Raw genomic sequence first — 57,671 nt, forward strand, 5'->3', positions numbered from 1 at the left:
GTACGCGAAGCCGGTAGCCGCCGCGTTAGGGAAGCGTTCGCGCGCGCACTCGGCCAGAGGTCTAGCGTGGAAGCAGCGTGGCCAGGTGCGCGGCCAGCGGCGAGGCGGCGTCGAGCAGCGCGAAGCCTTCCCACACGAATCCAGGCGATACCGTGCAGCCCACCAGGGTGAACTGGCCAAGCGAACGCGCCGCCTGCCAGCAGCCGGCCGGCACCACCTGCATCGGTTCGCCGCGCTCGGCGGCATCCACAATCACACGCTGCAACTGCGCGCTGGAGGGGTCGTAGATCAGCAGCTCCAGCGCATCGCCCTGCTGCCAGTGCCAGGTCTCTTCGGCATCCACACGGTGCCACGCACTGCATTCGCCTGCACTTAATAGAAAGCGGATGGCGGTCAACGCCGGGCGTGACTGACCGTTGTCGGTGACCTGGCGTGCGGAGGCATACACACGGCGATAGTGCCCGCCTTCCGGATGCGGGGCGAGGTCGAGCGAGCGGATCAGGGCGGCGGCGGTGGGATGCATGCGTGCATGCTAGGCCAGACGCGCCGCCGCTGCATCAGGGCAGCTGCTTGCCCGCGCGCAGGCAGGTGCGGAAGAACACCAGCAGATCCCAGCTATAGCGCTTGAGCAAACGGCGCGGCTCGTTGAGCAGCCGATACATCCATTCCATGTGCAGGCGCCGCACCCAATCGGGCGCACGCTTGGCGGTGCCCGACAGGAAATCGAGCAACGCGCCCACCCCGAAGACCAGCGGTATACGCAGCGCATTGCTGTGGTCCAGGATCCAGCGTTCCTGCAACGGGTTGCCGAACGCCACCAGCAGCACATCGGCACCGGAGCGACTGATGCGCTCGGCCAGGCCCTCGCCCGCTGCCGCAAATTCGCCGTAGCCGTCGCACATGCCGACCACCTGTTGCCCCAAGGTGCCGGTCAGCGTGGCTGCCGCCGTCTTGCCGACACCCGGACGACCACCCAGCAGAAAGAACTTGAGCGGCTGCGCACTCTCGCGGCACAGATACGGAATCAGATCGGTGCCATTGAGATTGCCGGCGAAGCGGCGGCCATGGATCAGCCGTGCGGCCAGATCCATGCCGATCCCATCGTTGACGATCCGCACGCTGGGCTCGCGCATGCGCATCCGCAGCGCCTGGCACTGCACGATGAAATTGGTATTGGCAAAGAACACCCGCCGCGGCTGATGCGCGGCCAGCGCATGGAACAGATCCAGCGCGAAGGCTTCCTGCGTGGTGGACAACACCGGAAAGCCACCCAACGGAATCACCACACCGGGCAGTGTCGTACCGCTGGCAACTGCCGTCGTTTCCGCATCCACGCGCTGGCCCTGCATCATCGAATCACCAAAGGTCGTAAGGGAATGCAGCCAACAGCCCGGCCTGCAGTTTTTCAAGATCGAAATCGCCGTTACCGCCCAGCTCCAGACACTCTTCCACGCTGTTGCCGGAATGCCACTGCATGCGCCCGGTACCGTTGTAGTAGTCGTCGTACTTGAAGCGGTCTTCGCCGTTGCCCCAGTCCAGGTACACCGCCGGGATCCCGTAGGCTTCGGCAAGAATCAGGCCGTGCAGCGAGCTGCTGATCACCAGTTCGGCGCCGAGCAAGGCGCTCATGAAGGTCGCAGGCTTGACGTTGGGGAACACCAAGTGATCCTTGTAAGCGCTGTACTTTTCGACCGGCTCGTTGAAGTGCGGCACGATGGCGAAGGGCCGCTTGTTGATCGGGCCGAGCGCCTCGGCCGGGAAGAACATCGGCGTCAGCAGGCCCGGATCGCCATACACTTCCGGCACCGCGATGCCGCGATCGACCAGAAATTTGCGCGTCTTCGGCCCGCGCACCGCACGGACGTCGAGCGTACTGAAGGTGTTGCGTTCGGCCGGGATCTTGCCATTGATGCCGCTGCCCCAGACGGTATCGCCGTCTTTGGCGAAATGCAGCACCGAGCCGATCGCGATCAGCTTCTTGCTGAGATCCTGCTTGTCGATCAGCGTCTTGTCCTGCAGCGACAGCACACATGAGACAATCACCTTGGACAGGTGATCTCCCATATTCACGCCAGCGTTCTTGGGCTGCCACCAGAACAATGCACGACGTTCTGCATGTTCTATCCACTTCTGCAGCAAGGCGTTGGCCATAGGCATGAGTCTCCTGGGGGTAGATGCCCCGCATCAATGCGAGAGCGCGGCCTCCGACGAGGCATGCACCGCTGCGCTGTGTTGCGGGTACAAACGGGTTTCCGGATACGCACTGGGATCCAGCACGCGATCAGTGGTGTCGGACCAATTCAGGCACTGGCGATAACGCACGCGCGGTGCTTCCAACGCACGGCCAATTGCCGCAATGACAGAATCAGCGTTGCCTGGAGTGTAGCCGAAACGCGACTGATACGGCCCCACCACGGCATTCGGGCACACCGCAGGCAAGCCGAAAAAGTCGTACTGCAGCAGCTTCATCGAGCTGTCGGCCAGATACACCGGCACCTGCTCGGACGCGTAAGGCGCGATGCCGAAACGCGCATGCTTGATGTAGCCGATGGTCTCGGCATGCTTCATCTCGCCATAGACCACCACGTTGTCGCCGTAGCCGGGATGCCGGCCCATGCCCGAGCCGATCACGTGGAAGGTGACCTGCGGGAAGGCCTTGCTCGCAACCACGAAGAACTCAGGATCGAACAGCATCGAGCCCACCGCCACTGCGTGGATGCCCTCGCCATACGGCGACGGGTCGCCCAGTTGATCCAGGTTGTGATCCACGCCATGGCCCACGTGGTACACGTTGTCGCGGCTTGCGATTTCCTCCGCCATTGCCGGCGACACCAGCGCAATCACATCGAGCTTGGGCGCGACGCGGTCGAACTCACGTTCGATATAGGACGCCACGTTGATCGTGCTCAAGCCGTCGGATGCGCGATAGACCAGCTTCGCGGCCGGATTGACACGCTTGGCAAGTTCGATGAAAGCAACCGCGATGCCGCTCTCGAACACGATGACGTCGGATTCGCGCATCCAGTCGAGCAACTGGCGTGGCGGGTGCGCGGCGTACCAGCGGAACATTGCATCCTCGACAGAACGCAGCCATGCGCGGCGCGTGTTGAACGGATGCACCGTCGTGCGCCACAGGTAGCAGTCGACACCTTTGTGCGAAACGACCGTGTTTGCGGTCTCGTCCAGCGGCAGTCGCATATCGCCTTTCATCCGCGACAACCGGCTGTAACGCAGCGAGAAAAATCGCGTGGTACCACGCAGCGCAAGCTGATCGGTAATGAAATGGATATTGGCGCGCCGCGGCGTGCGGTAGTCGTGGGCGGACAAGACCAGATAGCAAGGCCGGCGAATGCCGGAAGCGGCGGCGGGTGTGTCGCTCATGGGCCGTGTCCTATGAATGAGTGAGGGAAAGCATGACCAACTGCGGGCGAAGACGATGTCGACTCATCGACGTGCCCTGGCCTGCGTCAGCAACTTGCGGATATTGATGATGGAAATCACATCGCGACGGAATGCAGGCCAGATTGCCAGCGCAAGCAGACACACTGCGGCCATCGCTGCAGCGCCGACCGCAAGCTGCTGCCAGAGCGCGCCACCTACCGCGATGGATGCGTAATACGCGCACCCACCCGCCACGCCATACGCTGTCATTGCGCGGACGGCATTGGTGAACAGAGCTCCGACAGGCGCGTCGGAAATCTTGCCGACCCACACCAGCGACAACGGCCAGATCAGCAACAGACCGAACGAATAGCCGATTGCCACGCCCATCGCACCCCATCGCGAACCGACAAAGATGCAGGCGATCAGCACGATGCGGCTGACCAGCGAATACACCAGCTGCGCGCGCATCAAGCCCCGCGCAAGGAACACCCAGTACGTCGCATAGGACGCCGTCTGAAAGATGCCGCCCAGCGTCAGCACCTGGAACAGCGGCACCGCCTCGCGCCACTGTTCGCCCAGCACCAACACGATCAACGGCATCGCAAGCGCGCAGGCGAACGCGAACAGCGCAACGATCAGATGCACCATCACTGTCTGCCCGCGCAGCAGAAACGCACTGAAACGTTCGCGGTCGTCCTGCAGTTGCGACAACACCGGCAATGCCACGCTGGTGGCCGGCGCATTGATCTGGTTCAACGGCATCATCAGCAACTGGAATGCGCGGTTGTACAGGCCCAGCGCATCCGGCCCGGTCCGCCAACCGATGATCACCTGCCCCACGTTGCGACTGGCGTAGCCCAGCAACTGCGCGGCCATCAGGTTCCAGCCGAAGCTCATGAAATCGCGCATCGGCGCCGAGCGCCGATAGCCACCCGGCAACCAGCGCGCGCAGCTTGCGGCGATGATGAAATTGACGATGGCCTGCACCACCTGCTGGACCACCAGCGCCCAATAGCCCCAGCCCAGCAACGCAGCAGCAACGGCTGCGCCCAGCCCCAGCACCTGCGAGCCCACGTCGCTGAGCGCTACTTGCCCGAAGCGCAGCCCACGGCTCAGATGCGCACGGTACTGCGTGGTCATGCCGTTGATCAGGAAGGTCACCGCCAGTGCCTGGGAAATCGTCACCAGGGCGGGTTCTTTGTAGAAGTTGGCGATCAGATGCGCCGAGGCGAACACCACTACCGACAGCGACAACCCGATGCCGCTGTTGATCCAGAACAGGTTATCGCGTTGCTCGCGGCTGACATGCTTGGCTTGCACCGCCGCTGCCGACAGACCGAAATCGCGCAGGATCTCGGCAGCGCCGACGATGGCGGTGACCATCGCCATCAGACCGTAGTCGTACGGCGTCAGCAATCGCGCCAGCAAAATGATGCCGCCGAACTGCACGACCATCTTGGCCGACTGGCCGAGCATGGTCACCGCTGCGCCACCGGCGGCGCGCGCGCCCAGGCTGCGCTGCGGTGGCGGTGGTGGCGGTGTGGGAGATGTCATCGTCGGTGTCTCTGCGTTCACAGCGCGGCGTCTCCATCCTTGCCCAACGCTTCCAGATAGGTGCGGTAATGCAACTGCCCGATCCGCGGCCAGTCGCGCTGCGAGAGATCCGGCACCGGGCCGCGTGGCGCCGCGCGCACCTTGTCCAGCATGCCCGTCAGCAACGCCGCGTCGAAGTCGCCTTCATACAGGAACACCCAACCCGGCCCGACTTCCTCGGCGATGGCCGCGTTCGATTCGCTCCACGGCGCCAGCACCGGACGTGCCAGCGACAACGCCAGCAGCAAGGTGCCGGAGTTGTGCATTTGCCGATACGGCAACACCACCAGTTCGGCCGCGCTGACTTCGCGCGCAAGCACCGGCTCTTCGACATAGGCCAGCAGCGCGCTGATGCGCGGATCCTGCGCACAGGCCTCATCCACCAGGGTGCGCATCTGCGGCGTCGCCGGGTTGCCGACGATACGCAGATTCACGCGCGCGTCGTCGACCTCGCGCATGACCTCCAGCAGTGTTTCGACGCCTTTGTACGGGCGAATCAGGCCGAAATGCAGCAGCCGCCCCGGCACCGTGCCGCCCTGCTCCATGGTCGCGAACCAATCGCGATAGTGGCCATGCAGAATCGTATCGGTGAATGGCGGGCGCGGCGGTGTGGTCGCATTGATGCGGATCCAGCGACGTGTCAGCCGGTCGATCCAGCGCAGCAGGCTGCGCTCGCGCCAGCCGCGGTCTTCGTGCGGCGCAAGATTGTGCAAGGTGCGCACTACCGGCGTGCCGGTCAGCTGCAGCTTGAGCAGCAACACCGCAGCGCACACCTGCTTGGCCAGGGTGCCGGCAGCGGTTGGATGGCGCAGCAGGTATTCGGGCCAGTGCAGATGCAATACGTCATAGCGCGACAGCAACGCATCACGCATCGAAAAGAAGCGCGGCTGCACGGCGGCGGGCAACGCATCATAGAGCTGGGTCAGGTACGGATTGGTGCTGGCATTGGGTTTTTCGGTGGAAAACAGCACCGTGACCTGCGGCTGTGTCGCCGCGTGCGTCATCGACGAAGAGGCCAGCGCGCTCATCGCACCACCTCCTGCACGCGCGGGATGCCCAATGCGTCGTGGTATTCGTCGATGTAGCGCCCGACCACATGCTTCCAGTCGTACCTGCTCACGTAGGCCATGGAGGTCGCACGACGGGTGTCGAAGTCGCTGTCGGCCTGCAACGCGAGCGCCTGCACCTGGTCTGCCGCTGCCTCGATCCTGTCGCGATTGACGATCACGCCCTGGCCCGATTCGCTGGCAAGCCGCACGAACGGCGGGATATCGCTGAGGATCGGAATCAGGCCGGCGCTCATCGCCTCGACCGCGGCGATCCCGAAGCCTTCATGCCGCGACAGGCACACGAAGAACTGCGCCTGACGCATCAGGCTGCGCAACTGCTCCTGCGAGGGCGACATGCTCAGCTGCACCTTGTCCTGCAGCCCTCGCTCGGCAATCGCCTTGCGCAGATCGGCCTCGTTCAAATCGTATTCGCGCCCGGCAATGATCAGCCGCCATTGCGGGTCGCGCTTGAGCGCGGCCTGCAGCAGTTCCAGCGTTTCGATCAGCCCCTTGTTGACCGACCAGCGCCCGAAATACAGCATCGTCCGCCCGGGCGTGGTTGCGCCCTGCCCTGCGTACTTGCCGACATCCACGCCGTTTTCGATCACCCGCAGCCGTGCCGGCGCCACCACCTTGGCGAACAGGTCGCCATCGTTTTCGCTGGTGGCGATCACGCGCGCGTAGGCCAGCGCCGAGGTGCGCGTGAGCGTCTGAAACCACAGCTGCTTCATCCGTGATGCGTAGGCAGTGTGGAAAAACCCACCATGCGTGGATACCACCATCGGCTTGCCGTGCAACGGCTTGGTCAGGGCCAGATAGTCGTAGAAAAAGTCGATGCCGTGCAGATGCACCAGATCGGCCGAACGGATTGCACCGAGCACCGACGGCGCCAGCGGGTAGCGCGATGATCCGCGATAGCCAATCCGCCGGATCGGCAGCCCCTGATGCGTGTCCTGCGCCGAGAGCTGCGCACCCGGGTCGGTAAACACACGATCCAGCGTCACGACCTCGACCGTATCAGTGCTATTGGCTTGATGTTGGCGGGCAACATTGAGAACGACCTCTTCCATGCCTCCGATGGAAGGATGGAATTGGCGGACGACATGCACCACTTTCATTACGCCAATCTCCTGTGCCAGCGACGCGCACGCAGTTGCTGCGACGGCTGATGATTCTGAAAACTCGTCATTTGCGTTTCAACCCCAACATCCACGGCGCCATCCGCACCAGCACCGCGCGCATCGGTACGCTTGCAGCGATCACAAACGTGCTCAGCCCCAACGCCCAGGCAGGCGTACCGATCGCGCTGCGTGCGATCACGCCGGTACGCGCCACCAGGCTGGTGATCACCAGGAACACCAACGTATGCGTACACAGGATCAACAAGGTGTTGGTGCCGATCCATTGCACCCAGCGCAAGCGCCGGATGAAATACGCCACGCACAACGTCATCGCCGTTCCTAGCAGGCTGACGAGCAGGAACACGGCAGCCGACTGCCCGAACTGCAGGTTGTTCACGTCCACCTGCCCATTCCACGCGGCCAGCCACCACCACACCGCAGCCAATGGCACCAACGCCAGCGCCCACAGTTGCGCACCCAGCGTTCGCAATGCATCGGCAAAGCGCGACAGCCAGCCGCCCACCGCGATGAAGAACAGCGCCACAGGCAGCACATCCAGTGCGAGCGGCAGACGCACCTGCAGCGACGGGAACCAGCCAGCCCATGCCAGCGCGAGCGGCAGACTGAGCGCAGCCACCGCGGCCGCACTCAAACGCGCACGCAGCGCAATGTAAGCCAGCGTTGTGACAAACAGCGCGGGCAGAAACCACAGCGCCGGAAGCACATACAGGCGCGCCCCGTTGGCCCAGAGCACTCCCGTCAACGGGTCCCACAACGGGCGCGCCTGTGCGTGCCCTGCGTGGCCATCGAGCGCAGCGGTCAACAGCCACAACGCATAGGCAACCAGAAAGAACGACAGATATGGAATCAGCAACGTGCGCGCCAGCTTCGCGACCGTTGCCCCGGTCAATGCTCGCCGCCCAAAACGTTCGCCGACCCAGCCGGACAGCACGAAAAACAGCGGCACATGGAAGCTGTAGGCGAACAGCTTGTACGCCGGCGGCATCCCGCTGGCATGCCCCAGCACCACCAACACAATGGCCAGCGCCTTTGCGGCATCGATCTGCCAATCGCGCGTCGCCGCGAGCGCGGGCCGAGCATCTGGCAGGCGATGCGCACACACGGTCTGCGCGGAGGAAGACGCACGTGTCATGCCGCAGTGCCGCTCATGCCGCCACCCGGCGCGCACCCAACGTCCACGGAGCAAAACGCATCAACACCCAGCGCATGGGCACGCACGCGGCCAATGCGAACAGCGTGACAAACACCGCCCAGGCAAGCCCCGGACGCGCGCTACCGAAGCCACCCGCCAATGCAGCAACCCCGGACAGCACAAAGAACACCAGCATGTGCGTGCACAGGATCAGCAAGGTATTGCGGCCGATCCACTGCAGCCACGCCCAGCCTTGCACCAGCCGCGCCGCGCAGATCACCATCAATGAGCCCAGCAGCGCAGTGAGCAGGAACAGCGCGTGGTTGTGTCCGAATTCAAGCATGTTGACGTCGATCCGCCCGTTGGCATTGGCCAGCCAGGCCACCGCCAACGCCAGCACGACCGTTGCGACTGCACTGCCAGCCAAGGAGGTCGGCAGATGCGGCGAGAGGTAAATCAGCAAGGCACCCAATGCGTAAAAGCACAGCGACAGCGGTAGCACATCCAACCCGAAAAAAATCCGCAGGTGCTGGGCCGGGAACCACGCCATCCAGAACCATGCCAAAAGCAACGCCAGCACCGCGATCAATACCGGCGAGATCCAACGGCGCAGCACGAAATAACTCACCACCGTAACCAGCATCACCGGCAGAAACCACAGCGGTGGCTGCACATATAGGTCCGGGCCGATACCGGTAAACATCGCCACGATGGGCTCCCACCAGGGATGACTTCCCCAGCGCGCAGCCTTTTCACCGATATTGCGTGTCAGCAACCAATACGCGTAGCCCAACAGATAGAACGTGACATACGGCAACAGCAAGCTGCGTGCATGCCTGCCGACTGAGCGCCTGTCCCGCCCGGCGGTGTGTGACGCATAACCAGATGCCAACCAACCAGATACCAAAAAAAACAGCGGGACGTGGAAGCTGTAGGCAAACAAGGTCATGCCATGCGGCACGCCCTTGGCATGGCAGAACACCACGAGCAACATCGCGATCGCCTTGGTGGCATCGATGCGCGGGTCGCGGGCGCGACCGGTGGTGGCAGCAGGTGCGCCGGCGGCCGGCAAAGCCGACAGCGATGCCGACGTTGCCGACACGCTCATCGTGCAGCTCCCGCAGGCAATGGCAGCTGCGCGCCATCTACCGTTGGATCATCCTTGATCGAGTTAGCCGACGTGGGCGACGCAGACCAGGTTGGCAGCATGTGCCACAAGCAACCACAGACGAACCACCATAACGCCGAGGTCTTGATCGAGAAGTAGCCGTTGGACACCAGCAGACTCAATGCGAACGCAAAGATCGCCAGATTCTTGAACAGCTGCCCTTCCTTACTCGGCATCAACAGCAGGAACGAATACGCCAACAGGAAGGCCAGCACGCCCACGATCGATTGCGATGCAATGAAGTAGGCGATGCCGCTGTCGAAGTAGCGATACGCCTGCGCAAAGTCCAGGCCCATCCAGGATTCGAACGAGAGGTTGTTCATCGAATAGACGGTGAAAAATACACGTCCCATCGTGGTGTCCTGGTACGCGGTGATGCCCGTGACCCAGACCAGCAACCAGGCTGTGACAATCACCAGCAGAAACACCAGAAATGCCAGCCGTTGATCCAGCCGTTTCAACAGCGGCGACAGCAGCACCATCAGCACGCAGGTGCCCGCCGCCAATCGTCCGTCCGATGCCACAATCATGAAGCCGATCAGTCCCACCGACAGGATCAGTGCCGCAGGCCGCATCCAACGCCAGAACACCAGCACGATGGCGGTAAAAAAACAGATGTAGTTGCCCATCGTCACCGGCTCGATAAACATCGAGGAGGCGCGCGGCAAGTTGGAACCCGGCAGGAAGTTACGCTCGCCCGGCCGCGTCGCGCTGACGAACAGATTGCTGTCTTCGTTCCAGAAGCCTTCGGCGCTCATACCGCGCGCGTTGACGAAGAAGCTCTTCGGGTTGACCAGATCGCCGTACGCACTCGGCATCGCCAGCTCGAAGGCGGCAACCAGCGAAACGATGACGGTCATGCGGATGAACAGCTTGGGCACCGAGCCGGTGTAGGCCGAGCCAAGCACCACGAAGGCAAAGACCACCAGCGCGTCGCGGAAAAACTTGGGGTCGATCTGCCAGTTCACCAAGAACCGGACGAACATCAGCGTGACGATCAATCCAAGTCCGCTGATGATCAAGGCAATGCGCTTGCGGCTCATCGAGCCCAGGCCCAGCAGGAAGCAGGCCACATAGATCATGAATTCGACCGCATAGGTGATCACCGGCCGGACGGTGAACACGTTTGCGTTGATCAAGGCCAGCACCAGGTTGTAACCCACGCCGACCAGCAACGTGAGCTCGATCAGCAGGTTGTGCCAGCGGACGCGCGTTTCCTCGCTCATTCGGATCAGCATGCAGACGCCTGCTTGGAAGGGGCGGCTGCGCTGCAGCCGCCCGCGGCGCCGGACGCGCCAGGTCGCACGCTTCCTACCATCATCAGTACGCGGTCTTCTGTCCGAGCACGCGCACTGCAGTCAGCACGATGATGCGGATATCCAGCCACAACGACCAACGACGGATGTAATCGAGGTCGTACTGGATACGCTTCTTCATCGTCCGCAGCTCCGGGGTCTCGCCACGGAAGCCGTTCACCTGCGCCCAACCGGTAATGCCCGGCTTGACGTAGTGACGCTGCATGTAATGGTTGATCAGCTTTTCGTAGTGGGTGTTGTGCTGCGCGGCGTGCGGGCGCGGGCCCACGATCGACATGCTGCCACCCAGCACATTGAAGATCTGCGGCAACTCATCCAGGCTGCTGCGACGCAGGAACGCACCGAAACGCGTGATACGGGTGTCGTTCTTGGTGGCTTGCTGGATGGTCGTGCCATGGTCGTCATGCACGCGCATCGAGCGGAACTTGAACATGTAGAACTCGCGACCGCCCAGGCCATGACGGCGCTGGCGGAAGAATACCGGACCCGGCGAGCTCATCTTGACGCCCACCGCAATGGCGGCCATCAGCGGCCACAGGCCCATCAGCGCAATCACGGCCAGGATCTTGTCCTGCAGTGCCTTGGCCACCACGAAGTAATTGTCGCGGTCCACACCACCCTGGCGCAGGTTGATCACCGGCACGTTGCCGATCTGCTCACCCGACTGATTCAACAGGCCGAAGTCGAACAGGTCCGGCACCAGCTTGACGTTGATCGGGTAACGATCCAGGCGCTGCAGCAACTGCTTGATGTGGTCGCGCTCACCCAGCGGCAGCGAGATCCACACCTGCTCGACCTGGTTGTCCTTCAGATAGTCGATCAATGCATCCGGCTCGCCCAGGCACGGCAGCGACTGGCGCTGTTCGGTCACGGCGATGTCGTACGGGGTGCGGAAGTAACCGACCAGATTCATGCCGACCCACGGGTTGCGGCTCAAATAATGATTGATCTTCATCACCGGGTGACGCAGACCGACCACCACAACACGCTGCACGTCCACGCCTTGCGTACGCAGATGGTTCAAGAAGCCGCGCAGTACCGTACGTGCGGCTACCAGCGAGGCCAGCCCCCCGACGAACCACAGGCCGATCCAGCCGCGCGACACCTGCTCGCCCACCTGCACGATCAGCGCGTGCACCGCGAACAATGCGAACACACCACCGAACGCACCGCCCAGCACCAGCAGTTCGCTCAACAGGCCACGACCGCGCCAGCTGCGATACAACGGGAACAGCGCAAAGCAGATCACCGAGTACAGCAGCGTGGTGGCGATGGCAACCCGGTACGGTGCCGCAGGCACCCAGGAGCCGAACACGATGCGGTACGCGACCAGGCCGGAAACCACGACCATGGTCAGGTCGAAAACGCGCAGAACCAGATCGGCCGCAGCCGAATACTTGGACAACAATCGCGGCGAGGATGTGGTGTAAGTGGCGCTACTCAAGTCTGCCAAAAGCATGGGGATGTCCTCCAAACTCGATACGGCGCATGCGGGGGAACATGCGAATCGCACGCGAGCTTTCAATCATCTCCGTCAAGCGATCACCGCGGTAATACCTACCGACCCCAGATCACTCGACAGCCCTTTGTTTCAACAGAGACAAACCTTCAAACGAGGGAGCCCGAAACATACGGGATCCCACCTTTTCCACGCTGAATCAGTTGTCACCTAAATTAACCATCGTTTTGCAACATCACGATGTCAGTTCAGCTGCGTTTCCGGCCCGTTGCCGCGCAAGAAGTAGCGTACGAGAGCCACAGCCACACCAAGGAATACGCCAAAGATGAGGCCTAAGGCGAGGTTCAATTTGAGTTTCGGCGAAGTCTTCGACGTAGGCACATCTGCGGTATCGACGATGGTCACGTTGTTGGCGCCGACATTGCTCGCCACGCCGATTTCCTTGTAGCGCTGCAGGAGCGCATCGTAGAGCTGACGGTTGGTGTCGACGTCGCGCTTGAGCATGTTGTAACGGATGCTGCGGCTCTGCAGATCGAGCTCGTTACTACGCAGACCGGCGATGCGTTCGTTGAGCAACTGCTCCTGATGCACCGATGCGTCGTAGGTCGCCTTCAACGACTGGCGGACGTTGATGACTTCGCCATTGATCTGCCGACGCGACTCTTCGATCTGCGCCTTCAGGCGCTGCATTTCCGGGTAATCCGGCTTGAAGGTAGACAGCTTCTGCTGGTATTCGCTGGTCAGGCGCACCTGCTCGCTGCGCAGGCTCTGGATCAGCGGGCTGCTGAGCACCTGCGGCAACGACATGCCATCGCCACTGGCGGCCTGGCGCCAGGCAGACTCGGCCTTGATGCGGGCATCCTGTGCGGACGCCAGCAAGGCGTTCAGATCGGTCAGGTTCTGCGCCGGCAACGACGGCTTGTCGTCGCCGACCGAGACGATCTGCTCGTCGGTCGAATAGGCAACCAGCGTCTTTTCCGAGTCTTCGACCTTGTCGCGCAACTGCTCCAACCGCTCGGCAAGGAACTTGGTCGCGAACGAGGACGCCTTCATGCGGCGCTCCTGCGTGCTGACGATGAACACCTTCGGATACGTGTTGGCGATCTTGGCCGCCAGCACCGGGTCCGGCGAGTCGTAATTGACGTAGACCAGGCGCGAATTGAGGATCGGCTCGACCACCAGACCGGCCAGCAGCGTATTGGTCAGGCTGCGCTCGATGATCGCCTGACGCGAATCCACCGACTTGCCGGCTTCCGGATTTTTCGCCGCGGCCTTTTCCAGCGCCTCATCGACCTGCTGCTTGAACGCCGGCTCCTTGTCGAGCTTGGCCTCGCGGATCACCGCACGCGCCAGCGAACGGCTCTGCAGCAGCTGATACTGGGTCTGGTAGAAATCGCGATCCTGCGGCGATTCCACCGGCATCAGGTTGTCGACATTCACCACGTTGAGCGAGTCGCGCTCGATCTGCAGCGTGCTGGTCGCGCGGTATTTCTCGGGCATCAGCATGGTGACGCCGAACGCCAGCAACAACGCGGTCAGCGCGATGCCAATGATCAACCAGCGCTGCGACACCAGGGCGCGCCAGTAATCGAGCAAGCCCACGTCGGCCAGCTCAAGATGTCCGTGGCGATGAGACGAAGAGGAACGATTGTCGGAATTCATGCTCATCGGTAAGCGCGCCACACCATCACAAGAGGAGTCAGTTCCAGCATGGTGCGCAACCAGACGCGCGCATCCGAGCGGTACACCACGACGATGTCGCCGCCGTAAATCTCAGGATCCGGGTTGCCCCCCTTCTCGATCTCGGTCAGGTCGAATCGCGCGATCATCTTCTGGCCGTTGACCGTACGGAACACAATGACGTTGCCGCGGCTTGCCACGGTGCTGACGCCCTTGGCCTGCGCGACGGCCTGTTGCAGGGTCAGATTGGCGCCGATGACCGGATAGATGCCGGGTTCGGTGACCGCGCCGGTCACAGTGACGCGGCGGCCATTGGATTCCTGCACGAACACCGAAACCTGCGGATTCTGCAGGTAGCCGGAGCGGTAGCGGTCGGCCACCATCTTTTCGAGTTCGCCAACGCCCATGCCGGCCGCATTGACGTCACCGATCAGCGGCAACGAGATATGGCCGTTCTGATCGATACGGACCTGACGCTCCAGATCGTCGACCTGGAATACCTTGACCAGCAACAGATCGCCTGGAGAGAGTCGATACTCGGGCTGCACGGCCGACATTGCGAGCGGATCGGGGAGCGGCAACGACGTCGCCATGCCCTTCCCGGTGCTGCAAGCGCCCAGTGTCATCGAGCAGATCAACGCCAGGCTGAGTGCTTGGCAAAATCGTCCGATCAGTTTCTTCATGCGTAGGGCTGTCTGCCTCGGTTAGGTGGAACACGCGCTCGCGCAGCGTTCCACCGGCCAACGCGCCAGCACGAACGTACGACAGAGAATTCATCCCGATACGTCGGGAGCACGACAGGTAAGGCGTGTTGCACTGCACTATGGCACAGAAAAATTGCATCGCAAGACGCTGCACGCCATTTTTTTGACGGCGTTGGCCTATTGATTCAAGTTCGTCGTTGGCACGTTAAAAAAACGTGATCCAGTAACGCATTCTGGGCCAAGGATTCGGAGGATTTTCGGACACTTAGCGTCATTGCGTGACCCAGGTCCATAGCGAACGGGACCGTAAGAACCGAGCGCTAGCGCGCCTTTCATGCTGCACTGCGATATGCCGATCTACCTATCGAGCAAGAGGCGCGAAGACAAAGAATGCAATGCTGCACCGCAACAAAAAAGCCCATGACGCGATGTCATGGGCTTACTGTTTGGTCGGGGTAGCCGGATTCGAACCGACGACCACTAGTCCCCCAGACTAGTGCGCTACCAGGCTGCGCTATACCCCGAAGATGCTGCATCCGCCGCGAGGGCGGCCTGCGATTATAGCGGCTTTGCGAAACGTTTTCCTAGCGGCGCAGCAGTTGCAGAACTTCTTCCAGCTCCATGCGCACCTGCTTGATGATCTGATTGCTCAGCGCGGACTCGCTTTTGGCGCCATCGCCTTCCAGACGCAGACGCGCGCCACCGATGGTGTAGCCCTGCTCGTACAGCAGGCCGCGGATCTGGCGCACCATCAACACGTCGTGGCGCTGGTAATAGCGCCGGTTGCCGCGCCGCTTGACCGGCTCCAGGCTGGGGAATTCGGTTTCCCAATAGCGCAGCACATGCGGTTTGACGTCGCACAGCTCGCTCACCTCACCGATGGTGAAGTAGCGCTTGGCCGGGATTGGCGGTAGCTCGCGATTACTGCCCGGATCCAGCATATGCCTCCACCCGTTCCTTGAGTTTCTGGCCGGGACGGAAGGTCACCACCGTCCGGGCCGAGATCGGAATCTCCTCGCCGGTCTTGGGATTGCGACCGGGCCGTTGGTTCTTGCGCCGCAGATCGAAGTTGCCAAACCCGGACAGCTTCACCTGACGCCCCTGCTCCAGCGCATCGCGCAGCACATCGAAAAACGCGTCGACAAATTCCTTTGCCTCGCGCTTGTTCAGACCGACCTCGTCGAACAGACGCTCGGCCATCTCCGCTTTCGTCAATGCCATGCCAATCCCCTGGGTTACCGCCTCAACTCCGGATCCGGGCGCGGTGTTCACGCTCGATCACGGCCACCACATCGGTGACGACCGCATCCACGTCCCGGTCGGTGAGAGTGCGCGAGTTATCCTGCAAAATCAAGCCCATAGCCAGACTCTTGAAACCTGGCTCGACCCCCTGCCCGACATAGCGGTCGAACAGCTGCACCTCGCGCAACAACGGCCCGACCGTGGTGCGCACGCTGGCCGACAGTGCCGCCCAGCTCACCTCTTCGGGCACCAGGAAGGCCAGATCGCGGCGCACCGAGGGGAACCGCGACAGCTCGCCGGCACGCGGCAAAGCACGCTGCACCAGCGGCGTCAGCTGTAACTCGAACGCGATCACGTCCACATCGATGTCCAGCGCCTTGGCCAGGCGCGGGTGCACCTGCCCGATCCAGCCGATGTGGGCACCATCGCGGTAGACATCGGCCGACCGGCCCGGATGCCCGAATGCTTGCGTCGACGGCTGGAACTCCAGCTGCGCGCCACTGGCGGCAGCCAGTGCCATCAGATCGCCCTTCAAATCATGGAAATCCACCTTACGCGCGGCCTCGCCCCACTGCAGCGCCAAGGCATCGCCGCACACGGCCGCGGCAACATGCTGCGATTCCTGCGGCGCTGCGCCGGCATCGGCAGCGGCCGCAAACACCTTACCCAATTCGAACACGCGCACCCGCCCGGCCTGGCGGGCAGCATTGCGGCCCAAGGTCGCCACCAGGCCCGGCAGCAGGCGCGGACGCATGATCGCCAGCTCGGCACTGAGCGGATTGGCCAAAGGCACCAGGCCATCGGTGAGCTGCCAGCGCTCCAGCAGGCCTGCATCGACGAAGGCGTAATTGATGGTTTCCTGCAACCCGCGCGCCACCAGTTGGCGCCGCACGCTGAGTTCGTCCAGCTGGGTTTCGCTGGGCATCGCGATGCGACTGGCACCGCCGGGCAGCGTGGTCGGCACCCGGTCGTAACCGTGGATGCGCGCCAGCTCCTCGATGAGATCTTCTTCGATGGCGATATCGAAGCGACGGCTCGGTGCCATCACTTCCCAGCCTTCGGCAACTGCGTCGAGTTGCATCCCGAGCGCACGCAACATGCGCACGACATCGGCATCGTCGATCTGGATGCCGAGCACGCGCGCGATGCGCGCGCGACGCAACAGGATGCGCGCAGGCTGCGGCAGATGCTGCGGCAGTTGCGCATGCGCCACCGGACCGGGCGTACCGCCGGCCAGTTCCAGCACCAGACGCGTCGCCACTTCGATCGCCTGCGGCGGCAATGCCGGATCCACACCACGCTCGAAGCGATGCCCGGCGTCGGTATGCAGGCCGAGTTTACGGCCACGGCCCATGATGGCCGCCGGGTCGAAGTACGCCGATTCCAGGAACACATTGCGCGTGGTCTCGGTGACGCGCGTGTCCAGCCCGCCCATCAACCCCGCCAGCGCAACCGCGCGCCCGGCATCGGTGATGGTCAGGAAGCTGTCGTCCAGCGTGACCTGGCGCCCATCCAGCAGCGCCAACTGCTCGCCGGCACGCGAGCGGCGCACACCGATCGGCCCCTGCAAGGTGTCCAGATCGAAGGCATGCATCGGCTGCCCCAGTTCCAGCATCACGTACTGGGTGATGTCCACCAGCAACGACACCGGGCGCACGCCGCTGCGGCGCAACCGCTCGGCCAGCCACACCGGCGTTTTCGCGGCCGGGTCGATGCCTTCGATCACCCGGCCGCAATAGCGCGGCGCCTCCTTGCCGGCATCCAGTTCCACCGCCAGCGTGCGCGTGGAGACCGGCGCCACCGCACCGGCATCGAACGCCACCACTTCGCTGGCGCACGCGGCGGCCACGTCGAAGGCGATGCCGCGCACGCTGAAGCAATCGGCGCGATTGGGAGTGAGCTTGATCTCGATGCTGGCATCGGGCAGCCCCAGATACTCGGCAAGCGCCTGCCCCACCGGCGCATCGTCCGGCAATTCGAACAAGCCGGAGGCGTCGCTGTCCAGACCGAGCTCCTTGGCCGAACACAACATGCCGTTGGACGCCACACCGCGCAACTTGGCGGCGGTGATGGTCAGCGCGCCGATCTGCGCACCGACCAGCGCCAACGGCGCCACCAGACCGGGGCGCGCATTCGGCGCGCCACACACGATCTGCAGCAACTCCCCCTGCCCTGCATCGACGCTGCAGACCTGCAGCCGATCGGCTTCGGGATGACGCACCGCCTCGACGATGCGCGCCACCACCACCTGACCCAGCGCCTCGCCCAACGGCGTGACGTCTTCGACTTCCAGACCGATCGCCGTCAGCGTGGCAGCCAGTTCGTCGCGCGTGGCCTGGATCGGAACATGGCTACGCAGCCAATTTTCAGAGAATTTCATGAGGAGCCGGGAATCGAGAATGGGGAATAGGGAATCGCAAAGGCGGGGACGCCGGGCCTTCGGAACGGGACCTGCGGAGCGTGTGGCTCTTGCGATTCCCGATTCCCGATTCCCGAATCCCCGCCGTCAAGCAAACTGCCGAAGAAAACGCACGTCGTTCTCGAAGAAGGCGCGCAGGTCGTTGACTCCATAGCGCAGCATCGCGAAGCGCTCCACGCCCAGACCGAAGGCGAAGCCGGTGTAACGCTCGGGGTCGATGCCGACGCTGCGCAGCACATTCGGGTGCACCATGCCGCAGCCCAGCACTTCCAGCCAGCGCGTGCTGCCATCGGGCTGCTGCCAGGCGATGTCCACTTCCGCACCCGGCTCCACGAACGGGAAATAGCTGGGGCGGAAACGCATTTCGAAATCGCGCTCGAAGAACGCGCGCACGAACTCGGACAAGGTGCCCTTGAGGTCGGCGAAGTTGGAATGCTCGTCCACCAGCAGGCCTTCGACCTGATGGAACATCGGCGAGTGGGTCTGGTCCGAATCGGAGCGGTACACCTTGCCGGCCGCGATCATGCGCAGCGGCGGTTTGTGCGCATCCATGTAACGCACCTGCACGCCCGAGGTATGCGTGCGCAGCAGACGCCCGTCGCCGAAATAAAACGTGTCGTGCATCGCACGCGCCGGATGGTGCGGCGGGAAATTCAGCGCTTCGAAGTTGTGCCAGTCGTCCTCGATTTCCGGGCCGTCCGACAGCTCGTACCCGAGCCGCGCGAAGATTTCGACGATGCGCTCCAGTGTGCGCGTCACCGGGTGCAAGCCGCCGCGCTCGCTGCGGCGACCCGGCAAGGTGACATCGATGCGCTCGCCGGCCAGACGTGCGTCCAGTGCGGCGCTTTCCAGCGTGTTCTTGCGCTCGGCCAGTGCGGCGGTCAGCGCGTCGCGCGACAGATTGATCGCCTCGCCAGCGGCCTTGCGTTGCTCGGCGGGCAAGCTGCCGAGTTGCTTGAGCTGGGCGGTGATGCTGCCGCTCTTGCCCAGCAATGCGACCCGCAATGCTTCCAGTTGGTCCGGCGTCTGCGCCGCGGCAACATCGGCCAGCGCGCGCTCGGTCAGGGATTGAATCTCACTCATTGCACTTGCGCCTCAACTGCTCAACCGAACGGTGTTTCCGGATACACCGGAATGCATTGCCACATATCTTGCCAGCCATCGCATCGACCGATGCTGGTTGTCTAAAACGCAAAAAGGGGAAGGACTTGCGCCCTTCCCCCGAACAACTGCTTCGCTCCAATCAGAGACTGCACACGAGTGCACAATCTCTGACGAGGACTACCCCTTCAACAGTCCGCACATGGATGTGCGGGCTCTTGCGAAGGACTCGCACATACGCTGTGCGGGCTCTTGCGAGGGACTCGCACTTATGCCGCCAGCGCGCCCTTTGCCTTCTCGGCCAGCGCGGCAAAGCCGGCGGCGTCGTGCACGGCGATATCGGCCAGCACCTTACGGTCCAGGGTGATACCAGCCTTGAGCAGGCCATTCATGAAGCGGCTGTAGCTCAAGCCGTTGATGCGAGCAGCCGCATTGATGCGGGTGATCCACAGCGAACGGAAATTACGCTTCTTCTGCTTACGGCCAATGTAGGCGTACTGCTGTGCCTTGATGACCGCCTGCTTGGCAACGCGGAACACCTTCCGGCGAGCGTTGTAGTAACCCTTTGCCAGGGTCAGAATTTTCTTGTGGCGGCGACGCGCCTGTACGCCACGCTTTACTCGTGCCATGGGTCAGTCCTCAGAGGTAGGGAAGCATACGATCGAGACGGCCTGCGTCCTCGGCACGGACGTGATTCGTCTGCCGCAGGTTGCGCTTCCGCTTGGTCGCTTTCTTCGTGAGGATGTGGCTACGGTTTGCGTGGCCGCACTTGTACTTGCCGGAGGCGGTCTTGCGAAAACGCTTGGCCGCCGCCCGGTTGGTCTTGATCTTGGGCATTGCAATGTCCTTGATGGTGTTTTGTCACTGACACGGGCGGCAGTCTTGCGACCACACTTTCCATCCTTGCCCTTGCCTGCTTGTAAGCCCTTGATCGAACACGATCCGGACAGGTCCTGGTGCCGCTTGCACGGCGCCCCAATAAAGCGGGCCGCGCAGTCTACCCGTTGCCGGGAATTGTTGCAAGTCGTTGATCCTGCAGCTGCGACAGACCCGCCGGGGGCCGTCGCAGCACACAAGAAGATCCTCAGATCTTCTTCTTGGGCGCGATCATCATGACCATCTGACGCCCTTCCAGGCGCGGACGGGATTCGATGACGATGTCTTCGCCCAGATCGGCCTCGATCCGGGCCGCCATCTCGCGACCGAGCTCCTGGTGGCTCATTTCGCGACCACGGAAGCGGATGTTGACCTTGACCTTGTCGCCCTCTTCCAGGAAGCGACGCATGTTGCGCAGCTTGATCTGGTAGTCGCCCTCGTCCGTGACCGGACGGAACTTGAGTTCCTTGATCTCGACCTGCTTGGTCTTCTTCTTGGCCTCGTTGGCCTTTTTCTGCTGCTCGAACTTGAACTTGCCGAAATCCATGATCTTGCAGACCGGCGGATCGGCCTGCGGCTGGATTTCGACCAGATCCAGGCCTTCTTCCTCGGCCTTGGCGAGCGCTTCGTCGCGCGACAACACGCCGACCATCTCACCGTCGCTGCCGATCACGCGGACGCGCGGCACACGGATTTCTTGGTTCTTGCGGTTCTGTTTGTTGTCAGGGGTACTGATATTGCAATCTCCCAAGGGAATCGAACCGGCGCATCGGGATCATCGTCCAGACCGGCCGGGGTTGGCTCACGCTGCCTGCTCGGCCTGCAGCCGTTCGATGAAGGCAGAGACCGTCATGGTCCCGAGGTCCTCCCCCGAACGCGTCCGCACGGCGACTGCGCCATTTTCCTTCTCGCGGTCACCGACGACGAGCAGGTACGGCACGCGTTGCAGCGTATGTTCGCGGATCTTATATCCGATCTTCTCATTACGCAAATCGGCGTTGACACGGAAGCCTTGATTTGCAAGGGTTTTCCGAACCGAGTCCACATAGTCTGCCTGTGCGTCGGTGATATTTGCGACAACGACCTGGACCGGAGCGAGCCAGGACGGGAAGGCGCCGGCGTGGTGTTCGATCAAGATGCCGATGAAACGCTCCATCGAGCCGACGATGGCCCGGTGCAGCATGACCGGATGCTTCTTCTGGCTGTTTTCGTCCACGTACTCGGCGCCCAGGCGGCCCGGCATCATGAAATCGACCTGCATGGTGCCCAGCTGCCAGGTGCGGCCGATGGCGTCCTTGAGGTGGTATTCGATCTTGGGGCCGTAGAAGGCGCCCTCGCCCGGCAGCTCCTGCCATTCCACCCCGCATACGCCCAGCGCGCTGCGCAGCGCGGCTTCGGCCTTGTCCCAGGTGGCGTCGTCGCCCAGGCGCTTTTCCGGGCGCAGCGCGATCTTGATCTGGATATCGTCGAAGCCGAAGGCGGTGTACACGGCCAGCGCCTGCTGATGGAAGGCGGTCACTTCGGATTCGATCTGCGATTCCAGGCAGAACACATGCCCGTCGTCCTGGGTGAAGCCGCGCACGCGCAGGATGCCGTGCAGCGCGCCGGAGGGCTCGTTGCGGTGGCAGGCGCCGAACTCGCCGTAGCGGATCGGCAGGTCGCGGTAGCTGTGCAGGCCCTGGTTGAACACCTGCACGTGGCCGGGGCAGTTCATCGGCTTGACTGCGTAGGTGCGCTTTTCTGATTCGGTGAAGAACATCGCGTCCTGGTAGTTGTCCCAGTGGCCGGATTTCTGCCATAGCGAGACGTCCAGGATCTGCGGGCAACGCACCTCACCGTAGCCGCTGTCGCGGTAGACCTTGCGTATGTACTGCTCGACCACTTGCCACAGCGACCAGCCCTTGGGGTGCCAGAACACCAGGCCGGGCGCTTCTTCCTGCAGATGGAACAGGTCCTGCGCCTTGCCGATGCGGCGATGGTCGCGCTTGTCGGCTTCTTCCATGCGCAGGATGTAGGCGTCCAGCTGCTTCTTGTCGGCCCAGGCGGTGCCGTAGATGCGCTGCAGCTGCTCGTTCTTGGCATCGCCGCGCCAGTAGGCACCGGAAATACGGGTCAGCTTGAAGGCCTTGAGGAAGCGCGTGTTGGGCACGTGCGGGCCGCGGCACATGTCCACGTATTCCTGGTGGTAGTACAGGCCCATCGCGGTGATGTCCTCGGACATGTCCTCGATCAGGCGCAGCTTGTACTCTTCGCCGCGCTTGGCGAACACCTCGATCACCTCCGCGCGCGGGGTGACCTTCTTGATCACCTCGTAGTCCTGCGCGATCAGCTCCTGCATGCGCTGCTCGATCGCGGCCATGTCGTCGGGCGTGAACGGGCGCTCGCTGTAGATGTCGTAGTAGAAGCCTTCGGCGATGACCGGACCGATCACCATCTTGACCTCGGGGTAGAGCTGCTTGACCGCGTGCCCGACCAAATGTGCGCAGGAGTGGCGAATGATCTCCACGCCTTCGGCGTCCTTGGCGGTGATGATGCGCAGGCTGGCGTCATGGTCGATGACGTCGCTGGCGTCGACCAGCTGGCCGTCGACCTGGCCGGCGATGGTGGCCTTGGCCAGGCCGGCGCCGATCGACTGGGCGACCTGCATCACCGAGACGGGGGATTCGAATTCGCGGCGGCTGCCGTCGGGGAGCGTGATGTTGATCATGGGCAAGAATGAGGTCTGGTCTGGCTGCAGCGCTCGGCTGCCATGGGAGATCTGGCCATTGCTGGACAGGCTCGGAGAAGAATGCGGAGGAGGCAAGACAACGCCATAGAGGCGCTCTGCGCGCTGGCGCAGGCAAGGATCAGCGGTGGGCGGTGGTAGTGCTCATGTCGCACGCTGGGCCGGCGCTGGGCGCGGGCCACCTTCTCGCAAGGGGTCTTGGGCATGAATGGTAAACCAATCAGCCGGCCGTTGCGTGCGGCGGCACGGCATTGGCGGGCGCATGGCATGATGCCGGCCACTTGTCCTGTCGTTGCCGACCATGACCATCAAGGGTAAAGCCACCTCGCTGGATATCGCCTACCTGGCCGGCGTGTCGCAGCCAACCGTGTCGCGCGCGTTACGCGGCAGCCCGATGGTCAACGAGGAAACGCGCAAACGCATCCTGCGCATCGCCAAGGAATTGAACTACAAGGTCGACAAGAACGCCTCTTCGCTGCGGTTGCGCAATGCCGGCACGCTGGCGCTGCTGTTCTTCGAAGACCCCACCGCCGACGATTCGCTGATCAACCCGTTCTTTCATTCGATGCTGGGCTCGATCACGCGCGCCTGCGCGTTGCAGGGCTACGACCTGCTGGTGTCGTTTCAGCAGCTGTCCAAGGACTGGCAGGCCGACTACGAAGACAGCAACAAGGCCGATGGCATCATCCTGCTGGGCTACGGCGACTATCAGCAATCGCGCCAGCGGCTGCAGTTGCTGGTCGAACAGGGCACGCACTTCGTCCGCTGGGGTGCGGCCCTGCCCGGCCAGCCCGGCATCTCCATCGGCAGCGACAATTACCAGGGCGGGCTGGACATCACCGAGCATCTGCTGGCGCAAGGCTGCCGGCGCATCGCGTTCCTGGGCCACGCGTCCAATCACTACCCCGAATTCGAAGAGCGCTACCGCGGCTACGTTGCCGCACTGGCGCAGCAGGAGTTGGTTGCCGAGGCCTCGCTGCAGTTCGATGCGATCACCACCGAGTTGTCCGGTTACACCGCGTGCCTGGAACTGCTGGCCAGCGGCAAGGCGTTCGATGCGGTGTGCGCAGCCAGCGACCTGATTGCGATCGGTGCGATGCGCGCATTGCGTGAGCGCGGCCTGCGCGTGCCGCAGGACGTGGCGATCAGCGGCTTCGACGATATTGCGTTGGCAGCGTCGGTTGCGCCGGCGCTGTCCACCGTGCAGCAGGACACCAAGCAGGCCGGCACGTTGCTGGTGGAAAGCCTGGTCGCCCTGATTCGCGGCGAAGCGGCGCAAAGCCGCACGATTCCGGTGCGATTGGCGCTACGCGATTCTTCGCGCAGTAGCGGGTTGCAGCCGCCGCTGGGATGGGCGCCGGCGGCGGCCGTTGAAGCTGGCGATGCGGTGCGCGGCCAGGCGGCGAGCAAGGCTGCCGGGCGCTGAGGGATCGGGAATCGGGAATCGTTAGAGCGTGTATGGCCGGCTGCAGGATCGATCACGATCCGCCGAACCCGTTTTAGGAGCGCGCTGGCGCGCGATGAAGCACTACCGGTGACACCCCGTCGCGCGCCAGCGCGCTCCTACCGGTTGCGAGAGTCGCGCGCGGCTTGATCGGCCATCTGCGCGTCGAGTTGCTTGCGCAATGCGGGGTCGGTGATCGGCGCATCCGACAGCAGCACGCGCACGCCATGCGCGGGCACCGGCAGTGTGAGCCGCCCCTGCACCTGCACCTGCTCGCCACTGACCGCATCGCGCCACACGCCCGAATGCAGCAAGCGCTTCACTTCGATGGTTGCGGCGGTATCGGCCTTGTTGAGCAGCACCAACGCGGTCTGAGTCGTGCCGGCATGCTGATAAACGCGCAAAAACGCGGCCTGATTGCCGTGTAGCTGCACATCCACCTGCATGCCGCGCTGCAATGCCGGCGTGTCGCGACGCACCTGGGCGATTTGTTTTAGCGGCCCGAAGATCGGGCTCTGCGGCGCATTGCGAATACGCTCGACGCCGAAGTAATTGCGGTTGCCCGCATGTTCGGCGCGGCCACGCATGAAGCCGATTTCCGAGCCGTAATAAATCACCGGGATACCGCGCGCGGTGAACAACCAATTGTGCGCATCGATGAAGCCGTTATCGCTGGCATCCAGGCGCGCCATGTCATGGTTGTCGTAGAAGCTCATCAGCTCGTAGGGGTTCGCATACGGCCCCTGACGCAGGAACAAGGGCGTTGCGAGTTTTTCGAAACCCGCCTGCTCATGCCCGAACACCGCAGAAAGCTGCTGTTTCAACGGGAAATCCAGAACGCTGACGCCGGCGTTGCGCGCCCAGGTGTGCCCGGCAATCTTGTTGGCGTCGTAATCGAAGGCCTCGCCGAACATGAAAAACCCGGGGCGTTTTTCGCGGATGCGCGCCACAAAGGCGTGCCAGAAGCGATCCGGCATCCAGCCGATGGTATCGATGCGAAACGCATCGGCACCCTGCTCCATCCACTGCAGATACGCGCCGGCCAGATAATCCAGCACCGCGGGATTGTTCTCGTTGAGGTCGGACAACTCCGCCAGGCCGCCGCCGGTGTTGTAGAAGGCATGCAACGGGTTGTGCTGTGGATCCAGTTGCGCCGGCGGAAGATTCTGGTGGTCGGCGGCCAGGCGCCCTTGCGCATCGTAGAGTTTGCCGAAACCCGGCTGTGCCTGCGGCATGCTGTAGGCCGGCGAACCATGGTTGCCCACGATGTCCAGCACCACCTTCAGCTTGCTGGCGTGCATGGCGCGGGTGAAGCCGGCAAAGTCCAGGCCAGGGCTGGGAAGATGTTCGTCGAGCTTGTAGAAGTTGACGCCCCAGTAGCCGTGATAGCCGGTCTTGCCGTGGTCGCTGAGCGTGCTGCCGCAGGTGATCGGCTTGCCGCCGGTAAACGCTTGATCGGGGTTGTCGACGATCGGGGTGATCCACACCGCACCGAACCCGAGGTCGCGAATGTAATCGGCATGCTCGACGATGCCTTTGAAGTCGCCACCGAGGTAACCGATGTTGTCGTCGCTGCCGTCGGCGCACGGCGTGGGCACATCGAACGTGCGATACGCCCCGCCCTGGTCGCGTTGGTCGTTGCCGGTGTCGCCGTTGACGAAGCGGTCGGTCACCACGAAATACACCGCATCCGCAGCGAAGGGTTCCAAGGTGCCGTAATAGTTCTTGCTGGCGGGTGCCGCGATTGCCACGCCTGCATACATCGTCAACGCCACATACATCGCACTGCGCATCACTGCCCTCCCGAGGCCACTGGAACCCGCACCACGCACATGCCTGCAATCAACAGGCTGAGCCCGCCGATGGCCAGCGCATAGATCGGTTGGCCGCCAAGCCATGCGCGAAGCACGAAGCCCAACGTGCTGGCGGCGACCAGCTGCGGAATCACGATAAAGAAATTGAAGATGCCCATGTACACGCCCATCTTGGCGGCGGGCACGCTGTCGGACAGCAAGGCATACGGCAGCGACAGGATCGAAGCCCAGGCAAAACCGACGCCCAGCATCGACAGCAGCAACCAGTGCGGGTCGCGGATGACCAGCATCGACAGCAGGCCGGCAGCGCCCAGCCACAGATTGCATAGATGGCTCCAGCGCAATCCAATCGCACGCACCAGCAGCGGAATCACCACTGCGGCCAAGGCGGCAAACCCGTTGTAGGCGCCGAACAACACGCCGACCCAGTTTGCCCCATCGTTGTAGGCTGCCGATGCGGTGTCGCTTGCCCCGAAGTGCACCTGCGTCACTGCAGCGGTGGTGTAGATCCACATCGCAAACAACGCAAACCAAGAGAAGAACTGCACCCAGGCCAGGCGACGCATCGTGATCGGCATGCTGCGCACGTCCTGCACGATCGCCACCAGCATGCTGGTGGCAGGCAGCATGCGCGCCAATGCGAGCAAGACGCCGTAGGCGATACACAACCCGGCCAACACATACAGCATGCGGTCGCCATGTTGCCAGGCGATGGCCGCGGCCAGCAGCACGCCCAGACCGCACCACAGCACACTCGCCGCAGACGACGGCGCCGCACCGGTGCTTGCCGCAACGGCGACAGGCGGATGCGCATCGTCGAAAGCGGCAAGTTGCTCGGGGCTGTATTCGCGCGTGCGCAGCACGGTCCAGGTGATCGACAGGAACAACACCGCCGCGCCGAGGTAGAACGCATAGCGCACGCTGCCGGGCAATTGGCCGGGCGGCGCAGTGTTGGCAACGCCCCAGTGGGTCAGCAGCCAGGGCAGGAAGCTCGCGACAATGGCGCCGACGCCGATGAAAAAGCTCTGCATCGCATAGCCGGCAGGTCGCTGCGATGGCGGCAACTGGTCGCCCACCAACGCGCGGAACGGCTCCATCGAGATATTGATCGATGCATCCAGCACCCACAGCGTCCCGGCAGCGACCCAGAGCAGCGGCGCGTTGGGCATCACCAGCAAGGCGAGCGTGGTGAAGACGGCGCCCACCATGAAATACGGGCGCCGGCGGCCCCACGGGGTCCAGGTGCGATCGGACAGGTAACCGATGACCGGTTGCACGATCAGACCGGTAAGCGGTGCGGCGATCCACAACCCGGGCACGTCGTCGACCTGCGCGCCCAGGGTCTGGAAGATGCGGCTGGCATTGGCGTTCTGCAATGCGAAACCGAACTGGATGCCCAGAAAGCCGAAGCACATGTTCCAGATCTGCCAGAAGTTCAACCGTGGCTTGGCGGTCATGGCGCGGCCTCCACGTGTGCCGCGGGCCCAACCAGCAACGCGCTGATCTGGGCCGCGTTGACGACCCCATCGCGGCCGCCGCGGCCGCCGTTGTACTGCGCGAAATGCGCCAACGCGCTCATGTTGAAGCCGTCCTCCAGCCGGAAGGTACATGCCTGCCCCGCCACCGCATCGAAGGTAACCTGGGTGGAGAGTTGCTCGCCTAAGCTATGCGGCATCACGATGATTTGCGATTGCACAGGTTTCCCGGGGCATTCCAGCAGCAGCCGTTTCACCGCCGCGGTCACACCGGTATTGATCGGACCAGTGTCGTTGCGATACCGCAGCGAGACGCGGTGCATGCCTGCGCGCGCAGGACGCCAGCTCCAGCGCTGGCTGCCCGGCAACTGCTGCAGCGGGCCGAGCGTCAATGCCGGGCCATGCAGCGATTCCAACCCATCAATGCGCCGGGTCAGGCTGAGCACATGCAGCAAGCCATCGTCAGGCAGATCCCAGTGCGCGCTGGCGTCGAGTGCCCGGCCATCCAGATACAGCGTGGTGCCCGCCGGAATGGCGATGCGAGACGTCTTGCCGATCTGTTGCGCGACCGGCGCAGGCGGTGTCTCCGGTGCGAAGACGTGCGCCGGTTGCGCTGGCGCCGCAAGATCGGCGACCTGCCCAACCAGCTGCACCAGCGTGGTCTGCCCCTGCTGTTCGACGCGCCCGGCCACCAGCAAATCGCCAGCGTCGTTCGTCGGGCGCTGCAGCACGTAGCGCCGTGCGCCTTTTTCCAGCACGATTTGCTCGGCGTCGCCAAACAGCAGTGGCACCAAAGACCGCGGCAATTTCGGCTGCACGCTGCCATCGGCCGACAGCCCGAACACTCCTTCCAGCACCGCCGACAGATAGCCGGCCACCGACCATAGCTGACGTGGCGAATTCACCACCGGCCCGCTGCGTGCGCCCTCTTCCACATGCACCGCAAGGCTCTGCATTTCGTAGTTTTCCATATTGGAGCCCGCCAGCGCGCTGCCGCGCATCAGCGACTGCAGCTCCAGTGCGATGCGCGGCGCATCGTCCAGCCTGCGTGCGGCGCGCAGCGCATAGGCGCTGACGAACGGCCACACGGCGCGGTTGTGGTAGATGGGCTGCGCGGCCTCCTGCGGCCACACCACCGGGCTGCCGCCAGCCACCGTTGGGTAATTGCGCAGCGCAAGGCGCGCCCGCTGTGCCGGAAAGATATCGGCCAGCACGCCCAGCGACAGACCGAGCAGATCCGCCTTGGCATAGCGCACCGGATGCGCCGCGTTGCCGAGATAGCTTGCGTACTGACTGCTGCGCGCGTCCCAGAACCGCGCATCGATGGCGTGGCGCAGCGCATCGGCCCACTGCGCATACTGCGCGGCGCGCGGATCGCCATGCTGCCGCGCCACCTGTTCGGCCAATCGCAGCGCCTGGTAATGCAGCACATTGGTGGAGAGTGCGAAGGACTCGGCAATGAAGCGCACGTCCTCGCGCGTCCATGCCGGGTAGGTCTGTTCGCGCCAATCCAGGAACGAGGTTTCGCCGCGGTAGAGGCCGATCTGCGCATCGAAAACCGCATCGCGGTCTTGCGCGATCGTCGCCTGCAATGCCTGCCACACCTGTTCGGCAAACGGCTTGTCGTCCAGCAGGCCACGCGCTGCCAGGAACCACACCACACGGTCACTGCTGATCGGCCAGCTGCCACCGGAGCCGGTGTCCTGTGCCACGAACAACCCCGGCGTGCGCCCATCGCGTGCAGCCGAGAGCTTGAAGCGCAATGCGTTGCGCGTGCGCTCCGGCTCCAGCTGCGCCAATGCAAGATCCGCGGCAAAACTGACATCGCGGGTCCACACGTAGGGCCAACGCTCGCCGGTTTCGAAGCAGGTGCAGGGCACCGGCTTGCCGTCGTTGAACGCAGGGTCGCGGATCGCCTCGACGCGGTCGTCGGCCATGTCCTGCTGCGCCAGCGCGAACAAGGCATCGAACAGTGGGCTGGCGGTGTGCGTGCGCATCGGTTGCGCGGCGATGCGGCGTTCGCCGTACGGCCCACGCAACATGAAACCGCCGTCGTCCAGCGCCTGCGCTTTCGCCCTGCGCCCCTGAAATTCCAGCGCGTCGGCAAACACCGGCGAGCTCGCCGCAACGCCGAGCGTTGCAGCCATGCAGATCATCTTCAGCATCGAAGCGGCAAGACAGCTTGCGCTGTCGGCCTTCCTCCCTCGTTGCACGCGTTGTGGTGCGCGGCACAGACGTGCCACGGGCGCGGACCCTCCCAGGTGCCGTGGCGCCATGGTAGACGCGCACTCCGCTGTTCCGCACCACTGCATACGTATTCATGGGTTCCAGGCAACGCACAGCACGGCGCATCCACTGCCGCCCACTGCATAGTCGCTGCCTGCACAACGGTCACCTTGGGAGGGGATATGCCGCTGTCTTCACGTCGAGCACGCTCGACACTGGGCGCCGCATGGATCGCCCAACTGCTGGTCCTCACGCTGTTTGGCGGCACTGCGCCACCACTCCATGCCGAAGTCACCACCCTCAGCGTGGAATCGCCGAACAAGGTGCTGCAGGTCAGCCTGGAGGTGGATGGCGGCACGCCGTACTACCGCGTGCAGCGCCTGGGCGAGGCGGTGGTGCAACGCTCGCGGCTGGGGTTCACGCTGCGCGACGGCCGGCTGGACCGCGGCATGGTGGTGCTTGCACAAGCGCGCCACAGTCACGACGACACCTGGGAACAGCCCTGGGGCGAAACGCGGTGGGTGCGCAATCACTACAACCAATTGCGCGTGAGCCTGGTCGAGCGCGACGGTGCGCAGCGCAAGTTCGACGTGATCTTTCGCGTCTACAACGACGGGCTGGGCCTGCGTTATCACTTCCCCACGCAAGCAGGCTTGCGTGAGGCGATCATCGACGAGGAAGTGACCGAATTCGCCATCGCCCAGCCTGCCGATGCCTGGTGGATTCCTGCAGGCGAACCGATCCACTACGAGTATCTGTATCAGCACACGCCCTTGAATCAGGTCGCGCTGGCGCATACCCCGCTTACCCTGCGCACCGACAGCGGGCTGCACATCGCGCTGCACGAAGCGGCCCTGGTGGACTACGCCGGCATGTGGCTCCGACGCACCGACAACCAGCGCCTGCGCGCGCAGCTGTCGCCGGCTGCCGAAGGCTGGAAGGTGCGCCGCAGCCTGCCGTTCGACACACCATGGCGCACGCTGCAGATTGCCGACCAGGCTACCGGCTTGGTGGAATCCAACCTGATCCTCAACCTCAACGCGCCCAACGTGCTGGGCGATGTGAGCTGGATCAAGCCGTCCAAGTACGTGGGTGTGTGGTGGTCCATGCACCTCAACCAACACACCTGGGCCACCGGCCCGAAACACGCGGCCACCACCGCAACGACAAAGCGCTACATCGACTTCGCCGCCGACCACGGCTTTCGTGGCGTGCTGGTCGAAGGCTGGAATCCCGGCTGGGACGGCGAATGGTTCGGCAACGGCGGCAGCTTCGATTTCACCCGGCCCACGCCGGATTTCGACCTACCCGCACTGAGCAAATACGCCGCCGCCAAGGGCGTGCATCTGATCGGCCATCACGAAACGGGGTGCGCAGTGGACCATTACGAAGATCAGATCGCCGAGGCGATGGACCTGTATGCACGCTTTGGCGTGGATTCGGTCAAGACCGGTTACGTCTGCGACGACGGCCAGGTGGAGCGTCGTAACCCCGCAGGCGGCGCGCCGTTGCGCGAATGGCACGACGGGCAGTGGATGGCGCGTCACCACCTGCACGTGGTGCAGGAAGCGGCGCAGCGGCATATCGCGGTCAACGCGCACGAGCCGATCAAGGACACCGGGCTACGCCGCACCTATCCCAACTGGATTTCGCGCGAAGGCGCGCGCGGCATGGAATACAACGCCTGGGGCCAGCCGCCCAACCCACCCGAGCACGAGGTCAACCTGGTATTTACGCGGCTGCTCGCCGGGCCAATGGATTACACCCCAGGCATCGTCAGCCTGAAGGGCCGTAACGGCCAGGCGATTCCCAGCACCCTGGCGCGGCAGCTGGCGCTGTACGTCACGCTCTACAGCCCGATCCAGATGGCCGCCGATCTGCCCGAGCATTATCTGCAGCACCGCGACGCGTTCCGCTTCATCGAAGACGTGGCGGTGGACTGGGACCAGACCCGCGCCGTGAATGGCGAAGTGGGCGACTACGTCACCATCGCACGCAAGGACCGGCATAGCCGCGACTGGTTCCTCGGCAGCATCACCGACGAGCATGGCCGCCTGCTGCAGGTACCGCTGGGCTTTCTCGAACCCGGCGTGCGCTACACCGCGCAGATCTATCGCGACGGCGACGGCGCGGACTATGTCAGCAAGCCGTTCGCCTTCGTGCGCGAAGAACGCCAGGTCAGCAGTGCCGATACCCTGGAGCTGCGTCTGGCACCGGGCGGTGGGCAGGCCATTCGCTTCGTGCCGGTGGATGGAAAACGCTGAATCACGCGTTTGCTGCGGCGCAATCACACGTGCTGCACGATCGATGACATCGCGCAGCGGCATAACGGCCGTTGCGCATTGCGCGTCGCGTTGGGTGGCTGATGCCCAGCTGCCATGCAGTCGACAGGCAAGGCCTGCGTGGAATCGATTTCATCGCCCAACGCCGCAGTGAATACGTATGCAGTGCCCGTTTGCACCCAGGTGCCGTGTCTACCATACGTCGCAGTCGTGACGCCCATCGTGGCACGCGGCGCATGACATCCAGGCGTCTGCCGGATCAAAAATCAAAACAACATGTACCTGGGAGGGGAAAATGTTGAAGCACAAGCGCTCCGCGCTGAGTATTGCCCTGGCTGTGGCCATGGCACCGACATGGGCCGCCGCGCAATCGGCGACGCCTGCACACGCAAGCGACACCCAACAAAGCGCATCCGACCAGAGCGCTGGCGCGGTCACCGACTTGGACAAGGTCCAGGTCACCGGCCTGCGCCGCGCGATCGAAGGCGCCATCTCGGTCAAACGCGATTCCACCTCGATCGTGGAAGCCATTTCTGCCGAAGACATCGGCCGCCTGCCGGACGTGAGCATCGCCGAATCGCTGGCGCGCCTGCCCGGCCTGGCTGCGCAGCGTGTGGCCGGCCGCGCGCAGGTGATCAGCGTGCGAGGCCTGTCGCCGGACTTTTCCACCACCCTGCTCAATGGCCGCGAAGTGGTCAGCACCGGCGACAACCGCAGCGTGGAATTCGACCAATACCCGTCCGAGCTGGTCAGCGGCGTCACCGTCTACAAGACGCCCGATGCCGGCCTGGTTGGTCAGGGTCTGTCAGGCACCGTGGACATGCAGACCGCCCGCCCGCTCAGCTACAACGAGCGCGTGATCGCCATCGGTGGCCGCTATCAGCGCAATTCGCTGGGCAAGGCCGCCAACGTCGACCCGTACGGCAACCGCTTCAACATCAGCTACATCGACCAGTTCGCCGACCGTACCATCGGCCTGACCATCGGCTACGCCCACACCGACATGCCCCTCCAGGAAAACCAGGTGGGTCTGTACGAACCCTGGCAGCAGGTCAACGCGCAGCGTCGACGCCCCGGCGTGGCCGATGGCGTGTATTTCTCCGATGGCATCAAAGCGTTGCGGCGTACAGGCAATCAGAAGCGCGACGGCCTCATGGCGACGCTGCAGTACCGCCCGTCCAACGCCTGGACCAGCACCTTCGATGCGTTCCATACCGAAGCCGAGCAAATCGACACCGCCAACCAGTTCGAGCTCAATCTGAGCAACTACAACGGTGGCTACACGCCGGGCCTGAACATCACCGACGTGCGCGTCAACGATAACGGCAGCTTCGTCGGCGGCACCGCCAGCGGCGTCTATCCGCTGGTCCGCGGTATGTACAACAAGCGCGAAGACAAGATCGAGGCCTTCGGCTGGAATAACGAAACCACCGCCGGCGCGGTCAAGATCGTCGCCGACCTGAACTACTCCAAGGCCACCCGCGACGAATTGAATCTGGAGAACAATCTCCAGCGCGCACCGATGCCGCAATTGGACACCGTGGGCGTGTCGGTTGTCGGCAACGGCTTCTCGCAGCTGGCGCCGGGCATGAATTATTCCAATCCCGATGAGTTGTTCCTCAGCAACACCATCTAGGGCTCCGGCTACGGCAAGGTGCCGCGCGTGGAAGACGTGCTCAAGGGCGCGCGCCTGCAGGCCAGCTTCCCGATGCCTGAGGCGCTGAGCTGGTTCTCGGATCTGGATGTCGGCGTCAACTACGCCAACCGCGAAAAGCAGAAGACCCAGCCGGAAGGCAACATCACGCTGGGCGCGCAGGGCGAGGCCACGGTGGCAGCGGATCTCCAATACGCGCCGGTCAATCTCGGCTTTGCCGGTCTCGGCTCCCTGCCAGCGTGGAATGTACCGGCGGCGGTCTCGCGCTACATGCTGTTCAACCCGAACGACGAGGCATCGTTCCTGGTGTCCAAGGCCTGGACGGTGGAAGAGAAGATCACCACCGCATGGCTGCGTGCCAACCTCGACACCGAATGGGGCAGCGTCGGTGTGCGCGGCAATATCGGCGTGCAGCTGCAGAGTGCCGACCAGTCCTCGCAAGCCAATTACTGGGACGCCTCGCAGCCGGCCGGCAGTGAAGTACGGCCCATCGACGATGGCAAGACCTACCGCGACTGGCTGCCCAGCCTGAACCTGGCCTTCCAGTTCCCATACGAGCAGACGCTGCGTTTTGCCATGGCCAAGCAGGTCGCACGCCCACGCGTGGACCAGCTTCGGGCATCGCTGGAATTCGGTGTCGACACCTCGACCGGCCGCCCGGGCGCCAGCGGCGGCAACCCCACGCTCGATCCATGGCGCGCCAACGCCATCGACATCTCCTACGAGAAGTACTTCGCCGAGCGCGCCTACCTTGCCGCCGCATTCTTCTACAAGGACCTGAAGAGCTACATCTACACCCAGAGCCGCGACAACTACGACTTCTCCGCACTGGTTGCCGGCTACGTCCCGCCACCGGGCTCGGCGCCGGTACTCACCACCGGCACCTTCAGCGCCCCGTTCAACGGCAAAGGCGGCACCTTGCGCGGCGTCGAACTCACCGCCTCGCTACCGCTGGATCTAGTGTTCGCCCCGTTGGAAGGCTTCGGCATCCAGGCCAGCGCCACCTTCAACGACAGCGACGTCAAGATCCGCGACCCGGAAAGCGCCTCCAGCGTGGGCGACGGGGAAATCAGCCTGCCCGGCTTGTCCAAGCGCGTCTACAACCTGACTGCGTATTACGAGCACAAGGGCTTCGAAGCGCGCGTCAGCCAACGTCGCCGCTCGGACTTCATCGGCGAGATCGGCAACTTCAACGGCAACCGCACGCTGCGCTACGTGGTCGGCGAAAACATCACCGACGCGCAGATCAGCTACAACTTCAGCGACACCAGCAGCCTGTCCGGCCTCACCCTGCTGTTGCAGGCCAGCAACCTAAGCAACTCGCCGTACCGCACCTACGCAGAAACCAAGGACCGTCCACTGGAATACATCGAATGGGGCCGTACGTTCGTGCTGGGTGTTAACTACAAGTTCTGATGTGACGTGAACTTCTAGTTCTGATGTAACGTGAACTAGAAGTTCTGATGTGACATGAACTGGAATTTTTGATGTGACGTGAACTGGCAGTTCTGATGTAACGCGGACTGAAAGTTCTGATGTAACGCGAACTGGAAGTTCTGCACCGATTGACCACTCAACCACTGACCAGCGATGCACTACTTCCCTGACGTCCCCCTAGCCACTCGAGGCGCCAAAGCCCCTCTCCCACCGGGAGAGGGGTTGGGGTGAGGGTACGGCGTCCAAGGAAACAGAATTATCGCCCAAGATGCACTGCGTCACCCGCCTGTATATGTCTCGGCAGGAGCATTGAACTACTACCGCAATGCAATCACGGGCACATCGGTCTAGACGTTGAAAATTTCGTCCTAAGAACCTGTTCACGATCTTCGCAGATCAGTGCAGACTATGCGGATGCGCCAAAAGAGCTATCCGAGTGACATGAGCCGGGAGCAGTTCGCACACGTGCTGCCGATCCTGGAACAAGCGCGCAAGCGCACCAAGCCACGCCGTGTGGATTTATATGAGGTGTGGTGCGCAGTGTTGTACGTGCTGCGAACCGGTTGCCAATGGCGAGCGCTACCCAGTGACTTTCCGAAGTGGCGGACCGTGCACTCGTACTTTGCCAAGTGGAGCGAGTGCGACGATGAGGGGGTGAGCCTGCTGGAGCGGGCGCTCAAAAAATCAGGTTGGCGTGGCCCGCGTGAGACAGGGGCGCAACGCTTGCACCAGGTTCTTGATCGTGGACGCGCAGAGCGTCAAGAACACGGACACAGCTGGGCAAAAGGGGTATGACGCAGGCAAGAAGGTGTCGGGCATCAAACGGCATATCGCTGTTGATAGTCAGGGGTTGCCCCACGCAATCGCGGTGACGACGGCGGAGGTGACCGACCGCAAAGGTGCGCTGCAGGCGTTGGAGCGCTGTCAGTCAAACCTGACGCTTGTACAAAGCTTACTGTGCGACGGCGGTTACACCGGAGTACCGTTTGCCAGCGGCGCGCGAGAGATTTTAGGCGAGCAGCTCACGGTGCAGATTGCCAAGCGCAGCGAACTGCACACCTTCAAGGTCATGCCCAAGCGATGGATTGTCGAGCGTAGTTTTGCTTGGCTGGAGAAGAACCGAAGGCTATGGAAGAACTGCGAGCGCAAACTCAACACCAGCCTGCAGTTCATCCATTTGGCCTTCTTGGCACTGTTACTCAGAAGATTGTGAACAGGTTCTAAGAAAAGCTGCCGTTTAGACAATGGCGGCTTTCTCTTTGCAAGAGCAACATCGCAATTCGGACAAACGGGATCGCCATAGTCCAGACGGGCACAGCACCAAGCAGACATGTCTGCGTCCCACTGCCTGCCCCCCCCAAACGCAAGACAGGCTGCAAGACAGCGACGTCCCCCCATCCTGAGTAGCGGCCGGGTCTAGAGTCCGGGGTTGATGATATGGGTGTTGGCCAGCTGTTGGGCATACGCGGAGGGCGTCATGCCGCCGATTGCTTTCTTGGGTCGCTCCTCGTTGTATTCGCGTCGCCAGCGCTCGATCTCGGTGCGTGCGTGCAGCAGTGTCGGGAACCAGTGCTCGTTGAGGCATTCATCGCGCAACCGGCCGTTGAACGATTCGACATAGGCGTTCTGGTTTGGCTTGCCGGGTTGGATGAGTCGCAACTGCACGCCACGCGCATGCGCCCAGGTGACCATCGCCTTGCCGCAGAACTCCTTGCCGTTGTCGGTGCGGATCACCTGCGGCAAGCCGCGGCTGATGGCCAGCCGCTCCAGCACACGCGTCACGCCATGGCCCGAGATTGCACGCTCCACCTCGATGGCGACCGCTTCGTGTGTGGCGTCGTCCACGATCACCAGGCACTTGATCGCCCGGCCGTCGGCGGTGCGGTCGAACACAAAGTCCATCGACCACACCTGGTTTGCCTGCAATGGCCGCAGCAGCGGCTGACGCTCGCCCACTGACACTTTCTTGCGCTTGCGGCGGCGGACCTGCAGCTGCTGCTCGCGGTACAAGCGCTCCACACGCTTGTAGTTCGTCGCCCCTGAAAAACCCCCAAACCACATCCATTGCAGGGCTTTCCCCGCATTTTCGACGTGCTGGAACTGCCAGTTTTCGTTAATGTACGCACTGGTTTCTGGCAGTTTTCGCCCATGCGCACACGCCGTCCCGCTGCCGATCACTTACCTGCCGATGAGTTGTTTCGTTCGCGTCTGGAAAACCAGATCGACCTGCGCCATCCACTGGTTCAACTAAGCCATCGGCTGCCGTGGAGTGTGTTGGAGCAGGCGCTATCGCCACGATTGCCGGCCACAACTGCCAGCGGCGGACGGCCCGGCCTGCCGATGCGTCTGATCGCCGGGCTGCTCTACCTCAAGCACGCCTACGACCTGTCCGACGAGGCCGTATGCGCGCGCTGGCTGGAAAATCCGTACTGGCAGTTCTTCACCGGCGAGGTGGTATTCCAGACCTGCTTGCCGTGCGATCCCAGTTCCCTGACACGTTGGCGACAGCGTCTGGGCGAAGCGGGCATGGAAGAGCTATTGGCGCACACGATCAACACCGCGCATGCGATGAAGGCGGTGGATGCACGCGAGTTGTCGCGGGTGATCGTGGACACCACCGTGCAGGAAAAGGCGATCGCCCATCCCACCGACAGCCGGCTGCTGGAGGTGGCGCGCAAGAAGCTGGTGCTGCTGGCCAAGCGCCACGGCATCGCACTACGACAGACCTATGCGCGGCAAGGCCCGGTCTTGAGCCGCAAGGCCGGGCGCTATGCGCATGCGCGCCAGTTCAAGCGCATGCACAAGGTGCTGCGACGCCAACGCACGCTCCTGGGACGCGTATTACGCGATCTGCAACGCAAGCTGGACCCCTTGGTGCGTGAGCGCATCAGTGTCTGGCTGGAACGCGCACAACGGGTGTTGACACAACGCCCCAAGGACAAGCAAAAGCTCTACGCCCTGCATGCGCCGGAAGTGGAATGCATGAGCAAGGGCAAGGCACGGACACCTTACGAATTTGGCGTCAAGGTCGGCATTGCGGTGAGTGCGCGCAAAGGCTTGATCGTGGGCGCGCGCAGTTTTCCCGGCAATCCTTACGACGGCGATACGTTGGCCGAGCAGCTGGAGCAGACGCGTGGGTTGCTGCAGGATGTGAATGTAACCCCGCAGGTAGCGATCGTGGACCTGGGGTATCGCGGACGTGAGGTAGATGGCGTGCAGATCCTGCATCGCGGCAAGGCCAAGACGCTGACACGACGGCAATGGAGCTGGATCAAACGCCGGCAAGCGGTGGAGCCGGTGATTGGACATCTGAAACAGGACTGCCGCTTGAATCGCTGTTATCTAAAGGGTGCCCAAGGCGATGCACTGCACGTGCTCGGCTGCGCCGCCGGCTACAACCTGCGCTGGCTGATGCGCTGGATCGCCTTTTTGCGTGCCTGGTTGCAGGCGATGGCAGGGGCATCCTTGAGCCTGGCGCACCGGTCGCCGCTGACCTTTGGTGCTTGAAGGGGGTTTTTCAGGGGCGACTAGTTCACCAGGCGCCCTTCCTGGCGCAGCTTGAGATAGATCATCCCCACGCCGTAGCGCTTGTGGCGATGCGCCAGTTCCACGATGCGCTCGCGTAGCGCAACGTTGCGGTCCTCGCGCGGGCAATAGCGCAGCGCACTGGCGCTCATGCCGATCGCGGCCAACGCGCCACGCTCGCTGGCCCCCCGCCCGATCCACTCGCGCACCAGCGCACGACGCGCCGGTGCGCTCACCATTTTTTTTGCAGCGCCTCCTTGATCAGATCGTTCTGGAACACCTGCTCGGCGAGCAGCTTCTTCAGGCGCGTGTTCTCTGCCTCCAGGTCCTTGAGTCGCTTGGCATCGGGCACGCTCATCCCGCCAAACTTGCTGCGCCACAGGGAGTAGGAGGCCTCGCTGAAGCCATGGCGCCGGCACAGATCCTTGATCGCCACGCCGCTTTCGGCCTCACGCAGAAAGCCGATGACCTGCTCGTCAGTAAAACGCTTCTTCACGTCCAATCTCCTTCGGGTAGGGAATTGGACTCCAAACTGCGGCGCTACTCAAAATCGGGGGGGCGTCGGGCAGACGTCGAACCGACAGTTCCATGCGCCGTCGCCGAACCGACTGTGGGTCAGCGACTTCACCTATGTTTCGACCTGGGCCGGGTTCGTGTACGTGGCCTTCGTGATCGAGGTGTAGGCGCGGCGCATCGTGGGTTGGAAGGTCTCGCCGACCGCGCAGACGGATTTGGTGCTGGACGCCCTGGAGCAGGCGCTGCATGCGCGGCGCCCAACCGAGGGTGGCCTGATCCACCACTCCGACCGCGGCGTGCAGTGCGTGTCGATCCGCTACACCGAGCGGCTGGCCGACGCCGGGATCGAGCCGTCGGTGGGCAGCGTGGGCGATAGCTACGACAACGCGCTGGCCGAGACGATCAACGGGTTGTACAAGGCCGAGGTGATCCACCGGCGCGCGTAGCGCAACCGCCAGGATGTGGAACTGGCCACGCTGGATTGGGTGGACGTCGGTAAAACCACAAACGCTTACTGGGGTCGATCGGGAACATTCCTGCCAGCAGAAGCCGAAGAGGCTTACTATCGACAACAGGCCGGTTACGCCAAAGCGGCGTGACTCAAACCAAACAGCCTCCCAACTTCCCGGGGCGGTTCAGAACGTGGTTGCCATGGTGTTTTTGCCTCCTGACACAGATGAAGTTGATGCGTGGAAAGTGATCTGACGATGATGGGGACTATGCATCTTCGGCCTCCTTGTCTTTCGCCGATTTACGCTTACCCGAGCCCTTGCGGTTGGCGTAGAAATCGCTCAACCACTGCTCGGGCGTCAGCTGATCGACGCTGACGCCCAGCTTGCTGGCCTTGCCGGCCAGGATCTGATGCATGATCTCAATGTTGTCGGTCGAGGACGAAATCACCGACAGCGCATCGTCCATCCCGCGCAGGTTGAGCTGGCACACCGCCGAGGCATGGCCTTGCTTGACCAAGAAGCAGCGCGAGCGCTCGTCCAGCGAGACCACTACCTGGTACTCGGCATCGGTCAGCTTGAGCCCCTCGATGTAGTCGTCGCGGCTGGCGTTAGGGTTGGGCAACAGCACCATCGTGGCGGTCTGTTCGATCAAGGCGGCGGCAATATCGCTGGCCAGCGCATCTTCCGGGCTCTGCGTGGCGAAAATGCCCAGACCATTCTGCTTACGGATGGTCTTCTGCTTGTTCTTGGCGAATTCCTTCAATCCCCCCTTGCCGTCCAGGATCTTCCAGAACTCGTCCATCACATAGATCAGTGGGCGGCCGTCGATCAACGCCTCCAGGCGGTGCAGCAGGTAATTGATCACCGGCACCCGCACTTCGGCGTTGTCGATCACGTCGGTGTAGTCGAAGCCGATGATGGAGGCACGGGTCAGATCGATCGTGTCGACCGGGTTGTCGAACACCCACCCCAGCGAATTGCCAGCGGTCCAGCGGCGCAGGCGCGCATACAGGCCATCGTCGCCCATATTAGGAAGGCTCTTACGGAAGTTGCTCATGCTGCGCAGGTGCATGGGGGTGTCCAGCATGCCCTCCACTGCGCGATAGATGTCTTCTTCCTCGCGGGCACTGTATTCGGCCTTGCCGCCGAGCACCTTGATCAGTTCGGCCAGAAACTGCGTATTGGCCTCGTTGCGCTCGCACTGGAACGGATTGAAGCCGGTCGGGGAGCCATTTTCCAGCGCCAGATAATTACCGCCGCAGGCACGTACAAAGATTTCCGCGCCGCGGTCCTTGTCGAAGAAGAAGATCGTCGGGATCGGATCGAACTTCTGCACCTGGCTCAGCAGGAAATTGATCAGCGCCGTCTTACCGGTACCGGACTTACCGATCACCATCGTATTGCCGATCGCCTTTTCGCCGAGCGAATTCTCGGCCGGATGCGTGGCATGGAAATTGAAATAATACGGCTGGCCGTTGGTGGTCTGCAGCGTGGTGACGCAATCACCCCACGGATTGTTGTGCTGCTTGCCCTGGGCGAAGTTGTGCAACGGCGACAAGCCCAGGAAATTGAGTGAGCTCAGGTTGGCGATGCGGGTACGGAAGCGCCAGTTGCCCGGCAACTGCGCGTAAAACGATGAAGCGATCGCCAGATCTTCCTTGGCCGAAACGAAACCGGCGTTGGAGAGCTCGGCACGGGTGGTGGCGATCTGCCTGGCCAGTTTCTCCTGGCTGTCGGCGTATACCGCTAACGTGAAGTGGTACTCGCCCAGCACAAAGTTGCCCGACGCCACGTCATCCATGGCGACATCAAGATCCCGGATCTGGGTGGACGACTTGTCGCCCGACGAAATCATCATACCCTTGGTGCGCTCCAGCACCTTCAACGCATCATGACGTCCAACCGGGCTGAACGAATGCGTCATGACGTATTCGAAATCAAGGTACTTCAGACCATTGAGAATGCCAGGGTAGGTCCCGTCGGCATATTCCTTGATATTGAGGATCGCACCAAAGTGATTGACGCCATCCGGTGTACGGATGACAAAATCGCCCGTCTTGTTGGCAAACATGTGCTTGCTGACAGGCAGGTACGCGGGCACGGGAGCCTGCAATACCGGCACCGGCTCATCGATACGATTGAGCAGATAGCCTAGAAATTCGAGGGTCTCGGAAAACACGACGCCGTTCTTGGCCTCGTACATTCCCAGCCGATACGGCGAATAGTCTTTAAGGACCGCCTCCACATTGGTGGCAAGCTCGACGACCTTGGCGACCGCCTGCTCTTCCTCGGCACGGATCCTGTCTGGATTTGCCGACTTTTCGACCAAGCGCCGCCCGGTCACGACCGGCCGATAGATCATGCTGAAGTACAGCTCGTTCTGCATGATTTTTTGCGAGGACAGCGCTGCGTAGTACTCGTCAGAGAGATTTTGATTGAAGGACTGTCTGAAACGCCCACCGCTGCCAATCTTGCGACGACGACGCACGTCATGGACCCAGAAGGCGACATTGGCAAAGTCGGGAGCACGCAGGGTCTGCAACAGACGATTGAAGGTGTTGTGCCGTTGCTCCAGCTCGAACTCGTCCCGCCCCACGAACGGCAGGCCAGCCAGATGCCAGATCAACAGGTAGTCGCCTGCGGTCGTCTTGACGACAGACGGCGCGACGTGTGTCGAAATGGAAACAAATTCGCTGATTGGACTGTCTGGGCTGAACATGGTCTTACCGAGTTAAGAAGGAAGCATCACACCAGGGAGTATCGAAAGCACCAACCCCACGCGGGTTTGCGCGTGGGGTTGGTTGAACAATTCACTTGCTTACCGCGACTTACCCGGGGGACTCTTGCGGTATTCATTAGGGCTGAATACCCACATTCCCGAATAACGCTGGAGGTTTCGGGCACGCATGCGGAACAGCCAGCGCAACCCGAGCAACCTGAAGATCATCTCGTCACGCTTGGCCATCTGCTGCATGGCGAAAATGATGATGGGAATGGTGAGCAGGTACCAAAGATCGATGTACATCCCCAACAGCAGGCCACCACCGGCACCGACGAAGAAGGGGATGTAAGGCACCCCCAGAAACATCGCCGGGCGGGTGCAGCCGCGGAAGAGAACGTCTTTATGCATAGTACTGAGCGATCTGCACCAACGAAGCACCGATTCCCGAGCAATCCCCGGCGTTAGCGTCCTTGTTCTGCAGGATCATGTTGGCAATCTGGCCGGCAGCACCGATCAGAACGCCACCGATGAGGATCGGGGAAACCTCGGAGATCCGCTTGTGTGCGAAGGCGATCTGATATCCGGCCACGATAACTGCAATGGTGACCACTGCAATCGAACCCATGTTCAGCAACTTGGTCACATTGTTCAAAAAGCCACAGACTCGGGTATCAGTATCCGCAAGACCATTGCCGTCTGCTGCTGCGCCACCCGCAACCATCAGCAGCGAGATGAATACCAGTGCCTTCACCGCCTGGGTGCCAACCATCTTGGCGTCTGCCATTGTTTTCTTGTCGATTTCAAACTTCATGTCTAACTCCTTGGGAACAGAGGGGGTCCAGCAGCCAACTCCTTGGCGATCTTCCATCCTAAAAAACAAATGCACTATCTACTTGCGGCGCCGTCTGTGGTGCACGTGGCATGGAGACGGGACTTACGGATTGGTCGGTCTGCGTCGAGGCCTTCGGTGCGGCGGCGGGCAACGCCACCCCACGCCCCTGACCTGTCGGCTTTATCACATACAACTCGTTCTCCGCCGCAGGAGCCACAGGGGTGGCCCGGCTCGGCAGAGAGTAAGGTGCTGACGGTGCCGGTAGCATAGGCCCTGCCGGTGAAGCCACCGTGTTGCCCGCTCCCGAGAGATCCTGAATGCGACGCGCGACAATTGCATCCGCCAATTCGGCGGCCGCCTGCTTGAGCGGATTGGCAGGCCGCAACTGCACTTGCCGCGTCGGCACGACCGTGATGGGCTCTGCTCCAGAGGATGCTACCGACTGACGAATGGACGCATAGATCTTCTGGACGTAACCGTGTTTGAAGCCGGTCTCGAAGTTGCCGGAGTAGTAACAGCTGAACGACTTGCCCCAATTAGCGCCTGAGCGCGAATGACACTCCGCCAAAATCCTTGAGGCAGCGACAAGATTGGGGCACTTGTCGAATGCCATCTCGTAACTGGTCAGCCCGTATTTTTGCAGGTTGTAGCGATTGACCTGGCCTAACCCGAGTGAGAAGTTGTAACCCTTCTGTTCCAGCATCTTGGCAGTGGCGACCGCCTCAGCCAACCCGCGTGGCTCACGCACCAAGCGCCCACCAACCACACCGATGGCATACGGATTGCGCGACGACTCGACACGGACAACGTGCTGCATCACCTCGCCAGGAACAGCAAGTCCAGTGCACCCCATCAGTTCCATGCCAGGCAACATGTCATTCCTCCTTGCAAAACCAAACCAGCCCCAACTTAAGAATTTACTTTCAACCGCCGCGCAAGGTTCTCAAAGGATCGAAGTCGATGCCCGTGATGAACCGGCGCCCCGCGTGCGCCTTGATGTGGACCACGATGTCGATGGTCATTCTCAGCAAACGCTTGATCACCTCGAACTCCAGGCCAGAGCCTTCGTTAGATGCCTTCACCATTAACGCCAACTGGTCCCAGGTCTGCTCGACACTACCGGCGTGGCAACTGGTGATGGAACCTGGATGCCCCGAAGCACAGTTACGGATGAAGTAGAACGACTCGTCGCCGCGCAACTCTGCCAGGATGATGCGATCCGGCTTCATGCGCAGGCACGCTTCCATGCAACTCTTGGCGGTCACGTTGCTGGCGCTCTGCCCGCCTTTTGAATACAGCAGATGCACGGAATTAGGCTGACTGATGAACAGCTCTCTAGCGTCCTCGATGGTCACCAGGCGCTCTTCGTTCGGAATGTGATTCACCAATGCCTTCATGAAGGTCGTCTTGCCGCTGCCAGTCGCTCCAGCAACAACCACGTTCTTCTTGTACAACACGCACTTTTTGAAGAACTCGGCGTAGTCACGCTTGCGGCGTAGCTCCAGCAGCTCCTGATCGTGGTCGCTGACATCTGCCGATTGCTCCAGCACCTCGTCGAAGAACCCATCGTGCTTGTACTGCTCCAGCGACTTGGTGTGCTTTGAGGGAAGCCGGATCGTGATGGATACCTTGCCGGCATCGCATGCAGGCGGCATCACAAACTGCGCGCGCTGCCCAGTCGGAAACGTGAGTGACACGACCGGGTCAGCGTCGGTAATACGCTGCCCGGTATTGCTCTCATTGACGACCGCCGTACAGAACTGCCGAGCACGGTCGTAGGTGAGGGACGGCACGTCGACCCGCTGCCACCCATGAATGGTCTCGAGATACAACTCACCCGGACGATTGATGCAAATTTCGGTCACATCAGGCGAATTTAGATAATCCAGGATTCCCAGCACAGAGTACTGGTAGTCCAAGAAGTCGTTCGAAATACGCGCCGTTGGTGAATCGTCGATCGTCATGGCAGCCACGTCATTCACTTCGGCAGGACCGCCGAGAAATCGACGTCCTTGGCAACATATACGTTCAACACCGTGCCCTGATTGATCGTCAAGGTTGCCGGACGGCGCCCAGACTTTTCCACTGCCTGCTCGGCGAGCTGCTGCATGCTTCGTGCAGTATTGCTCTCGAAGGGTTGCTGAGTGACAGTCCCGGTGCCAACACCGATTGTGGTCGTCTCCGGACCGTATTCGGCAGCCGCGTACTTGAAGGCGTCGCTCAGCATGCTGATAAACAGCGCTGATGCAATCTTGTTGCCCCAATGCGCGTTGTAATTACCTGGATGGCCTGCACTACCCAACGTGTCAATACCGGGCCCCTCAAGCGTGACATCCAGTCCCGTAGGCGTCGTAACACGATCCCAGACCACCTGCAGGCGGCGTGTCGTCGGCTCTCCGGCGCCATACTGACCAAGCATCTTGGAACCCTTCGGCAGGAGCAGGTTATGTCCGTTGATGGAGTACACCGGCTCGGTCACGATGCACGATGTGTAGCCACCGAAATCGGAAATGATCCGGGTCTCCAGAATGCAACGAATGTAGGTACCACGCACCAATAACCCATCTGGGTTGCTGATGGGCTTCGCTAGCGTGACCGCAGTGTCTTCCTCTCCGGGTGCAGTTGGCTGACCGGGCTGGCCTGGCATGCCCGCGCCGTTGACAGCGGATTCGGCAAGGATTCGACGCTCCAACAATGTGGGGCCACGCGGACGTTCGGGCGCAGAACTCACCTCTTCATTATCATCTGTCGGCATCGGCGGCAGTGGCGGCAGACTGGGCTGCTGCGCGAGGGGAACCGGTGCCTCTTCGACGGGCGCAGTCATGTTCTGTGGCAGCGCAGGTGCGACAACTGTCTCGGCTCGCGGCTTTGGCGGCGCCGAATCGTCCCCGCTTTGCGTCGCCAGCCAGAAGATGACGAGAATCAGCAGAGCTGCGATGGCAGCCAGGAATACAAGCGCCTTACGATTCAGGCGTTTGATGTCGCTGGAGCGCAGCACTGGCTCATTGGCATCCAGGTCAGGGGCGGCACTGGCCTGTTGACGCGCAAAGTACGGATTATTGCGCTCGTCATACTCGCCGTTTCGCGACTCTTCTCCGCGGTTGTTCGGAGAGCGATCATCTGGGCCGTTTGGAATATTCGAGTTCACTTTTGCTTGTTCCTTCGCAGACCGAGGACGTTATCGCCGTGGCGAACCACCAGGAAAGGATAGGTTCCGTGCACGATCAGGGTGTTGCCTTCCACCGTCGTATTGACGAGAAAATCCTCGGAGTGTTCTTTCTCGCGAGCGAAGACCGCCGGAAAATTCCCAGTCGGAAAGCGCGTCAAATCCATATTGATATAGGTGAACTTGCCGTCATCATAAACACGGCTAGGAATCAGCCAGGATTTTTTGGTGCGTGTCGAGTAATCATAATCGTAGTAATAACGACGATCCTTCAAGATCTTTGCATTCAGCAATGGACCTTTTTTCGATGCGTCCGCATCTTCCACATTCTGGAAACTCGTGTCTTTCGGGTAAGTAAACACGACCTTGTATTGAACACCCGCCTGCTTCGCCTGCTCCAGGCGCTGCCAATCCGTTGCAACCACCTTGAGCTCAAGAATATAAGAATGCGTCGCCGTACGAATCATCATATTCGTGTCGACATCGACATTTTTCGGTTTGAGATAAAAGACATTCTCACGCCGCGTAAGCTCCCAACCACCGGTAAAGCCGGTGCTGTAGTCCAGGATTTTTTCGTTCGGGCTTAGCTCGACCTGGGTAGTAATCCCGAGACCCGTGCGAACCTGATAGATACGGTCAGGCGCATACTCATATTCCTGAACTACCTGGGCCGCTACTGAAAAGGCACATAGCGCAAGTGGCAGCGCTGAAAATAATGCAGCCCTGTACCGATTAAAAAGTTTCATCGACCGCTTGCTCCATTGACATTATTCGGCATCCCTTGAGGTTGAATCGCGGGCTGCGCCCCGGACTGACCTGGCTGCTGCATCTGATCGGGAAACGCTGGCTGTGCTTGCTGTAGCGGCACGCCGCCCTGGGGTGCGGATCCTTGCTGGAGCGGAACGCCTCCAGGCGGGGCCGCACCAGAAACATTTGCAGCATTGGGGTCGGCAACGCCCGCGCCAGGCTGCGGAAGCGCTGCTTGAGGCTGCGCACTTATGACGGCGCCACCTGCAGGAGCGGCCGGGAGCGACGAGTAATCGTTATCAACCCGATAATCGGTGACACGGAATCCCAGGGGATTTTCGACCCGCAAACTATCACTCATCTCCAGATTGTCCTGATAAACAAATCCCATGGTCGCAATTTTGTTATCAAGCAATGTAGAGACAGTTGAATTCTTGTCGTATACGGTCCGCTGGAAGCGCACGGTCGCACCTTTATAAGGCTGCCCCTTCCCACCGATCAGTGTGATGCTCAGGATATTGACGCGGACAGCTCGAAGCTTGCCGTATGTATTCAAGGGCCTTAATGGGTTATTTGCCGAATGCAGCGCCCGATATTCGTTCACCACATTTGTCGTACCCATTGCTGACACGGTATTCCAGTCACGCTGGCCGATGATCGACAAATCGAATGATTCGCGGGCGATGATGAAGCGCGCAATATTACTGCGCGCCAACGCCTCACTTGTACTGATGGTCCGCCCACCAAAATTCGCCTCAAGCTTGGCGACAGTGCTTGTACCAGAATAGGCGTCTGCCATGACCAGATAGGGCACCTTCTCTTTCAGCGGCAGCATGTAGTAGTAGCCGCCTGCTGTCATGACGGTGACCAGCATCGACAGGGTGGCCACAATCCAGGCACGCTTTTCGCTGCGTCGTGCCAGGTCGGCGATGCTGACCTCGTAATTCACCGCTTTCTGGACGGCCGCACCCACTTGGGCGGAACCGTCCTTTTCACTGACCTTCTTACGCAACATGTCTAGATCCGTCACCGTAGGGCCTTGTCAGGCCTGAAACTATTGCCGCAACACGTTGCGGGCACTTGAGAAGGCAGGAGTACCGAAGGCTCGATGCCTGAAAGGCATGAATCAGACGGCGGACCTTTAGAGCTTGGAGCCGGACGATACCGGCACCGGCTGTACCAGCAGCTTGTTGGCGGAAACCGACACCGAAACACCTTGAGCTGCATACACGGCACTTAGTTCGGTGGCAGCCTGCTGGACGCTGGTGGTGCTGATGTTGGAAACCGGCCCAATCAAGGTGTAGTCGGACGGCAAGTTGTACGACAACTGCATATTGGAATCCGCGGCCCACCGTTCCAGCATCGTCTTCAGCGTGCCGTCCATCGGCGTGGCCTGATATGTGTACGAGGTGTAGAGCGGAATTTCGGTTGGCGCCTCGTCAAAGTGATTGACGTGCTTCCAACGCCCGCCAAAATCGGGAGCAGGCTTGGTCGCGCAGGCGCTCACCAATGCTGCAGCCACTAGCACCAACGACAGCTTGGACACATACATCGGATTCACTCTGACTTCTCCAACTCATGAAATTTCGGTCTTAAAACGGGCAGCGATACACCTCCGCGTACCAGTGGGTACCGGAGGAAAGTTGTTGTTAGTGTCCCACTCGCACACACGTGCGCCACCGAGTCGCCCCAGGTGCCGCCACACATTTCTGAAAAAGATGAATACGTTAGCAAACCGTCCATAGCCTTACTCCAGTACGGCCCCGTCCAGCGCCGCTCCCCTACACCGATGTATCTATACCGCAGATTCTTGATAACTTTGCTCTTAACGGACGGATCCGTCAAGAATTACCGAGCTCGCTTCGCGCGACTTGTGTGATGCGCATCACAATCTTATCGTAAGCGTTTTCACATCTGTCTTTGGCAACAGGCGAGCCGTGAAATATCGGTCTTCGTAGTAGCGGATCTTGTCGCACTTCACCGGGTGCGGGATCCCCTCGTACAGGAACACCTCCTTCTCGTTACCCATGGCCTTGAGCTCCTGCGGCAACATCAGCGCCCGACGCTCTTCCGACACGCTATGCGTGGTCTCCCGCCCCCGGGTGACGTTCTTCTTCTTGATGGTGGTGTAGCCCAGCATCTCTGAGTAGTCGTTGGCGTCCTGCTGCTCGCGTGGTGCATAGAGGATCTGCAGGGCGTGGTTGGTGATGATGGTGCGCGACAGATCCTTGCCATAGGTGGCGTCCAGCTGCGCCATGCTCTGGATGATGGGCAGCAAACGGATGTTGTAGCCGGCCATGTAGGCCACGGCCGTCGCGATGATGTCCACCTTGCCGATCGAGGTGAACTCATCCATGAGCAGCAAGCACTGATACTTGAGCTCCGGGTTGGACTTCGGCAGCTCACGGGTGTTGAGGTTGATGATCTGGCTGAAGAGCAGGTTGATGATCAGGCGGCTTTCGGCCAGCTTGTTCGGCTGGATGCCGATGTAGATCGTCATCTTCTTCTTGCGCAGATCGGTGAGCATGAAGTCGTCTGCACTGGTGGCGGCGTCCAGGACGGGGTTGATCCACGCGTTGAGCGGCTCTTTCAAGGTGCCCATGATCGAGGCGAAGGTCTCATCCGCCTGGGACAGCATGTTGGCAAAAGCCGACTTGGCGTTACTGCTGAGGAACCGCCGCTCCGACAGCGACTTCAGGTACTTCTTCAGGTCGGTGCCGTCGCCCGACGAGAGCCGATAGATTCCGCCCAGCGTGGGCGCCCCTGCCCCGCCCGGGAAGCCCAGCGAGAGCTCTTCGTCCCAGTTTTCGAACAGGTACAGAGCGAATGCCATGAACGCGTTGCGTGCCTGGCTCACCCAGAACTTCTGGTCGTCCGATCCATCCGGATACAGCATTGCCGCAATGCTCATCAGATCCGAGACGCGGAACGCTGGGTCGTTGGACACATAGGTCAACGGATTCCAGCGATGCGTGCGACGGTCTTCGGCGAACGGGTTGAACAAGAAGACTTCGTGCCCCTGACTGGCGCGCCAGCCACTGGTCAGGTCGAAGTTCTCCTGCTTGATATCCAGCACAACGATCGACTCTTGATACTCGAGCAGATTCGGGATGACGACACCGACACCCTTACCAGAGCGCGTTGGCGCAGCAAGGATCACGAATTGCTGACCGCTCAATCGCACCAGCTTCCCATTGAATTTACCGACGACAATGCCGTTTTCGCTCGGCTTGAACAGCCCATGCTTGGCAAGATCGGCAGCCCCGGCGAAGCGCGCGTCGCCATGCAGGGCGCGCGCCTTGGGCTTCACCATGAGCACGACAGTAATTGCCCAGATGAGTGCAGGCAGGCCGAATCCGAGCACGCCGGCGATCTTGATCTTGGTCGCGAATGGCGCGACTTCGGGCAGCCCCAACGCGCTGAAATAGCGGTAGTAGGTGTCCCACGCGTACAGCCCGGTATCGAGCCGCAACAACAGCAGCGTCAGATAGCCGGACAAAAAGTATCCAACGAGCACTGCCACGATCGTGGCGATTGCGATGATTTTGGGTTTGGACATGCGCCCTTCTCCTTAGGCTTGCACAACGATGGTGGTTTAGCGACGTACGACGGGCTTATGGGCGACAAGGTCGGACTTGCGTCCGCCACTCTCGCTCTCCACCAACGAATCGATCCAGACCTTGGCCTGATCCAGCGATAGATCCGGCGTGATTCGGGTCCCCGCATCGGTTACAACAGCGTATGCCACCACTGCGTCGGGTGCATACACCTCGTCACGCGTGATGGCCACGACGCGGTACCCACCCCTGGTCAGCACGGTGTGCTGATATTCGTCCATCGCCAGCCTTCCTTTCCGTCAGCGCGGAGGCGATGCTAAAGCAAGACGTGTGACGGAGAAAGCGGTTTCAACAAGACCTGTAAACACGCCACTCAAAAGCACTGACGCACAACGTCGCGACCAGTGTGCCCTAAGGCCCTCTAGTCGCATTCAACACCAGATGATTTTCTTCTAACCACTCAAGTCGCTGTGCTATCTGGACTTGGAGTGGTGGGCGGTACAGGGTTCGAACCTGTGACCCCTACCATGTCAAGGTAGTGCTCTACCGCTGAGCTAACCGCCCGTTTCCTGCCTCAGCATTGCGCTGTGCAGGGCGCGCATTCTAGCGCAGGGATTCCCGGACCACAAGCCCTCCCAGCGCTTTTAGGCCCCTGCCCTACGCCAGGCTCGCCGCTTTCAGCTTCTGGATCTGGTCGCGAATCTGCGCTGCAGCCTCGAACTCCAGATCCTTGGCATGCTGGTACATCTTCTGCTCCAGGCTCTTGAGCTTGCCGGCGATTTCCGCAGGCTTCATGGCGCGGTAATCGGGCGCGTCTTCGGCGACCTGACGCGACTTCGAGCGGCCCTTGCCCGACTTTTTCTCGGCCGCATCTTCGCGCGCACCCTCCATGATGTCGGAGATCGGCCGTTCGACGGATTTCGGTGTGATGCCGTGTTCCAGGTTGTACTCGACCTGTTTCTCGCGGCGACGATCGGTCTCGTCGATCGCAGCCTGCATCGAACGCGTCATCTTGTCGGCATACAGAATGGCCTTGCCACGCAGATTGCGCGCGGCACGGCCGATGGTCTGGATCAGCGAACCGGTCGAGCGCAGGAAGCCTTCCTTGTCGGCATCCAGGATGGCTACCAGCGAGACTTCCGGCATGTCCAAGCCCTCGCGCAGCAGATTGATGCCGACCAGCACATCGAACTTACCCAGACGCAGATCGCGAATGATCTCCACCCGCTCAACGGTGTCGATATCCGAGTGTAGATAGCGCACACGAATCCCGTGTTCGCCCAGATACTCGGTGAGATTTTCCGACATGCGCTTGGTTAGCGTGGTCACCAGCACGCGGTCGCCGAGCTTGATGCGCTCGTGAATCTCGGACATCAGGTCGTCGACCTGCGTGCCGACCGGGCGGATCTCCACCACCGGGTCGATCAAGCCGGTCGGGCGCACCACCAGCTCCGTGACCTCGCCGGCCGACTCGCTCAACTCGTAGGGACCGGGCGTTGCCGACACGTAAATGCTACGCGGCGAACGCGCCTCCCACTCTTCGAAACGCAACGGCCGGTTGTCCAACGCGGACGGCAGACGGAAGCCGAACTCCACCAGCGTTTCCTTGCGCGAGCGGTCGCCCTTGTACATCGCACCGATCTGCGGAATGGTCACGTGCGACTCGTCGATGACCAGCAGCGCATCAGGCGGCAGGTAGTCGAACAAGGTCGGTGGCGGCTCGCCTGGCGCCTTGCCGGTGAGATGCCGCGAATAGTTTTCGATGCCGTTGCAGAAGCCTACTTCGGCCATCATTTCCAGATCGAACTGCGTGCGCTGCGCCAGACGCTGCGCCTCGACCAACTTGTTCTGCGAGTAGAGCTGCTCCAGGCGCTGTTTCAGCTCCACCTTGATGGTGTCCACCGCACTCAATGTGCGCTCGCGCGTGGTGGCGTAGTGCGTTTTCGGGTACACGGTGTAGCGCTGCAGCTTGCGCAAGGTCTCGCCGGTCAAGGGGTCGAACAGGGTCAGCTGCTCGATGTCGCCATCGAACAACTCGATGCGAAGGGCTTCGGTGTCCGACTCGGCCGGGAACACATCGAGCACTTCGCCACGCACGCGAAACGCGCCGCGCGTGAGCTCGAATTCGTTGCGGGTGTACTGCAGATCGGTGAGGTGCCGGATCAACTGACGCTGATCGATATGCTCGCCGACCGACAGGATCAGGCGCAGCGACAAATAGTCTTCCGGCGCGCCCAGGCCATAGATTGCCGACACCGTCGCCACCACCAGCGAATCGCGCCGCGACAACAAGGTCTTGGTCGCCGACAAGCGCATCTGCTCGATGTGCTCGTTGATCGAACTGTCCTTCTCGATGAAGGTGTCCGACGACGGCACGTACGCCTCCGGCTGGTAGTAATCGTAGTAGCTGACGAAGTACTCGACCGCGTTGTGCGGGAAGAACGACTTGAACTCGCCGTACAGCTGCGCCGCCAACGTCTTGTTCGGCGCCATGACCAAGGTCGGCTTCTGCACCTGCTGGACCACATTGGCAATGGTGTAGGTCTTGCCCGAGCCGGTCACCCCCAACAGAGTCTGCTTGGCCAGGCCGGCCTCGAAATTGGCCACCAGCTTGTCGATAGCCGCAGGCTGGTCGCCTGCTGGGGAATACGGGGAGACGAGCTGAAAACGGTCGGTCATGGAACCTTGCCCTCGATCGGCTAGGAAGTATAGCCATCACAGGATGACGAATCCGTCTGCAGTTTTCCTACAAATACTTCGGAACTACGACGATGCCCCCTGCGTTTGCCGGGCGGCACTCTGAGGCGAAGTACTTTGAGGGGACGGTACATGACACTACGCTGCACCCAGAATGGCAATGGCATAATTGACGCTGTAGCCGTGCTACTAACCATAACCCTACTGGCGATCCTTGCAACGCCTTCGTTCATGACATTGCGCGAGACCCAGAAAACCATCGCATTGATAAATGAAGTAACGACGCACTTGGCGATTACGCGATCAGCTGCCGTGACTCACGGGACGGATGCGATAATGTGCCCACGCGGAGAAGGTCAGCTGTGTGCGGACACACACGATTGGAGCCGAGGCTGGCTGATCTACCTAGACCCGGACGGCAATCGCTCGCCAGATCGAGACAGTGACATCATCTTCAGTCACGCAGCACAGGCCACTGAGCGCTCACGCCTGTTGACGTCTCAAGGGAGGAAGCAAATCCGGTACATGTCCAATGGAAGAACAGGAACCAGTAACGCCACCTTCTACGTTTGCAATGGCAAGAGTCAGAAAGGCCGCATCACCATAAACGTGGGCGGCAGAGCACGTTCCAGCCGCACCACCTCGCCTGTGCCATGTCCATCATGAAAAATTTTCCTGATTAGCCCCATCCCTCAGCCATGGAAGTTGCTTGCCATGCGCAAAACGCGCTCTGGGCAAGGCATGCAGCGCATCAGCGCCGTCGCCAGTCGCGGCAGCATTTGCTCCAGATGAAACCTGCGGTTGAATCGATAGGCCGCTTCGGCCAGGTAGCGCCGCGCATACTTGGCTTGGCGCACCGCATGGTAGGTGCCGCTGATGGCACGTTTGACGTTGGCCAACACCACATTCAACCAACGCGCCCCCTGGACGTCGGTTGCGGCACGGCCACCGCCGGTGTCCAGGGTGGTGTGGGCATGCCCGGCCTCCTCCAGACGGCGGAAACACGCCAGCCCGTCGCTGTAGACCTCGCATTCCGGCTCCAGACGTCGTTCGATCCAGTCCTTCAGCGAGGCGTTGTCAAAGGCTTTCACCGGCTCGATCACCGCGAAGATAGGATGTTCGTGGTTGTGGTCCACTTGCACCGCGATCACGAACGGCTGTTTGTTCTCCGACCCTCGTCCGCGCTTGCCGCCGGTGCGTTCCCCACCCAGATACGCATCGTCGATTTGCACGAATCCGCTGAGTTTTCGCGGTTCTTCGCGCTCGACCATCGCCTGCATGATCTTGTGCTTCATGCGCCAGGCCGCCTTGTAGTTCACGCCAAGATGCCGCTTCAACTCCAGCGCTGCCACGTTGGTCTTGCTGGAGGTCAGCAGGTAGATCGCCTGCATCCACAAGCGCAAGGGCAGCTTGCTGGACTGGAACAGCGTGCCGGCACGCAGGGTTGTTTGATGCCGGCACGCCCGGCATTGGTAGTACACCAGCCCATCACGTCGAAAGCGCGAACGCGCGCGCCCCTCGCACTGCGGGCAGCAAAATCCGGTCGGCCAGCGCCACCGATACAACGCCCGGTAACACTTGGCTTCGGTTCCGTAGCCATCCACGAACTCGCTCATCGACAATCCAGGCTGAAACTGCACGATGTTGATACCCATGTCCCACCCCTGCTGTCTTCACGTGGGGTCATTGTCCAACTGACTTGTCGCAAATCCTGCAACCGCCGGCTGAGCGATGGGGCTAATCAGGAAAATTTTTAGGTAGGGGTTGCGGACACGAGCCGGACTCCCTACAATTCATCTCCCCGCCCGAATAGCTCAGCCGGTTAGAGCACTTGACTGTTAATCAGGGGGTCGTTGGTTCGAGTCCAACTTCGGGCGCCAATGTTGCAATGGCAAAAAAGCCGCGCGAATGCGTGGCTTTTTAGTTGTTGCCAATTGTCAAGCCCTAGCGCTTCACGTTGCCCCCCACACCGCCGGCAATTCACCTCATCTCTGAAAACTCGCTCAGCAGATTCGCTAGTGGCGCCATGGCCGCCTAGACATCGGCCTGGGTAAACCGGGCCGCTCCTCGTTATAGTACTTCCGCCACGCCTCGATTTTGCTCCGCGCATCGGCCAGCGACAAGAACCAATGCTCGTTCAGAAACTCCTGCCTTAGCCGACCGTTGCAGCTTTCTACCATCGCATTGTCCGTTGGCGTGCCACCTCGTGAAAAGTCCAGCTCCACGCCGGCCTCGTACCCCCAACGATCCATGACCTTGCCGGCAAAAGCACTGCCGTTAGCCCGACGTCCCCCCATCCTGAGTAGCGGCCGGGTCTAGAGTCCGGGGTTGATGATATCGGTGTTGGCCAGCTGTTGGGCATACGCGGACGGGGTCATGCCGCCAATTGCTTTCTTGGGTCGCTCCTCGTTGTATTCGCGTCGCCAGCGCTCGATCTCGGTGCGTGCGTGCAGCAGTGTCGGGAACCAGTGCTCGTTGAGGCATTCATCGCGCAACCGGCCGTTGAACGATTCGACATAGGCGTTCTGGTTTGGCTTGCCGGGTTGGATGAGTCGCAACTGCACGCCACGCGCATGCGCCCAGGTGACCATCGCCTTGCCGCAGAACTCCTTGCCGTTGTCGGTGCGGATCACCTGCGGCAAGCCGCGGCTGATGGCCAGCCGCTCCAGCACACGCGTCACGCCATGGCCCGAGATTGCACGCTCCACCTCGATGGCGACCGCTTCGTGTGTGGCGTCGTCCACGATCACCAGGCACTTGATCGCCCGGCCGTCGGCGGTGCGGTCGAACACAAAGTCCATCGACCACACCTGGTTTGCCTGCAATGGCCGCAGCAGCGGCTGACGCTCGCCCACTGACACTTTCTTGCGCTTGCGGCGGCGGACCTGCAGCTGCTGCTCGCGGTACAAGCGCTCCACACGCTTGTAGTTCACCAGGCGTCCTTCCTGGCGCAGCTTGAGATAGATCATCCCCACGCCGTAGCGCTTGTGGCGATGCGCCAGTTCCACGATGCGCTCGCGTAGCGCAACGTTGCGGTCCTCGCGCGGGCAATAGCGCAGCGCACTGGCGCTCATGCCGATCGCGGCCAACGCGCAACGCTCGCTGGCCCCTCGCCCCATCCACTCGCGCACCAGCGCACGACGCGCCGGTGCGCTCACCATTTTTTTTGCAGTGCCTCCTTGATCAGATCGTTCTGGAACACCTGCTCGGCGAGCAGCTTCTTCAGGCGCGTGTTCTCTGCCTCCAGGTCCTTGAGTCGCTTGGCATCGGGCACGCTCATCCCGCCAAACTTGCTGCGCCACAGGGAGTAGGAGGCCTCGCTGAAGCCATGGCGCCGGCACAGATCCTTGATCGCCACGCCGCTTTCGGCCTCACGCAGAAAGCCGATGACCTGCTCGTCAGTAAAACGCTTCTTCACGTCCAATCTCCTTCGGGTAGGGAATTGGACTCCAAACTGCGGCGCTACTCAAAATCGGGGGGACGTCGGTTTACGATGGCCCAGTTTTGGGGGGTGGGTCAGATGCGATCAGTACAGGACATGCTCCCACTTCACCAACACTTGCTAGGCCCGTCGGTCCCGCTGGCTCCACGTGCGCCCTTTTGATCAATACTAAGCGTTCCACATTTGGCATCCGACTGCCGAGCGGTTGGTACCGCTTGAATTACATACGCTCGGGCTGTCGGATCGGCAAAGAATTGAATCCCGTAAAAATTTGTCAACTCATCGCAGGCCGCAGGAGCAGGGGCTCCTGCATACGTAAGCCGCGTGGTGTAGTACCTCTCCATCAACTGCGCCCTCTCCAGCAGGCAGCTCGCCGCTGCCGCGCGCCTTGACTTGATCACGTACGGGCTATAACCGGCCGTGGCGATTGCTGCCAGGATAGCGACGATTGCCACCACAATCATCAGTTCCAGCAGAGTGAAACCCTTCTGTACGGAGCCCCATCTGACACCAGTGTGTAACGAACCTGATCTGAGACGTACGGACATCGATCAATCTCCTCTCTTTACTTCCCGCCAAGACACCCGACCAACGTTACGGACTTCTTGAACATTTACGGTCGCAGATCCACCTGACGACCCCCCTACTGCCGCCAATCCCTGCAGAAGGCTTGCCTGAGTTGTCATACCGACT

General features: G+C 61.6%; 45 protein-coding genes, 3 tRNA genes and 6 pseudogenes (1 of these 54 running past the window's edge). 8 read left to right on the forward strand and 46 right to left on the reverse strand.

Annotated elements, in window-relative coordinates; genetic code table 11:
* Positions 1-61: 61 nt before the first annotated feature.
* The 22 genes from M3O59_RS12480 to thrS all read right to left on the reverse strand — a co-directional run bounded on the left by M3O59_RS12480 (position 62) and on the right by thrS (position 22,972).
* Positions 62-523, reverse strand: coding sequence for a cupin domain-containing protein (locus M3O59_RS12480; protein WP_116905682.1), 462 nt, complete (start codon positions 521-523; stop codon positions 62-64).
* A 34-nt stretch (positions 524-557) separates the two neighbouring features.
* Positions 558-1,352 carry a WecB/TagA/CpsF family glycosyltransferase gene (locus M3O59_RS12485; protein WP_064630278.1) on the reverse strand — a complete coding sequence of 265 codons (795 nt, stop codon included), beginning with the start codon at positions 1,350-1,352 and terminating at the stop codon, positions 558-560.
* A 4-nt stretch (positions 1,353-1,356) separates the two neighbouring features.
* Entirely contained in the window at positions 1,357-2,151 is a 795-nt protein-coding gene (locus tag M3O59_RS12490) for a polysaccharide pyruvyl transferase family protein (RefSeq protein ID WP_064630276.1), read from the reverse strand.
* A gap of 33 nt (positions 2,152-2,184) precedes the next feature.
* Positions 2,185-3,381, reverse strand: coding sequence for a GumK N-terminal domain-containing glycosyltransferase (locus tag M3O59_RS12495; RefSeq protein WP_116905681.1), 1,197 nt, complete (start codon positions 3,379-3,381; stop codon positions 2,185-2,187).
* Positions 3,382-3,444: 63 nt separating this feature from the next.
* Positions 3,445-4,938: a lipopolysaccharide biosynthesis protein gene (locus M3O59_RS12500; RefSeq protein ID WP_147308481.1), complete on the reverse strand. Its 1,494-nt coding sequence runs from the start codon at positions 4,936-4,938 to the stop codon at positions 3,445-3,447.
* 17 nt (positions 4,939-4,955) lie between these two features.
* Positions 4,956-6,005, reverse strand: coding sequence for a glycosyltransferase (locus M3O59_RS12505; protein WP_116905679.1), 1,050 nt, complete (start codon positions 6,003-6,005; stop codon positions 4,956-4,958).
* Positions 6,002-7,144 carry a glycosyltransferase family 4 protein gene (locus M3O59_RS12510; RefSeq protein WP_116905678.1) on the reverse strand — a complete coding sequence of 381 codons (1,143 nt, stop codon included), beginning with the start codon at positions 7,142-7,144 and terminating at the stop codon, positions 6,002-6,004. Before M3O59_RS12510 ends, M3O59_RS12505 begins: the two co-directional genes overlap by 4 nt.
* Positions 7,145-7,211: 67 nt before the next feature.
* The gene (locus M3O59_RS12515; RefSeq protein ID WP_373419013.1) at positions 7,212-8,270 is read right to left on the reverse strand and encodes an acyltransferase family protein; all 1,059 of its coding nucleotides are present in this window, start codon (positions 8,268-8,270) and stop codon (positions 7,212-7,214) included.
* Positions 8,271-8,313: 43 nt separating this feature from the next.
* On the reverse strand, positions 8,314-9,408 hold the full coding sequence (locus M3O59_RS12520) for an acyltransferase family protein (RefSeq protein WP_116905676.1): 1,095 nt from the start codon (positions 9,406-9,408) through the stop codon (positions 8,314-8,316).
* Positions 9,405-10,694 carry a polysaccharide biosynthesis protein GumE gene (locus M3O59_RS12525; RefSeq protein ID WP_181920531.1) on the reverse strand — a complete coding sequence of 430 codons (1,290 nt, stop codon included), beginning with the start codon at positions 10,692-10,694 and terminating at the stop codon, positions 9,405-9,407. Before M3O59_RS12525 ends, M3O59_RS12520 begins: the two co-directional genes overlap by 4 nt.
* Before the next feature lie 94 nt (positions 10,695-10,788).
* Positions 10,789-12,243, reverse strand: a complete 1,455-nt coding sequence (locus M3O59_RS12530) for an undecaprenyl-phosphate glucose phosphotransferase (protein WP_064630263.1) — start codon at positions 12,241-12,243, stop codon at positions 10,789-10,791.
* 243 nt (positions 12,244-12,486) lie between these two features.
* Complete coding sequence (locus tag M3O59_RS12535) at positions 12,487-13,926, reverse strand: GumC family protein (protein WP_147308480.1); 1,440 nt, start codon at positions 13,924-13,926, stop codon at positions 12,487-12,489.
* Complete coding sequence (locus M3O59_RS12540; RefSeq protein WP_064630259.1) at positions 13,908-14,606, reverse strand: polysaccharide biosynthesis/export family protein; 699 nt, start codon at positions 14,604-14,606, stop codon at positions 13,908-13,910. The genes M3O59_RS12535 and M3O59_RS12540 overlap by 19 nt, the downstream gene beginning before the upstream one ends.
* Before the next feature lie 468 nt (positions 14,607-15,074).
* A tRNA-Pro gene (locus tag M3O59_RS12545) sits at positions 15,075-15,151 on the reverse strand.
* 60 nt (positions 15,152-15,211) lie between these two features.
* Positions 15,212-15,568: a MerR family transcriptional regulator gene (locus M3O59_RS12550; protein ID WP_005995911.1), complete on the reverse strand. Its 357-nt coding sequence runs from the start codon at positions 15,566-15,568 to the stop codon at positions 15,212-15,214.
* The gene (locus M3O59_RS12555) at positions 15,549-15,848 is read right to left on the reverse strand and encodes an integration host factor subunit alpha (RefSeq protein ID WP_002811076.1); all 300 of its coding nucleotides are present in this window, start codon (positions 15,846-15,848) and stop codon (positions 15,549-15,551) included. Before M3O59_RS12555 ends, M3O59_RS12550 begins: the two co-directional genes overlap by 20 nt.
* 22 nt (positions 15,849-15,870) lie before the next feature.
* Positions 15,871-18,249, reverse strand: a complete 2,379-nt coding sequence (pheT, locus tag M3O59_RS12560) for a phenylalanine--tRNA ligase subunit beta (protein ID WP_116905674.1) — start codon at positions 18,247-18,249, stop codon at positions 15,871-15,873.
* Between the two features lie 126 nt (positions 18,250-18,375).
* Positions 18,376-19,371: a phenylalanine--tRNA ligase subunit alpha gene (gene pheS / locus M3O59_RS12565; protein ID WP_064630255.1), complete on the reverse strand. Its 996-nt coding sequence runs from the start codon at positions 19,369-19,371 to the stop codon at positions 18,376-18,378.
* A gap of 287 nt (positions 19,372-19,658) precedes the next feature.
* Entirely contained in the window at positions 19,659-20,018 is a 360-nt protein-coding gene (gene rplT, locus M3O59_RS12570) for a 50S ribosomal protein L20 (RefSeq protein WP_003484828.1), read from the reverse strand.
* Between the two features lie 10 nt (positions 20,019-20,028).
* Positions 20,029-20,226, reverse strand: a complete 198-nt coding sequence (gene rpmI, locus M3O59_RS12575; RefSeq protein WP_002811096.1) for a 50S ribosomal protein L35 — start codon at positions 20,224-20,226, stop codon at positions 20,029-20,031.
* A gap of 247 nt (positions 20,227-20,473) precedes the next feature.
* Positions 20,474-21,016: a translation initiation factor IF-3 gene (gene infC / locus M3O59_RS12580; RefSeq protein WP_070690874.1), complete on the reverse strand. Its 543-nt coding sequence runs from the start codon at positions 21,014-21,016 to the stop codon at positions 20,474-20,476.
* Between the two features lie 51 nt (positions 21,017-21,067).
* Complete coding sequence (gene thrS / locus M3O59_RS12585) at positions 21,068-22,972, reverse strand: threonine--tRNA ligase (protein WP_249046882.1); 1,905 nt, start codon at positions 22,970-22,972, stop codon at positions 21,068-21,070.
* Positions 22,973-23,291: 319 nt separating this feature from the next.
* Here thrS and M3O59_RS12590 point away from each other — a divergent pair, with 319 nt between their 5' ends.
* Entirely contained in the window at positions 23,292-24,416 is a 1,125-nt protein-coding gene (locus tag M3O59_RS12590) for a LacI family DNA-binding transcriptional regulator (protein ID WP_064630251.1), read from the forward strand.
* 137 nt (positions 24,417-24,553) lie between these two features.
* Here the strand turns inward: M3O59_RS12590 and M3O59_RS12595 are convergent, their stop codons facing one another.
* From M3O59_RS12595 to M3O59_RS12605, 3 genes are read right to left on the reverse strand one after another with little or no spacing between them, the layout of a single operon-like run.
* The gene (locus M3O59_RS12595) at positions 24,554-26,179 is read right to left on the reverse strand and encodes an alpha-amylase family glycosyl hydrolase (RefSeq protein WP_181920530.1); all 1,626 of its coding nucleotides are present in this window, start codon (positions 26,177-26,179) and stop codon (positions 24,554-24,556) included.
* Between the two features lie 47 nt (positions 26,180-26,226).
* Positions 26,227-27,705, reverse strand: coding sequence for an MFS transporter (locus M3O59_RS12600; protein WP_116905670.1), 1,479 nt, complete (start codon positions 27,703-27,705; stop codon positions 26,227-26,229).
* Positions 27,702-29,888 carry a glucosidase family protein gene (locus M3O59_RS12605; RefSeq protein WP_116905669.1) on the reverse strand — a complete coding sequence of 729 codons (2,187 nt, stop codon included), beginning with the start codon at positions 29,886-29,888 and terminating at the stop codon, positions 27,702-27,704. The genes M3O59_RS12600 and M3O59_RS12605 overlap by 4 nt, the downstream gene beginning before the upstream one ends.
* Before the next feature lie 243 nt (positions 29,889-30,131).
* On the opposite strand from M3O59_RS12605, the gene M3O59_RS12610 reads away from it, so the two are divergent.
* Entirely contained in the window at positions 30,132-32,213 is a 2,082-nt protein-coding gene (locus M3O59_RS12610) for a glycoside hydrolase family 97 protein (protein ID WP_116905668.1), read from the forward strand.
* A 23-nt stretch (positions 32,214-32,236) separates the two neighbouring features.
* Here M3O59_RS12610 and M3O59_RS12615 read toward each other — a convergent pair.
* Positions 32,237-32,474, reverse strand: a pseudogene (locus M3O59_RS12615) (hypothetical protein).
* A 52-nt stretch (positions 32,475-32,526) separates the two neighbouring features.
* On the opposite strand from M3O59_RS12615, the pseudogene M3O59_RS12620 reads away from it, so the two are divergent.
* Together M3O59_RS12620 and M3O59_RS12625 are read left to right on the forward strand one after the other, a co-directional pair.
* A pseudogene (locus tag M3O59_RS12620) lies at positions 32,527-35,301 on the forward strand (TonB-dependent receptor).
* A gap of 435 nt (positions 35,302-35,736) precedes the next feature.
* Positions 35,737-36,535, forward strand: a protein-coding gene (locus M3O59_RS12625; protein ID WP_373419014.1) for an IS5 family transposase whose coding sequence is annotated in 2 segments (ribosomal slippage) — positions 35,737-36,008 and positions 36,007-36,535 — 801 coding nt in all. Because the reading frame shifts where the segments join, the coding sequence is not laid out codon by codon here.
* A gap of 203 nt (positions 36,536-36,738) precedes the next feature.
* Here the strand turns inward: M3O59_RS12625 and M3O59_RS12630 are convergent.
* A pseudogene (locus M3O59_RS12630) lies at positions 36,739-37,353 on the reverse strand (IS3 family transposase); the annotation flags it as partial.
* Between the two features lie 117 nt (positions 37,354-37,470).
* On the opposite strand from M3O59_RS12630, the gene M3O59_RS12635 reads away from it, so the two are divergent.
* A complete protein-coding gene (locus M3O59_RS12635; RefSeq protein ID WP_330462196.1) occupies positions 37,471-38,829 on the forward strand; it encodes an IS5 family transposase in 1,359 nt (452 codons plus the stop codon).
* Positions 38,830-38,852: 23 nt separating this feature from the next.
* Here the strand turns inward: M3O59_RS12635 and M3O59_RS12640 are convergent.
* Positions 38,853-39,343 (reverse strand): annotated as a pseudogene (locus M3O59_RS12640) (transposase); the annotation flags it as partial.
* A 79-nt stretch (positions 39,344-39,422) separates the two neighbouring features.
* On the opposite strand from M3O59_RS12640, the pseudogene M3O59_RS12645 reads away from it, so the two are divergent.
* Positions 39,423-39,962 (forward strand): annotated as a pseudogene (locus tag M3O59_RS12645) (IS3 family transposase); the annotation flags it as partial.
* A 118-nt stretch (positions 39,963-40,080) separates the two neighbouring features.
* On the opposite strand, the gene M3O59_RS12650 reads toward M3O59_RS12645, so the two are convergent.
* From M3O59_RS12650 to uvrB, 13 genes are all read right to left on the reverse strand, one after another.
* Positions 40,081-42,534 (reverse strand): VirB4 family type IV secretion/conjugal transfer ATPase, encoded by a 2,454-nt coding sequence (locus M3O59_RS12650; protein WP_116906880.1) that lies wholly within the window; start codon positions 42,532-42,534, stop codon positions 40,081-40,083.
* Between the two features lie 99 nt (positions 42,535-42,633).
* The gene (locus M3O59_RS12655) at positions 42,634-42,945 is read right to left on the reverse strand and encodes a VirB3 family type IV secretion system protein (RefSeq protein WP_116906879.1); all 312 of its coding nucleotides are present in this window, start codon (positions 42,943-42,945) and stop codon (positions 42,634-42,636) included.
* Positions 42,938-43,348, reverse strand: coding sequence for a TrbC/VirB2 family protein (locus M3O59_RS12660; protein WP_116906878.1), 411 nt, complete (start codon positions 43,346-43,348; stop codon positions 42,938-42,940). The genes M3O59_RS12655 and M3O59_RS12660 overlap by 8 nt, the downstream gene beginning before the upstream one ends.
* A gap of 58 nt (positions 43,349-43,406) precedes the next feature.
* Positions 43,407-44,231 carry a lytic transglycosylase domain-containing protein gene (locus M3O59_RS12665; RefSeq protein WP_064633240.1) on the reverse strand — a complete coding sequence of 275 codons (825 nt, stop codon included), beginning with the start codon at positions 44,229-44,231 and terminating at the stop codon, positions 43,407-43,409.
* 61 nt (positions 44,232-44,292) lie between these two features.
* Positions 44,293-45,342 carry a P-type DNA transfer ATPase VirB11 gene (virB11, locus tag M3O59_RS12670; protein ID WP_005996067.1) on the reverse strand — a complete coding sequence of 350 codons (1,050 nt, stop codon included), beginning with the start codon at positions 45,340-45,342 and terminating at the stop codon, positions 44,293-44,295.
* 5 nt (positions 45,343-45,347) lie between these two features.
* On the reverse strand, positions 45,348-46,517 hold the full coding sequence (locus M3O59_RS12675) for a TraB/TrbI/VirB10 family type IV secretion system protein (RefSeq protein ID WP_116906877.1): 1,170 nt from the start codon (positions 46,515-46,517) through the stop codon (positions 45,348-45,350).
* Entirely contained in the window at positions 46,514-47,281 is a 768-nt protein-coding gene (locus tag M3O59_RS12680; protein ID WP_116906876.1) for a TrbG/VirB9 family P-type conjugative transfer protein, read from the reverse strand. Before M3O59_RS12680 ends, M3O59_RS12675 begins: the two co-directional genes overlap by 4 nt.
* Positions 47,278-48,297 carry a VirB8 family type IV secretion system protein gene (locus M3O59_RS12685; protein WP_064633215.1) on the reverse strand — a complete coding sequence of 340 codons (1,020 nt, stop codon included), beginning with the start codon at positions 48,295-48,297 and terminating at the stop codon, positions 47,278-47,280. Before M3O59_RS12685 ends, M3O59_RS12680 begins: the two co-directional genes overlap by 4 nt.
* A 126-nt stretch (positions 48,298-48,423) precedes the next feature.
* On the reverse strand, positions 48,424-48,834 hold the full coding sequence (locus M3O59_RS12690) for a TcpQ domain-containing protein (protein ID WP_116906875.1): 411 nt from the start codon (positions 48,832-48,834) through the stop codon (positions 48,424-48,426).
* A gap of 333 nt (positions 48,835-49,167) precedes the next feature.
* Complete coding sequence (locus M3O59_RS12695) at positions 49,168-50,841, reverse strand: type IV secretory system conjugative DNA transfer family protein (protein WP_116906874.1); 1,674 nt, start codon at positions 50,839-50,841, stop codon at positions 49,168-49,170.
* Positions 50,842-50,877: 36 nt separating this feature from the next.
* Entirely contained in the window at positions 50,878-51,120 is a 243-nt protein-coding gene (locus tag M3O59_RS12700; protein WP_064633210.1) for a hypothetical protein, read from the reverse strand.
* Positions 51,121-51,328: 208 nt separating this feature from the next.
* Positions 51,329-51,403: transfer RNA gene (locus M3O59_RS12705), tRNA-Val, on the reverse strand.
* 93 nt (positions 51,404-51,496) lie between these two features.
* Positions 51,497-53,518 (reverse strand): excinuclease ABC subunit UvrB, encoded by a 2,022-nt coding sequence (uvrB, locus tag M3O59_RS12710; RefSeq protein WP_249047179.1) that lies wholly within the window; start codon positions 53,516-53,518, stop codon positions 51,497-51,499.
* 249 nt (positions 53,519-53,767) lie between these two features.
* Here uvrB and M3O59_RS12715 point away from each other — a divergent pair, with 249 nt between their 5' ends.
* Complete coding sequence (locus tag M3O59_RS12715) at positions 53,768-54,202, forward strand: GspH/FimT family protein (protein ID WP_181920671.1); 435 nt, start codon at positions 53,768-53,770, stop codon at positions 54,200-54,202.
* Between the two features lie 26 nt (positions 54,203-54,228).
* Here the strand turns inward: M3O59_RS12715 and M3O59_RS12720 are convergent, their stop codons facing one another.
* A complete protein-coding gene (locus M3O59_RS12720; RefSeq protein WP_330462198.1) occupies positions 54,229-55,191 on the reverse strand; it encodes an IS1595 family transposase in 963 nt (320 codons plus the stop codon).
* A 148-nt stretch (positions 55,192-55,339) separates the two neighbouring features.
* Between M3O59_RS12720 and M3O59_RS12725 the strand changes: the two genes are divergently transcribed.
* Positions 55,340-55,416: transfer RNA gene (locus tag M3O59_RS12725), tRNA-Asn, on the forward strand.
* A gap of 177 nt (positions 55,417-55,593) precedes the next feature.
* Here M3O59_RS12725 and M3O59_RS12730 read toward each other — a convergent pair.
* The 4 genes and pseudogenes from M3O59_RS12730 to M3O59_RS12745 form a co-directional block, all read right to left on the reverse strand.
* Positions 55,594-55,794 (reverse strand): annotated as a pseudogene (locus M3O59_RS12730) (integrase core domain-containing protein); the annotation flags it as partial.
* Positions 55,795-55,851: 57 nt separating this feature from the next.
* A protein-coding gene (locus tag M3O59_RS12735) for an IS3 family transposase (protein ID WP_373418973.1) occupies positions 55,852-56,954 on the reverse strand; the annotation gives its coding sequence in 2 pieces (ribosomal slippage) (positions 55,852-56,705 and positions 56,705-56,954; 1,104 coding nt in all).
* Positions 56,955-57,085: 131 nt separating this feature from the next.
* Positions 57,086-57,526: a type IV pilin protein gene (locus tag M3O59_RS12740; RefSeq protein ID WP_116906746.1), complete on the reverse strand. Its 441-nt coding sequence runs from the start codon at positions 57,524-57,526 to the stop codon at positions 57,086-57,088.
* Positions 57,527-57,529: 3 nt separating this feature from the next.
* Positions 57,530-57,671: the 3' end of a PilC/PilY family type IV pilus protein gene (locus M3O59_RS12745; protein ID WP_147308571.1), read on the reverse strand. The gene runs 3,635 nt beyond the window's last position; the window shows 142 of its 3,777 coding nt (coding positions 3,636-3,777); the start codon falls outside the window, past its right edge; it ends in the stop codon at positions 57,530-57,532.

The organism is Xanthomonas nasturtii, assembly GCF_023337365.3.
Taxonomy (GTDB): Bacteria; Pseudomonadota; Gammaproteobacteria; order Xanthomonadales; family Xanthomonadaceae; genus Xanthomonas; species Xanthomonas nasturtii.

Excerpts from the sequence above, each read along its gene's own strand:
- M3O59_RS12490 (WP_064630276.1), bottom strand. The coding sequence starts at position 2,151 with ATGGCCAACGCCTTGCTGCAGAAGTGGATAGAACATGCAGAACGTCGT.
- M3O59_RS12740 (WP_116906746.1), bottom strand. The coding sequence starts at position 57,526 with ATGTCCGTACGTCTCAGATCAGGTTCGTTACACACTGGTGTCAGATGG.
- M3O59_RS12525 (WP_181920531.1), bottom strand. The coding sequence starts at position 10,694 with ATGAGCGAGGAAACGCGCGTCCGCTGGCACAACCTGCTGATCGAGCTC.
- M3O59_RS12505 (WP_116905679.1), bottom strand. The coding sequence starts at position 6,005 with ATGAGCGCGCTGGCCTCTTCGTCGATGACGCACGCGGCGACACAGCCG.
- pheS (WP_064630255.1), bottom strand. The coding sequence starts at position 19,371 with ATGAGTGAGATTCAATCCCTGACCGAGCGCGCGCTGGCCGATGTTGCC.
- M3O59_RS12720 (WP_330462198.1), bottom strand. The coding sequence starts at position 55,191 with ATGGGTATCAACATCGTGCAGTTTCAGCCTGGATTGTCGATGAGCGAG.
- M3O59_RS12485 (WP_064630278.1), bottom strand. The coding sequence starts at position 1,352 with ATGATGCAGGGCCAGCGCGTGGATGCGGAAACGACGGCAGTTGCCAGC.
- M3O59_RS12660 (WP_116906878.1), bottom strand. The coding sequence starts at position 43,348 with ATGAAGTTTGAAATCGACAAGAAAACAATGGCAGACGCCAAGATGGTT.
- M3O59_RS12480 (WP_116905682.1), bottom strand. The coding sequence starts at position 523 with ATGCATCCCACCGCCGCCGCCCTGATCCGCTCGCTCGACCTCGCCCCG.
- M3O59_RS12600 (WP_116905670.1), bottom strand. The coding sequence starts at position 27,705 with ATGACCGCCAAGCCACGGTTGAACTTCTGGCAGATCTGGAACATGTGC.
- M3O59_RS12715 (WP_181920671.1), top strand. The coding sequence starts at position 53,768 with ATGACATTGCGCGAGACCCAGAAAACCATCGCATTGATAAATGAAGTA.
- M3O59_RS12495 (WP_116905681.1), bottom strand. The coding sequence starts at position 3,381 with ATGAGCGACACACCCGCCGCCGCTTCCGGCATTCGCCGGCCTTGCTAT.
- M3O59_RS12650 (WP_116906880.1), bottom strand. The coding sequence starts at position 42,534 with ATGTTCAGCCCAGACAGTCCAATCAGCGAATTTGTTTCCATTTCGACA.
- M3O59_RS12510 (WP_116905678.1), bottom strand. The coding sequence starts at position 7,144 with ATGAAAGTGGTGCATGTCGTCCGCCAATTCCATCCTTCCATCGGAGGC.
- uvrB (WP_249047179.1), bottom strand. The coding sequence starts at position 53,518 with ATGACCGACCGTTTTCAGCTCGTCTCCCCGTATTCCCCAGCAGGCGAC.
- M3O59_RS12550 (WP_005995911.1), bottom strand. The coding sequence starts at position 15,568 with ATGCTGGATCCGGGCAGTAATCGCGAGCTACCGCCAATCCCGGCCAAG.
- M3O59_RS12680 (WP_116906876.1), bottom strand. The coding sequence starts at position 47,281 with ATGAAACTTTTTAATCGGTACAGGGCTGCATTATTTTCAGCGCTGCCA.
- M3O59_RS12605 (WP_116905669.1), bottom strand. The coding sequence starts at position 29,888 with ATGCTGAAGATGATCTGCATGGCTGCAACGCTCGGCGTTGCGGCGAGC.
- rplT (WP_003484828.1), bottom strand. The coding sequence starts at position 20,018 with ATGGCACGAGTAAAGCGTGGCGTACAGGCGCGTCGCCGCCACAAGAAA.
- thrS (WP_249046882.1), bottom strand. The coding sequence starts at position 22,972 with ATGATCAACATCACGCTCCCCGACGGCAGCCGCCGCGAATTCGAATCC.
- pheT (WP_116905674.1), bottom strand. The coding sequence starts at position 18,249 with ATGAAATTCTCTGAAAATTGGCTGCGTAGCCATGTTCCGATCCAGGCC.
- M3O59_RS12590 (WP_064630251.1), top strand. The coding sequence starts at position 23,292 with ATGACCATCAAGGGTAAAGCCACCTCGCTGGATATCGCCTACCTGGCC.
- M3O59_RS12700 (WP_064633210.1), bottom strand. The coding sequence starts at position 51,120 with ATGGACGAATATCAGCACACCGTGCTGACCAGGGGTGGGTACCGCGTC.
- M3O59_RS12695 (WP_116906874.1), bottom strand. The coding sequence starts at position 50,841 with ATGTCCAAACCCAAAATCATCGCAATCGCCACGATCGTGGCAGTGCTC.
- M3O59_RS12685 (WP_064633215.1), bottom strand. The coding sequence starts at position 48,297 with ATGTTGCGTAAGAAGGTCAGTGAAAAGGACGGTTCCGCCCAAGTGGGT.
- M3O59_RS12520 (WP_116905676.1), bottom strand. The coding sequence starts at position 9,408 with ATGAGCGTGTCGGCAACGTCGGCATCGCTGTCGGCTTTGCCGGCCGCC.
- M3O59_RS12530 (WP_064630263.1), bottom strand. The coding sequence starts at position 12,243 with ATGCTTTTGGCAGACTTGAGTAGCGCCACTTACACCACATCCTCGCCG.
- rpmI (WP_002811096.1), bottom strand. The coding sequence starts at position 20,226 with ATGCCCAAGATCAAGACCAACCGGGCGGCGGCCAAGCGTTTTCGCAAG.
- M3O59_RS12540 (WP_064630259.1), bottom strand. The coding sequence starts at position 14,606 with ATGAAGAAACTGATCGGACGATTTTGCCAAGCACTCAGCCTGGCGTTG.
- M3O59_RS12690 (WP_116906875.1), bottom strand. The coding sequence starts at position 48,834 with ATGTATGTGTCCAAGCTGTCGTTGGTGCTAGTGGCTGCAGCATTGGTG.
- M3O59_RS12655 (WP_116906879.1), bottom strand. The coding sequence starts at position 42,945 with ATGCATAAAGACGTTCTCTTCCGCGGCTGCACCCGCCCGGCGATGTTT.
- M3O59_RS12555 (WP_002811076.1), bottom strand. The coding sequence starts at position 15,848 with ATGGCATTGACGAAAGCGGAGATGGCCGAGCGTCTGTTCGACGAGGTC.
- M3O59_RS12500 (WP_147308481.1), bottom strand. The coding sequence starts at position 4,938 with ATGACATCTCCCACACCGCCACCACCGCCACCGCAGCGCAGCCTGGGC.
- M3O59_RS12665 (WP_064633240.1), bottom strand. The coding sequence starts at position 44,231 with ATGGAACTGATGGGGTGCACTGGACTTGCTGTTCCTGGCGAGGTGATG.
- M3O59_RS12635 (WP_330462196.1), top strand. The coding sequence starts at position 37,471 with ATGCGCACACGCCGTCCCGCTGCCGATCACTTACCTGCCGATGAGTTG.
- M3O59_RS12610 (WP_116905668.1), top strand. The coding sequence starts at position 30,132 with ATGCCGCTGTCTTCACGTCGAGCACGCTCGACACTGGGCGCCGCATGG.